Source organism: Luteimonas aquatica (assembly GCF_022662575.1).
GTDB classification, from domain to species: Bacteria; Pseudomonadota; Gammaproteobacteria; order Xanthomonadales; family Xanthomonadaceae; genus Luteimonas; species Luteimonas aquatica.
In genome coordinates, this window is sequence record NZ_JALBFU010000015.1 from 1 (window position 1) to 46,536 (window position 46,536).

Consider the following 46,536-nt stretch of genomic DNA (forward strand, 5'->3'; position numbering starts at 1 on the left):
CAGCGAGGGCACCACCGTGCGCGGCAGCGGGCCCTTGGGCACCGGATCGGCGGCGTGGGCGATGCCGGCGCAGGCCAGCAGGGCGCCCGCCAGGATGCCGATGCGAAACGTATTGCCTTGGAGCGTCTTGCCGGGAAACGTCTTGCTGCGAAGCGGGCGCATGGAAGGTCTTGGCGATGAGGAGCCGCGAGCATGCGGTGCGCCCCGGCCGCGGGCATGTGTCGTTAGTTAGGGCGCGCCCTGCGCGCCGGCCGCCTCGGGCATGGATGCCGTCCCCTTCGCGCGCCGTGCATCGCGCAGGGTCGCGCAGCTGCGCGCGACATCGAGCGCATGCTGCAGCACGGGCAGCCCTTCCTCGAGCTTGCGCATGCGCGGGCCGAACACGGTCTCGAATCGACGCACCTCCTCGCCGCTGCACATGCCGGTCGCGTACAGGGCCCCGACGTAGGCGCCTGCAAAGGCCACCCTGCCGCCGAGCGCGTCGAAGTCGCGGTCGATCCAGGTGCGGAACTGCTCTCGCTGCGCGCGCACGTCGGCCATCCTGCGCAACAGCGCGAAGAACTCCAGATCGTTGAGGACGCCCGGCTCCAGGGCCAGGGCCTGGCGGCGCGCCATCAGGCGCGGATCGCCGGCCCCGCCCAGCGCCTTGACCAGCTGGGTGCGCAGCGTCGCGTCCTGCGACGCGCGCAAGCGGCGCTCCGCGACGTCGAAGGCTTCCACGCCTCCGTCCTGCACCGCCACGAGCAAGGCCAGTTCGCGCAGATCCGCCGGCGCCGCGTCCGGCCGCGGCCCGGCATCGCCGTCGACGCCGAGCACCGCGCGTCCCTGCGCCGCGAGCGCGGCGCGCACCGCCTTGTCCTCGAGCGTCTTCGCGTAGAAGCCGAGCAGGCGGATGCGCAGGTCGGACACGGCCTGGTCCTCGCCGGGAACGGGCGCGTCCCCCAGCGCGTCCAGGCGCGGCCGGTACAGCGCGGCGATCTCCTGGCGCAAGCGCGTGCGCGCGTCCTCGTCCCCATCCTCGAACAGGTTGGCGTCGATCCACTCGAACCGGTCGAGCGGCGCCGTCACCGTCTCCGAGGCCGTGGCGTCCATGAGATGCGGCAACGTCGCCAGCAGCCCCGACGTGCTCAGCTGGCCGGCGTCGTAGGCGGCCAGCAGCGAGTCGGTATCGCTGCGCTGCTCCTGCGCGTCCAGCCTGCCGAACGCCGAGGACAGCGCCTGCCGCCAGCGCGGCGCGAGCGCATAGCGGTAATAGCCCGCGGCATAGGCATTGGGCATCACCCAGTCCGGACACGTGCGCGCCTGCGCCAGCGTCAGCCGCGCCTTGGCGCCTTCGAACAGCAGCGACTGCTCGCGCACCTCGCCGCCGTCGGCGTAGCGCACCACCATCGGGATGCTCCATTGCCGGACGGCCGGGTCGTCGACGCCGATCGGCAGGTAGCGGCTCTGGCGCAGCAGCAGCGCCGGCTTGTCGCCCTCGCAGTCCACGTCGACCTGCACCAGGGGCACGCCCGGCTGCTCGGTGAAGCCGCGCAGGATCCGCCGCACCGCATCGGCGCGCTCGCCGCTGTGCGCCACCATGGCCTCGATCCAGTCGTCGCCGGTGGCGTTGCCGCCGGCATGGGCGCGCAGGTAGGCGCGCATGCCCTCGCGCAGCGCCGCCTCGCCGAGATAGCGCTCCAGCATGCCGGTGATCGCCGCGCCCTTGTAGTAGGTGATCTTCGTGTAGGAACCGAAGGCCTCGTCGCCGCTGGGCACCGGCGCGCGGATGGCGGGCGCGCCGGCCAGGCTGTCGTTGGCCATCGTCTGCAGCGATCCGTCGAGCAGGAAGCGCTCCAGGTGCGACTGCGGATCGAGCATGGTGTTGAGCTTGACGCCCATCCAGGAGGCGAAGCCCTCGCTGAGCCACAGGTCGTCCCACCAGCGCATCGTCACCAGGTTGCCGACCCACTGGTGCGCGATCTCGTGGGCGATGGTCATGTGCGAACGCTTCTGCTGCGAGGCCGGCGAGTCCGCGTTGGCGAACATGTACAGGTCGCTGTAGACGATCAGCCCGGCGTTCTCCATGCCGCCCAGGTCCGGCCCGGTGAGGCTGTCGAGCTTGCCGTAGGCGTACGGCGTGCCGAAATAGTCCTCCAGCGCCGCGACGATGCGCGGCATCCGCGCCAGCGCCTCGCGCACGCGCCCGCCCTGCCCCTTCGGCGTGATCGCGCGCAGCGGCAGCGGCACGGCGCGGACCGCGCTGGCGGGAACGTCCGGCCCCTGCACCACGTCCCAGGGACCGACGCCGAACGCGATCAGATAGCTCGGCAGCGCCTCCGTGCGGCGGAAACTGACCTTCTTCCAGCCGTCGCCCAGCGGTTCGCTGTTCGTTTCGGCTCCGTTCGCCACCGCGACGTCGTCCTCCGGGACGATCAGCGCGACCTCCCACGGCTGCTTGAACCCCGGTTCGTCGAAGCCCGGGAAGGCGCGCCGGGCGCCGGTGGGTTCCATCTGCGTGACCACATAGTCGCGGCCTTCGCTCTTGACGCGGTACGCGCCCATGAACGGCCCGTACGGCGCGTCGTAGGCGATCTCGATCGTGGCCCTGCCGGCCGGCAGCGCGCGCGCCGCGCGCATCTTGAGCACGCCCGAGACATCGGCGAGCTGCGTCCGCAGCGCCACCCGCGTGCCGTCGGCCAGCACCGCCTCGGTCTTGCCGATGGTCAGGTCGCGGCCATGCATCCAGATCGTGTCGGTGGCCTGCTTCACCTCCGCCTCGATCCGCACCGTGCCGCTGAAGCGCTCCTGGCGCGGATCGATCTTCAGCTCGAGCCGCACCAGCGTCGGCACCACCGTGCGCGGCAACGGGCCGGTGGGGACCGGGTCGGCGGCCCCGGCCGGGCCGGCGGGCAGCGCCAGGACGAGGGCGAGGAGTAGGACGGGACGGAATGCGGGCATGGGCGGGCTCCTTGATCCCCTTAAGAAACCGCCAAGGCCCCGGCACCCGACCCGTCATCCGCCCGACAACGGCGGCTGCGATCATATCGATAGATTTTATCTATCGATAGTATTTTCATTATCAATTTTACATATCGATAGGCGGCGCCTAATCTAGGGGCATCCCCGGCTTGGCCGGCGCTCCCTCCCCTCCACCCACCTCAAAGGAACCTCATGTCCCTGATCAATACTGAAGTGCAGCCCTTCAAGGCCACCGCCTACCACAACGGCGAGTTCGTCGAAGTGACCGAAGCGTCCCTGAAAGGCAAGTGGTCGGTCTTCGTGTTCTACCCCGCCGATTTCACCTTCGTCTGCCCGACCGAGCTGGAGGACCTGGCCGATCACTACGCCGAGTTCAAGAAGCTCGACGTCGAGATCTACGGCGTCTCCACCGACACCCACTTCGCCCACAAGGCCTGGCACGACACCTCCGATGCGATCGGCAAGGTGAACTACCCGCTGGTCGGCGACCCCACCGCCAAGCTGGCCCGCGCCTTCGACGTGCTGATCGAAGAAGAAGGCCTGGCGCTGCGCGGCACCTTCGTGATCGACCCGCAGGGCAAGATCAAGCTGTGCGAGATCCACGACAACGGCATCGGCCGAGACGCCAGCGAGCTGCTGCGCAAGGTCAAGGCCGCCCAGTACGTCGCCTCGCACCCGGGCGAGGTCTGCCCGGCCAAGTGGAAGCAGGGCGAGAAGACCCTGAAGCCGTCGCTGGACCTGGTCGGCAAGATCTGAGTTCGGCAAGCAACACGCAACACGCATTGCGCAACACCGCGGCCGGCGCCTCGCCGGCCGCGGACTCGCCCCCAGGGGCGAGTGAAGAGGGGCGAACGCGGGCCGGTTCCCCTCCCCTCGCCGCGTCCGCCCTCGCTCCTCTTCACTCCTCCCTGTCGCCTCGCGGCGCCGCATCGCCGGCGCATGCCGCCCCATTGGATATTCCCCCATGCTCGATGCCGACCTGAAAGTCCAGCTCAAGGCCTACCTCGAAAAGATCACGCGTCCGGTGCAGCTGTCGGCCGCGCTCGACGACAGCGGGAAATCGCAGGAGATGCAGGCCCTGCTCGACGACCTCGTGCTGCTGTCGGACAAGATCACCCTGGTCGAGCACCGCGGCGGCGACGTGCGCACGCCCTCCTTCGCGGTCACCCGTCCCGGCGAAGATCTCGGCATCCGCTTCGCCGGCATTCCGCTCGGCCACGAGTTCACCTCGCTGGTGCTGGCGCTGCTGCACGTCGGCGGCCATCCGTCCAAGGCCGGCGCCGAGCTGATCGAGCAGATCGGCCGGCTCGAAGGCGAGCACGCGTTCGAGACCTACATCTCGCTGTCCTGCCAGAACTGCCCGGACGTGGTGCAGGCGCTGAACCTGATGGCGGTGCTCAACCCGAACATCCGCCACGTCACCATCGACGGCGCGCTGTTCCAGGACGAGGTCGAACGCCGCGAGGTGATGTCGGTGCCGACCGTGTACCGCAACGGCGAGGTGTTCGGCCAGGGCCGCATGGGCGTGGAGGAGATCCTCGCCAAGCTCGACACCGGCGCCGCCGCGCGCGAGGCCGCCAGGATCGACGCGCGCGCCCCGTTCGACGTGCTGATCGTGGGCGGCGGCCCGGCCGGCGCCGCGGCGGCGGTGTACGCCGCGCGCAAGGGCATCCGCACCGGCATCGCCGCCGAGCGTTTCGGCGGCCAGGTGCTCGACACGCTCGGCATCGAGAACTTCATTTCGGTGCCGGAGACCGAGGGCCCGAAGATGGCGGCGCAGCTGGAGCAGCACGTGCGCCAGTACGAGGTCGACATCATGAACCTGCAGCGCGCCGAGGCGCTGCTGCCGGGCCCGGACTACACCACGGTGAAGCTCGCCAACGGCGCCTCGCTCAAGGGCAGGACGGTGATCCTCTCCACCGGCGCGCGCTGGCGGCAGATGAACGTGCCGGGCGAGGAGCAGTACCGCAACAAGGGCGTGGCCTACTGCCCGCACTGCGACGGCCCGCTGTTCAAGGGCAAGCGCGTGGCGGTGATCGGCGGCGGCAATTCCGGCGTCGAGGCGGCGATCGACCTGGCCGGCATCGTCCGCCACGTCACGCTGATCGAGTTCGACGCCAAGCTGCGCGCCGACGAGGTGCTGCAGCGCAAGCTGCACAGCCTGGGCAACGTCACCGTGATCACCTCGGGTCAGACCACCGAAGTGCTCGGCGACGGCCAGCGCGTCACCGGCCTGGTCTACAAGGACCGCGCCGGCGGCGATGCGCACCGGCTGGAGCTGGAAGGCGTGTTCGTGCAGATCGGCCTGCTGCCCAACACCGAATGGCTGAAGGGCACGGTGGCGCTGTCGCCTCGCGGCGAGATCGAAGTCGACGCGCACGGCCGCACCTCGCTGCCCGGCGTGTTCGCGGCCGGCGACGCCACCACCACGCCGTACAAGCAGATCGTGATCGCGATGGGCGAGGGCTCGAAGGCGGCGCTGAGCGCCTTCGACCACCTGATCCGCACCACCGCGCCGGCGGAAACGGACAGCATCGCCGCGTAAGCGCGGTCCACACCAGAGGGCGGCCATGAACCTGCGCGATCTCAAGTACCTGGTCGCCCTCGCCGATCACAAGCATTTCGGCAAGGCGGCCTCGGCCAGCTTCGTCAGCCAGCCGACGCTGTCGACCCAGATCCGCAAGCTGGAGGAGGAACTCGGCGTGGCGCTGGTGGAGCGCGCACCGCGCAAGGTGATGCTGACGCCGGCCGGCCGCGACGTCGCCGAACGGGCGCGGCGCATCGTCGCCGACGTCGAGCAGATGCGCGAAGCGGCGCGGCGCAGCCAGGATCCGGAAGCCGGCACCGTGCGCCTGGGCATCTTCCCCACGCTCGGCCCCTACCTGCTGCCGCACGTGGTGCCGATGATCCGCGCGCGCTTCCCGCAGCTGGAACTGCTGCTGGTGGAGGAGAAGAGCGACGTGCTGCTGACGCGCCTGCGCGACGGGCGCCTGGACGCCGCGCTGCTCGCGCTGCCGCTGCACGAGGACCAGCTGCACGCCGAATTCCTGTTCGAGGAGCCCTTCCTGCTGGCGGTGCCCGAATCGCACCCGCTGGCGCGCCGCGACGCGCTGGACCTGAAGGAGCTGGCCGACCAGCGCCTGCTGCTGCTCGAAGACGGCCACTGCCTGCGCGACCAGGCGCTGGACGTGTGCCACCTGTCCGGCGCCAGCGAAAAGAGCGAGTTCCGCGCCACCAGCCTGGAGACGCTGCGGCAGATGGTCGCGGCCAACGTCGGCGTCACCCTGCTGCCGACGCTGGCGGTCAAGCCGCCGGTGGCGCGCTCGGAGAGCATCCACCTGCTCGGCTTCCGCGACTCCCATCCCAGCCGCGAGATCGCCATGGTCTGGCGCAAGAGCTCGGCGATGGACGCGTTCCTGCGGCAGCTGGCGGAGATCTTCCGGTCGCTGCCGAAGGACCTGCTGGAAGCGCCGGCGCGGGCGGCGCGATAGCCGGCGAAAGGTGCGGCGTTCTGCTCGCACGCGCCGTTCGGCCATGGCGCGGATGCGCGGCTTTTTTCCCTCACGAAACGGCGCCCCGTCATTCCTGCGAAGGCAGGAATGACGGAATACGGGGACGGCGGAATACCGCGCGCCGACGCTCGTCGGCGCGCGAGGTTCAAGCCTCCAGCCCGACCGGGCAGCTCACGCCGGTGCCGCCGAGCCCGCAATAGCCACGCGGGTTCTTCGACAGGTACTGCTGGTGCTCTTCCTCGGCGTAGTAGAACGGCGGCGCCGGGAACGCGATCTCGGTGGTGATCTCGCCGTGGCCGGCCGCGCGCAGCCCGCGCTGGTAGGCCTCGCGGCTGGCCAGCGCCGCCTCGTATTGCGCCTGCGTCTCGCAATAGATCGCCGAACGGTACTGCGTGCCGACGTCGTTGCCTTGGCGCATGCCCTGGGTCGGATCGTGGTTCTCCCAGAACACCTTCAGCAGCGCATCGAAGGACACTTTCGCCTCGTCGTAGACCACCAGCACCACCTCGGCGTGGCCGGTCTCGCCGCTGCACACCTCGCGGTAGCCGGCGTTGGGGGTGTAGCCGCCGGCGTAGCCGACCGCCGTGGTCTCCACGCCGGGGATCGACCAGAACTTGCGCTCGGCGCCCCAGAAGCAGCCCATGCCGAACTGCACGCGCCGCAGACCGGCGAACTCGCCGCGCAGCGGGCGGCCGTGCACATGGTGGACGTTGCGCAGCGGCATTTCGGTTTCGCGTCCGGGCAGCGCCTTCTCGGCAGCGGGCAGGCGTTGTTTGTTGGCTCCGATTCCGAACATGGGGCGGCTCCTCGGGGGGATGCCTACGATCTGCGGCTGGGCGCGGCGGATTCAAGCGCCGGCGCTAGGCCGGAGGCTCGGACAGGCGCGTGCGGCCCTTCAGGCTGGCCAGGAAGATGCCCGCCAGGGTGAACGCCAGCCCCAGCCATTCGCGCGGCGAGGTCGCCCGGCCGAACAGGCCGACATCGAGCAGGAAGGCCACGATCGGCTGCAGTAACAGCATCAATCCGACCACGGCCACGCGCAGGTGGGCCATCGCCTTGGAGATCAGCACCCAGCTCAGGCAGTGGCCGACGGCCGCCAGCGCCAGCAGCACCAGCAGCGACGACCAGGTGGGGATCGCGAACGAGGCCCCTTCCGCCGCCCCGGCCAGCCCCAGCGCCGCCGCCCCGATCAGCGAGACGACGCCCAGGACCTGCGCCACCGGCGCCGGCCGCCGCGGGTCGGTTTGCGCCACCTGCTGCGTGCGCTTGAGCCCGACGTTGAAGATCGCATAGGACAGGCCCGTCGCCAGCCCCATCCACACGCCCCAGCGGTATTCCGGCGGCAACGTCGCCCAGTTCCCGCCCAGCATCAGCCACAGGCCGAAGAACGACAGCGCGATCCCCAGCAGGAAACGCGGACCGAGCCGTTCACCGAACAGCAGCACGCCCGCCAGCGCCATGAAGAACACCTGCGCGTTGGCCAGCAACGTCGACAGCCCGGGGCCGATCAGCAGGATGCTGCGATGCCAGAGCCACAGGTCGCTGGCGAAGATCGCGCCGGGCAGCAGCGCCCACAGCCAGGCGCGGCGCGGCAACGGCTGCCACTGCCGCGCGATGCGCGCGTACAGCAGCACCAGCACGCCGCCGAACAGCAGCCGCCAGAACGCCGACACGGTCGGCGGGGTTTCGGCGATGCGCACCATCGGCGCATTGGTGCCGATCAGGATCGCGCCGACCGCCATCCACGTCAGCGCGCGGGACTCGGCCGATTTCCGGGGTGCTTGCATGGGGGACGGGGAACAGCGATGGGCGCGGGGGCCACGGACAGGCAAGCTAACACGGCGGCCGCGGCGATGGCGCAAGCCGGTTCGCGCCGCGTCGGCTAAACTGGCGGTTTCCCCCGCCACGTGCCCGCCGCAATGAGCCCCTCACCCCGCCCCGCCGCCGATCCCGCCGCCGCCACTGCCGCGCCGGCGGTGCAAGATGCCGCGCCGGTCAAGCACGACTTCATTCGCCAGATCGTGCGCGAGGATCTGGCCAGCGGCAAGCACGCGGCGATCCGCACCCGCTTCCCGCCCGAGCCCAACGGCTACCTGCATATCGGCCACGCCAAGGCCGTGTGCCTGGACTTCGGCATCGCCGAGGAATTCGGCGGCGTGTGCAACCTGCGCTTCGACGACACCAATCCGGCCAAGGAGGATCCCGAGTTCGTGCAGGCGATCCAGGACGACCTGCATTGGCTCGGCTTCGACTGGGCCAGCCTGCGCCACGCTTCGGACTATTTCGAGGTGTACTACCTCGCCGCCGAAAAGCTGGTCCGCCAGGGCGACGCTTTCGTCTGCGACCTCAGCGCCGAGCAGGTGCGCGAATACCGCGGCACGCTGACCGAACCTGGCCGCAATTCGCCCTATCGCGATCGCTCGGTAGAGGAGAACCTCGACCTGTTGGTGCGCATGCGCGCGGGCGAGTTCGCCGACGGCGCGCGCACGCTGCGCGCCAAGATCGACATGGCCAGCGGCAACATCAACCTGCGCGACCCGGCGCTGTACCGCATCAAGAAGGTGACGCACCAGAACACCGGCGACGCCTGGCCGATCTACCCGATGTACGACTTCGCGCACGCGCTGGGCGACGCCATCGAGGGCATCACGCATTCGCTGTGCACGCTGGAGTTCGAGGACCACCGCCCGCTGTACGACTGGTGCGTGGACAAGGTCGACCTGAAGGGATCGCCGGAGCTGCTGGCGCCGCTGCTCGAGCGCGGCCTGCCGCTGGAAGCGGCCAAGCCGCGCCAGATCGAATTCTCGCGCCTGAACATCAACTACACGGTGATGAGCAAGCGCAAGCTGGTCGCGCTGGTCGGCGAGGGCCTGGTCGACGGCTGGGACGATCCGCGCATGCCCACGCTGCAGGGCCTGCGCCGCCGCGGCTACACGCCGGCGTCGCTGCGCCTGCTGGTGGACCGCGTGGGCATCAGCAAGCAGAACTCGGTGATCGACTTCTCGGTGCTGGAAGGCTGCCTGCGCGAGGACCTGGACGCCAATGCGCAGCGCCGCATGGCGGTGATCGACCCGCTCAGGCTGGTGCTGACCAACCTGCCCGAGGGCCACGCCGAAACGCTGCGCTTCCCCAACCATCCCAAGAACGAGGCGACCGGCGTGCGCGAGCTGCCGTTCTCGCGCGAGCTGTGGATCGAGCGCGAGGACTTCGCCGAGGTGCCGCCGCCGGGCTTCAAGCGCCTGGTGCCCGGCGGCGACGTGCGCCTGCGCGGCGCCGGCATCGTGCGCTGCGACGAGGTGGTCAAGGACGCGTCCGGCCAGGTCGTGGAACTGCGCTGCACGCTCGATCCGGACTCGCGCCCTGGCATGGAAGGTGCCAACCGCAAGGTCAAGGGCACCATCCACTGGCTCAGCGCCGCGCATGCGGTACCCGCCGAGATCCGCCTCTACGACCGCCTGTTCTCGGTGCCCGATCCGGACGACGAGAGCGGCGGCAAGACCTACCGCGACTACCTCAATCCCGAATCCAAGCGCAGCGTGCACGGCTACGTCGAGCCGGCCGCGGCGCTGGCGGCGCCGGAGACGGCGTTCCAGTTCGAGCGCCTGGGTTACTTTGTCGCCGACCGCCGGGACCACCGCAGCGATGTGCCGGTTTTCAACCGCAGCGTGGGATTGCGGGATACCTGGAACGCCAAGGGCTAAAGCCAGGCCGGATCCGGCCGCGGAACGGACGTCCGTCGCGGCGTCCGAACGGCGCCGCGGGTNCGGGACCACCGCAGCGATGTGCCGGTTTTCAACCGCAGCGTGGGATTGCGGGATACCTGGAACGCCAAGGGCTAAAGCCAGGCCGGATCCGGCCGCGGAACGGACGTCCGTCGCGGCGTCCGAACGGCGCCGCGGGTAAGATTCCCTTCGCCGCCGGCGGTCGCCATGCGAAACGCGGCACGACCGGACCCGATGCGCGGCATTCGCGCAACCGCACGGACGCCGGCGGTTGCGCGCAAACCGCAGGGACGCTTGCGGTTGCGCGAAATCCAGGGCCGCCGGCGCGACGCCTGTTGCCAGAATCCAAGGAGCCTGTCCCATGATGCTGTACGCACAAGTCCACCTCACGCTGCCGGTCTGGGTCCAGGATGCGGTCGACGCCGGACGCGCCTACCCCACCGACCAGGACAAGGTCGCGCTCGCCATCGAGCTCTCGCGGCGCAACATCGACGCCGGCACCGGCGGCCCGTTCGGCGCCGCGGTGTTCGGCCCGGACGAGCGCATCGTCGCCGCCGGCGTCAACGTGGTGCTGCCGCAGCACACCTCGCTCGCCCACGCCGAGAACATGGCCTACATGCTGGCGCAGCAGCGCTTGCAGCGCGCGCGCCTGAATCGCAACGAGGCGGGCGAGCAGGACGGCCGCTACACCCTGGCCACGTCCTCGCAGCCCTGCTGCCAGTGCTACGGCGCCACCGTCTGGGCCGGCGTCGACCGCCTGCTGATCGGCGCGCGCGCCGAGGACGTGACCGCCCTCACCGAGTTCGACGAGGGCCCGCTGCCGGCCGACTGGGTCGGCGAGCTGAACAGGCGCGGCATCGAAGTGGTGCGCGACATCGCCCGCGACAACGCCTGCGCCGTGCTGCGCGACTACGGCACGCTCGGCGGCGCCAGGTACTGAGCCATCCCTTGAGCGGGCTCCTGTGCTATTGCCGCGCCGGCTTCGAACCGGAGCTGGCCGCCGAACTGACCGGGCGCGCCGCCGAGGCCGGCATCGCCGGCTACGCGCGCGCCGAACGCAACAGCGGATACGCCTGCTTCCTCTCGGACGACGCCGAGGCGCTGTCGCGGGCGCTGCCCTGGCGCGGGCTGATCTTCGCGCGGCAGAAACTGCGGCTGCTCGCCGAATTGCGCGCGCTCGATCCGCGCGACCGCATCACCCCGCTGCTGCACGCGCTGCCGCCCGCGCCCGCGCGCTTCGGCGCCCTGCAGGTGGAGCATCCGGACAGCGACGACGCCAAGCCGCTCTCCGGGCTGGCGCGCGCCTTCGGCAACGCGCTGCGCCCGGCGCTGCGCAAGGCCGGGCGCCTGAGCGCGACCGACGACCCGGCCCTGCCGCGCCTGCACGTGTGCTTCACCGCCGGCGACCATGCCTTCCTGGCGCTGGCCGATCCCGCCGACAGCAGCGACTGGCCGCTCGGCATCCCGCGCCTGCGCCTGCACGCGGACGCGCCCTCGCGCTCGGCGCTCAAGCTCGAGGAAGCCCTGCTCACCCTGCTCGACGCCGAACCGCGCGGCACGCGCGGCGAGGGCTCCGAAAGCGCGTCGGCATTGCGCCCCGGCATGCGCGCCGCCGACCTCGGCGCGGCGCCCGGCGGCTGGACCTGGGTACTGACCCGCCACGGCCTGCGCGTGAGCGCGATCGACAACGGGCCGCTGCGCCAGCACGTGCTCGACACCGGGCTGGTCGAGCACCTGCGCGCCGACGGCTTCCACTGGCAGCCGCCGGCGCCGCTGGACTGGATGGTCTGCGACATGGTGGAACAGCCGCGCCGCGTCGCCGAGCGCATGGCGACCTGGTTCCGCGAGGGCTGGTGCCGGCACGCGATCTTCAATCTCAAGCTGCCGATGAAAAAACGCTGGGACGAGACGCGGCTGTGCCTGGACCTGTTCGCCGCGCAGGCGGAAAAGCCGTTGCGCGTCCGTGCGCGCCAGCTCTATCACGACCGCGAAGAGATCACGGTCCACGCGACCGTGGCTTGAGCCGCGCGCGAAGACGATCGCGGCATCGCCGCCATCATGGCGGCGATGCTGCTGCCCGCCGAATCGGATCGGCCTACTGGCTGAGGCAGACCGCGTAAACCGTGATGTTCACGCTCGGCACCTGACCGCCCGTCCAGTTGTTGGTGGAGCGGATCGCCCAGCCCTGGATCGCGCCGTTCGTGGCCGGATAGGAGCCGTTGATGTACTGGTTGGGGTTGTAGTTGTTGTTGAATCCGCCGCCGCTCGCGATTTCGCCCGGCATGCACCATGCATAGTAGGTGCTCGTCGCCGATATCCCGCTATAGGACGCGTAGCGGATGTGCTGGGTGACCGCGGCCTCGGCCGCCGTCGAGGCTCCGATCATCGACAGTGCCAAGGCCAGTGCCGCCGTGCCCGTTCTGATGTTCAGCATGGTTCGTTCCTTGCGCCAGGTGGGTGGAAGGACGGCGCCGGATGCATCGCCCGCGCTCGCCTGATCGCGGTGCGATCTCCCGACATACTCGGAATCGACGGCGGGACCGGCTCATCCCGCGCGCCCGCCGGCCCTTCGACGGCCTCGAGGGCGGCGTCCGCCTTCGCCAGGCGCTCAGCGGCCGATCACCATCGTGAACATGCGATGAGCGTTATCACCAACGCATTCATGAATTTACCTCCGCTTGATGATGGCGCGCCCACGATGCGTGGTGTCCTCCTCAGCAAGGGCATGTCCATGAACATCTTCAAGCAACGCATCCTGGCATTGGCGCTGTTGGCGACTTGCGCGGGTTCGGCGATCGCCCAGGACGCGACGACCACGCAGGAGCCGATGCCGTCCACGCAGCCGCAGACGGCGCCGATGGCACCCACGCAGCCGCAGACGGCGCCGATGCCGCAGCAAGCGGCACCTCAGCCGCCGCCGCAAGCGCCGCCCGCCGCCACCGGACAGGTCACCGTGAATTCGATTCCGCCGGACTCGGTCGTGGGCGAATACAAGATCGATTTCGACGCGCTCGACAAGAATCACGACGGCTGCATCAGCCGCGCGGAGGCCAGGGCCAATGCGACGCTCACGGCGGAATTCCGCGCCGTGGACGAGAAGCACAAGGGCTGCCTCGACAAGCAGGCGCTGGCCGGCTGGATCATGTGATGCCCCGCCCGCCCGCTCCCGCGCGGAGCGGGCGCGTGCCGCGTCACCCGGCGGAGAACGGCGGCGTCAGGATCCCGCGGCGCGGCGCCACAGGGCCGCCGTCACCGGCGGCAGTTTCCCGGCCAGGCCCAGCAGGGCGCCGCGCAGCAGCGTGCGGCGCAGGCCGTCGCTGGAGAAGACGCGATTGATGCCGTCGAACGACCACGCGGCGACCGCGTTCTCGCTCTTGCGCGTGCGCGCCCAGCGCGCGAGGCGCGATGGCGAGGACCAGTCGGCGCCGCGCGCGAGGGCGGCCGCGATCGTCTCGCGCAACGCGGCGACGTCGCGCAGGCCGAGGTTGACGCCCTGCCCGGCCAGCGGGTGCACCACGTGCGCCGCATCGCCCATCACCAGCACGCGTCCGAGCTGGTAGCGGTCGGTCAGTTGCCGGCGCAGCGGGAAGGCGACGCGGCGCGACAGCGGCCGCGCCTGTCCCAGGCGCGCATCGAAGGCGCGGGTGAGCGCGTGCGAGAACGCCTCGTCGTCGAGCGCCAGCACTTCCGCCGCCCGCGCCTGCGGCAGCGTCCACACGATCGAGCTGCACGTGGAAGCGCGCCCGCCGGCGAACGGCAGGAAGGCCAGCGGCCCGTCCGGCAGGAACCGCTGCCATGCCGTCTCCTCGTGCGGCCGCTCGGTCTCCACGAACGCCACCACGCCGCGCTGCGCATAGTCGTGCGCGGCGACTTCGGCGCCGCTCAGCGCGCGCAGCGCCGAATCCGCGCCGTCCGCGGCGATCGCCAGCCGCGCCTCGAGCCGGCTGCCGTCGTCGAAGCGCAGCCGCGCGCCCTCGGCATCCTGCTCCAGGCCCTCGACCCGCAGCGGCGCGCGCACGTCCACGCCCGCCTGCGGCAGCGCGGCCCACAAGCGATCCACCAGGAGACCGTGCTCGACGATCCAGCCAAGCTCGCGCCGTCCGAGGGCGTCCGCGTCGAAATGCAGCTCCCCGCCGCCGGCCGCATCCCAGACCCGCATGTGCCGATAGGGTTGCAGGCGTTCCTCGCGCACCCGCGCCCACACGCCCAGCGTCTCGAGCAGGGCCGCGTTGTCCGGCGCGAAGGCGTACACGCGCAGGTCCGGCACGGCCGCCGACCACGGCGACGGCGCCGCCGCGTCCACCAGCGTCACGTCCAGGTCGAGCCTGGCGAGCGCCAAGGCGCAGGCCGCGCCGACCACGCCGCCGCCCACCACCGCCACGTCGGCGCGCGCGCCGCGCGATCGCCGTCCTGCCGTCCGTCCTGCCGCTGCGCGCGTCACGTCCGGCTCCTGCACAACGCCGGCACGTCGCCGCGATAACCCATCGCCCCGCCCACCAGCAGCGCCTGCGCCGAGGGCGCGCGGTCCAGCGCCAGCATGCCCAGGCTGCGCAGCGGTCGCAGCAGCGGCGCCTGGTTGGCGCTCAGCCTGGCCAGTCCGTCGGTCATCGCCAGGGTACGCTCGCGGTCCGCCTGCCGGCGCCGGGCATGGGCCGCCAGCAACGACGCATCGCCCGGGTCGCCGCGCGAGGTCTCGATCAGTTCCGCCAACGTCAGCGCATCGCGCAGGCCGAGATTGAAGCCCTGCGCGCCGATCGGGTGCAGGGTCTGCGCGGCGTTGCCCACCAGCACGGCGCGCTCGGCGGTCGTGCGCGGCGCCACCACGCGTACCGCCTCGTAGGCGCTGCGCGCGCCTACCGACAGCAAACGCCCCGCGCGCCAGCCGAAGGCCTGCTGCACCCTGCCAAGGAAGGCCTCGTCGGACAGCGCGCGCACCGCCTCGGCCTCCTCGCGGGCCACGCCGTGCACCAGGCCGTAGTGGCGGTCGGCGCGCGGCAGCAGCGCGGTCGGGCCGTCGCGGCCGAGCCGTTCGTAGGCGGTGCCGTCGGGCGCCCGCTCGGCGCGCAGCCGCGCGACCAGCAGGGTCTGCGCATAGTCGTGCGTGTCCTCGGCGATGCCGAGCGCGGCGCGCACGCCGCTGCGGGTGCCGTCGGCGGCGACCAGCAGCCGCGCGCGCAGGCTGCGCTCGCCCGCGGCGTCGGCGATGCGCACGGTCCGCGCCCCCTGCGCGTCGATCTCGGTGGCGAGGAAGCGCGCCGGACGCAGCCGCGTGAAGCGGGCGAGTTCCAGCAGCCTGGCTTCCAGCGCTTCGCCGAAATCGCGCGCCACCACCACCTGGCCGAAGGCCTCGCGGCCGTAGTCGGCGGCCTCGAGCCGGACGCGGCCGAAATCCCCCCGGCGGCTGGCGTGGATGCGACGGATCGGCGCGCCGGGCATGCGCAGCCTGGCCAGCACGCCCAGGGCCGAGAGCGCGTTGACGGTGGCCTCGGCGAAACTCAGGTTGCGCTCGTCGAACACGGCCGGCAGCGCGCCGGGCGGCGTCGCCTCGACCATGGCCACGTCCAGGTCGAGGCGGTCCAGGGCGATCGCCAGGCTGGCGCCGACCAGGCCGCCGCCGACGATGACCACGTCGTAATCTGCCTTCATCGCCACATGATAAGGCCCCGGACGGGTCCATCCGCTAGAATGGCGGCCTGACCAGCATGCCGTGCCCGGAGTTCGCCGCCCCATGAATACCAACCTGCAACGCGCCATCGTCCTGTCGCTGCTCGTGCTGCTGATGGGCGCGACCCGGACCCACTACCTGTCGCACTTCGCGCCGGTGCCGGATGCCTCCTGGGCGGTCTTCTTCATCGGCGGCTTCTACCTGCGCGCCTGGGCGCGCTGGGCCTTCCCGCTGCTGATGGCACTGGCGGTGGCCATCGACTGGATGGTGATCAGCAGCCAGGGCATCGGCTTCTGGGAGCACTACTGCATGTCGGCGGCCTACTGGTTCCTGATCCCGGCGCACCTGGCGATGTGGCTGGGCGGCACCTGGCTGCGCCGCGGCTACCACGGCGCCAGCCTCGGCGCGCTGGGCCGGCTGGCGCTGGGCGTGGTCGCGGCCACGGTGGTCTGCCACCTGCTGGCGCAGGGCAGCTTCTACTGGATCAGCCGCAACGTCGCCGACCCGACCTTCGCCGGCTGGTGGCGCAACTACACCGAATGGCTGCTGCCCTACCTGCAGGGCACCGCGACCTTCGTCGGCGCCGCCGCGGTGGCGCAGGTGGTCAGCGAGCGCATAGCCGCCGCCTCCCACGCCACGGCGCGTGATACCACGCGACGCTGATCGCGCGTGGGCAACCGGCTCTCGAAGATCTACACCAAGACCGGCGACGACGGCGGGCATGACTTGATGTCGCCGGGCGCACGTCCCGTGCGCCCGGCTCCGCATGCGACGAAAATCGTCGTTTTCGTCGCATGCCCGCAGGCGCCTGCCGGCGCCTGCGCGCCGGCATCCCTGCCTGCGTCGTCGTGCTTCGGACACCGGACCTGATTCCATGGGCAACCGGCTCTCGAAGATCTACACCAAGACCGGCGACGACGGCGGGCATGACTTGATGTCGCCGGGCGCACGTCCCGTGCGCCCGGCTCCGCATGCGACGAAAATCGTCGTTTTCGTCGCATGCCCGCAGGCGCCTGCCGGCGCCTGCGCGCCGGCATCCCTGCCTGCGTCGTCGTGCTTCGGACACCGGACCTGATTCCATGGGCAACCGGCTCTCGAAGATCTACACCAAGACCGGCGACGACGGCGGGCATGACTTGATGTCGCCGGGCGCCCGTCCCGGGCGCCCGGCTCCGCATGCGACGAAAATCGTCGTGTTCGTCGCATGCCCGCAGGCGCCTGCCGGCGCCGGCGCGCCGGCATCCCTGCCTGCGTCGTCGTGCTTCGGACACCGGACCTGATTCCATGGGCAACCGGCTCTCGAAGATCTACACCAAGACCGGCGACGACGGCACGACGGGCCTGGGCGACGGCACGCGCACGGCGAAGGATTCGGCCCGCGTGGCCGCCTACGGCACGGTCGACGAGGCGAACTCGAGCATCGGCCTGCTGCTGGCCGCCGACGGCCTGTCCGAGGACATCCGCGAGCTGCTCACCACGGTGCAGCACCAGCTGTTCGATCTCGGCGGCGAGCTGTGCATCCCCGGCCACGCCGCCATCGACGATGCCGACGTCGAGCGCCTGGAGCAGCGCCTGGACCACTACAACGAGACGTTGCCGCCGCTCAAGGATTTCATCCTGCCCGGCGGCGGCGAGGCGGCCGCACGTTGCCATGTCGCGCGCACCGTGGTGCGGCGGGCCGAACGCGAGACGGTCACCCTGTCGCGGCAGGAAGCGGTGCGTCCCCAGGCGATCCGCTACCTGAACCGGCTCTCCGACCTGCTGTTCGTGCTCGCCCGCGTGCTGGCCCGCGCCAGCGGCCACGGCGAAGTGCTCTGGGCGCACGAGCGGCGCAAACGCGCCCGCGACTGAGCCGGGAGTACCATCGGGCGGCCCCCTCTCCCGAGCCCTTCCTTGCGCATCTACACCCATTCCGCGTGCCTGCTGCACGACACCGGCCCCGGCCATGCGGAACGTCCGCAGCGGCTGGGCGCGGTGATCGAGGCGCTGCGCGGCGGGTTCGACGACCTCGACTGGCAGGAGGCGCCGCGCGCCACCCGCGGACAGCTGCTGCGCGCGCACGACGAAGGGCTGCTGGCCAGCGTGCTCGAAGCCAAGGTCGAGCAGCGCATCCAGCTCGATCCGGACACCGTGCTTTCGCAGGCCTCGGCGGAGGCGGCGCTGCGCGCGGCCGGCGCCGCCGTCGCCGCGGTGGACGCGGTGCTCTCGGACGCATGTTCGGCGGCCTTCTGCGCGGTACGCCCGCCCGGGCACCACGCCACCGCCGAGGCGGCGATGGGCTTCTGCCTGTTCAACAACGTCGCCGTCGCCGCGATGCACGCCCTCGAGCGGCATGGGCTGTCGCGGGTGGCGATCGTCGATTTCGACGTCCACCACGGCAACGGCACCCAGGCGATCTTCGCCGCCGAACCGCGCGTGCAGTATTTCAGCTCGCACCAGATGCCGCTGTATCCGGACACCGGACAGGTGCGCGAGCGCGGTGTGGGCAACATCTTCAACGCGCCGCTGCTGCCGGGCACGGGCAGCCGGCGCTTCCGCGAGGCCTGGAACGGGCGGCTGCTGCCGGCGCTGGATGCCTTCGCGCCGCAGCTGCTGCTGATCTCGGCCGGATTCGATGCGCATTGGCGCGACCCCCTGGCGCAGCTGCAGCTGGACGTGGAGGACTTCGCCTGGATCACCGGCGAATTGCGCGCCCTGGCCGCGCGCCATGCGCAGGGCCGGATCGTGTCGATGCTCGAGGGCGGCTACGACCTGCAGGCGCTGCGCGATTGCAGCGTGGCGCACGTCGCCGCCCTGCGCGGCTAGAGGCCGCGCCGCCGCGCCGGTCAGGCGCCGTTCCGGAAACGGCAGGCGGCCATTCAGCTAAGGTTTCGGCGCCCCGTCCCGGACGCCGGGCAGCCGCGCCCTTCACCGTTGCCGCTGCGCGGGCGATGCGTCAAGCTAGCGGTCGTTTTGGCTGAACGGATGCCTGCGTGCGCCGAGTTTTCCGACTGCTGCCGTTGCCGCTGTGCATCGCCTTCTCGCTCTCCGCGCAGGCTGCCGACGACCCGCCCGAGGACTACTCCCTGTGCCCGGTGGACGACGCGGTGCCGTTCTTCCCCGACGCCCAGCCTCCCAAGGGCGCGCCGGAGGACCGCGCCAACCTGCCGACCGACGTCAACGGCGACAGCGTCCAGGGCGTCAGCGGCGAGACCGTGACCTTCCAGGGCAACGTCGCCCTCAAGCGCGGCGACCAGTTCCTGGGCGCCGACAATCTCAGCTACAACCAGCAGACCGACCAGTACGTGGCCGAAGGCAACGTGCGCTACCAGGACGCCAGCATGCGCATGCTGGCCGATCGCGCCACCGGCAAGCAGGACGAGGACAAGCACAAGATCGACAACGTGCGCTACCAGCTCACCTCGCGCCGCGGCAACGGCGGCGCGAAGGAGATCCAGATGGACGGCACGCACGGCCGGCTGATCGGCTCCTCGTATTCCACCTGCCCGCCCAACGACCGCCGCTGGGAGCTGCGCGCGCCGCAGATCGATCTCGACACCGAGGAAGGCTTCGCCACCGCGCGCAATGCCACCGTGCGCATCGGCAAGGTCCCGGTGCTGTACATGCCGTGGTTCAAGTTCCCGATCGACGACCGCCGCCATACCGGCTTCCTGATGCCCAATCTCGGCCAGTCCAGCCGCAACGGCTTCGACTACCGCCAGCCGATCTACTTCAACCTGGCGCCGAACTACGACCTGACGCTCGAGCCGCGCATCATGACCAGGCGCGGCGTCGGCCTGGGCACGGAGTTCCGCTATCTGACGCGCACCGGCAAGGGCGTGCTCGACTTCGATTTCCTGCCGTCCGACGACCTGACCTCGCGCGAGCACGCCGAGGAGCTGGACGACTTCACCCGTGAGCGGTATTCGCTCGCCAACCGCCGCAAGAGCGACCGCGGCCGCTTCGCGTTCATCGGTTCGCAGAACATCACCCGCAACTGGCAGGCGCTGGCGAACCTGAGATGGGTCAGCGATCCGCGCTACCGCGACGACTTCTCCAGCAGCCTCACCAACCAGTCCTCCTACAGCAGTTCCAGCGACATCGGCCTGTACGGCCGCGGCCGCTACTGGGACGCCAGCCTGTCGGCGTCCTACTACCAGCTCACCGACTACACGCTGCCCGAGACCAGCCTGGCCTACAACCGCCTGCCCAGGCTCAATTTCAACTGGGAGCAGCCGTTCGGCCCGCGCGTGCTCGCCGGCATCAACACCGAGGCGACCCGCTTCGAGCACACCGCCGACGGTTCGACCGACATCTTCCGCACGATCACCGCCACCGCATCCGCATGCACGAACAATGGCATCACCTATCGACCTGGCGATTTTCTCGGTAATGGGGTCGAATGCCTGCAATCCGTGAAAAATAGCAAACCCGGCGGCAACCGGCTCGATTTCAAGCCTTACGTCAGCTTCCCGTTCGGCGGCGCCGGCTGGTTCATCACGCCGACGCTGGCCTGGCGCTACACCTCCTATCAGCTCGAGGGCAAGCTGGCCACGCAACTGGCGACCAGCCGCGCCTGCGCCGCCATCAACGGCTGCACCACCGCCAACCCGGCGCGCCCCACCGCGCAGCAGATCGCCGGCTTCTACGACGACAATCCCACGCGCAGCCTGCCGATCACCTCGCTCGACGCCGGCCTCTACTTCGACCGCTCGACCACCTGGGGCGGCGAAAGCTTCCTGCAGACCCTCGAGCCGCGCCTGTTCTATCTCAACGCGCCCTATCGCGAGCAGGACGGCCTGCCGCTGTTCGACACCGGCGACCTGACCTTCAGCTGGGGACAGCTGTTCCGCGACAACCGCTATTCCGGCGCCGACCGCCAGGCCGACGCCAACCAGCTCACGCTGGCCGTGACCAGCCGCTGGCTGCGCGAGTCCGACAGCCGCGAGAAGCTCTCGCTCAGCTTCGGCCAGATCCTCTACTTCGAGGATTCGCGCGTCAGGCTCAATTCCAGCAGGCCCTTCATCGAGGAAGGCAAGTCGGCGTGGGTGACCGACGCCAACTACGCGATCAACGACCGCTGGACCGTCGGCGCCTCGTACCAGTGGGACCCGAAGAACAGCACCAAGGATCTCGCCAGCCTGCGCACGCGCTACCTGGTCGGCGACAAGGGCATCGTCAATTTCGCCTACCGCTACCGCCGCAACCTCGGCTACGACCCGAACAGCGCCAACGAGGACATCCGCAATCCCGACCTGCTCGAGCAGGTCGACCTGTCGTTCCTGTATCCGATCAACCAGACCTGGAGCGTGGTCGGACGCTACTACTACTCGATCCGCGACAAGCAGCTGCTGGAAGGCATCGCCGGCATCCAGTGGGACAGCTGCTGCCTGTCCGCGCGCCTGGTGGGGCGCAGATACGTGCGCAGCGGCCGGGAAGAAAGGATGAACAGCTCCATTCAGTTCGAACTGGAACTGAAGGGCCTGGGCTCGGCCGGCCAGAAGACGGAGAGCCGCTTGCGCCGTGCTATTCTCGGCTATTACCGCGACGACCTCTATCTCGTCCCGCCCGATCAGATCAGCAACGACGGCGCGAACAACGACGACGACCCCACCGACACCCTCATCCGATGAACAGACTGCTCGCCTCCGCCCTCGCCGCCGCCCTGTCGTTCGGCACCCTCGGCGCGTACGCCCAGACGACCCAGCCGCTGGACCGCATCGCCGCCGTCGTCGACGAGGACGTGGTCCTGCAGAGCGAGCTCGACCGCGCGCTCAACAACGTGCTCGCGCAGTACGCCAACCGCCAGGACCAGTTGCCGCCGCGCGACATCCTGCAGCGCCAGGTGCTGGAGCGCCTGATCCTGGTCAAGCTGCAGTCCGCCGACGCCGCCCGCCAGGGCCTGCGCGTGAGCGACCAGGAAGTGGACGCCGCCATCAACAACATCGCCGGCCAGAACAAGCTCACGCCCGACCAGCTGCGCCAGCAGCTCGCCCGCGACGGCATGTCGTTCGACGACTTCCGCAGCTCGCTGCGCGACGAGATCCTCACCCAGCGTTCGCGCCAGCGCTTCGCGCAGAGCCGCATCAGCGTCAGCGAAACCGAGGTCGACGCCGGCCTCGCCGCGCTGGCCAAGGGCGGCACGCAGTACCACCTCGCGCACATCCTGATCGCGCTGCCCGACGGCGCCACGCCCGAGCAGATCGCGACCGGACAGAAGAAGGTCGACGGCATCAAGGCGCTGATTGACAAGGGCGAGATGACCTTCAACGCCGCGGCGGTGCGCTACTCCGACAGCCCGAACGCGCTGGAAGGCGGCGACCTGGGCTGGCGCAGCAGCGACGAGATCCCCAACGCCTTCGCCGGCACCATCACCAGCCTGCAGCCCGGCCAGATGCTCGGCCCGCTGCGCGGCCCCAGCGGCTTCCAGCTGGTGCAGCTGATCGAAACCCGGCAGGCCGACCAGGCCGCCGCCGCGCAGACCGTCACCCAGTACCAGGCGCGCCACATCCTGGTCCGCCCCGGCAGCGCCGAGGGCGACGACGCCAAGGCCAAGGCCAAGGCCGAGACCCTGCGCGCCCGCGTCGCCGGCGGCGCCGACTTCGCCAAGACCGCGCAGGAAAGCTCCGACGACACCGTGACCAAGGACAAAGGCGGCGAACTCGGCTGGTTCACCCAGGACCAGTTCGGTCCGGAATTCGGCGCCCAGGTCGCCGCGCTGCAGGACGGACAGGTCTCGCAGCCGTTCAAGACCCAGGCCGGCTGGCACATCCTGCAGCGTGAGGCCAGCCGCCAGACCAGCGTCACCGACGAGAACAAGCGCGCCCAGGTCCGCGAGAGCATCGGCCAGCGCAAGCTCGAGGACGAATGGAACCGCCACCTGCACGAGCTGCGCGGCGATGCCTTCGTCGACATCCGCACCGGCGCGCCGGCGGCGGATGCCGCTCCGGCCACGCCCGCTCCCGCCGCGCCGGCCGAAACCGCGCCGGCCCCGGCCTCGCAGAACGGCGGCTGATTGCCGCCGGGCCGGACCGCCCCCGTCCGGCCCCCTCCTGCGCCCATGCCAGGCCTTAAGATGCCGGCATGGCGCGTGAATCCCGATCCGTGACGGGCCGCTCCGGGCCCCGGAGCCGTCCATGCCCCTAGCCCCGCCGCCGGACACCGACCGCCGCATCCGGCTGGCGCTGGTGCCGGGCGAGCCGGCCGGCGTCGGCCCGGAACTGTGCGTGCGCGCGGCGCAGCTACCGCGCGAGGACCGCGAGATCACCGCATTCGCCGATCCGCGCACCCTGCAAGCCGCCGCCGCCGCCTTGGCGCTGCCGCTGCGGCTGCTCGATCCCGGGCAGCGCCCGCAGCGCCCGGGCGACCTGCCCCTGGTCGCCGTGGCCAACGCCGTCCCGGTCGCCTTCGGCACCCCGGACCCGCGCAACGCCGCCGCCGTGGTCGGCGCCCTGCGCCTGGCCGCGGACGCCTGCCTGTCGGGCGCCTGCGACGGCCTGGTCACCGGCCCCACCCACAAGGCCGCCATCAACGCCGGCGGCATCGCCTACAGCGGCACCACCGAGCTGCTGGCCGAGCACGCCGGCCGCGACGTGGTGATGATGCTCGCCAACGACATCGTCCGCGTCGCCCTGGTGACCACGCACCTGCCGTTGCGCGAGGTGGCCGATGCCGTCACGCCGGAGGCCGTGGAGCGCAGCCTGCGCATCGTGCACGCGGCCCTGCGCGAGCGCTTCGGCATCGCCGACCCCGTGATCTGCGTGCTCGGGCTCAATCCGCACGCGGGCGAATCGGGACACCTGGGGCGCGAGGAAATCGAGGTCATCGCGCCGGTGCTGGCGCGCCTGCGCGGCGAAGGCATGCGGTTGCAGGGACCGCTGCCGGCCGACACCGCGTTCCTGCCGGCGAAGCTGGCGGACGTCGATGCCGTGCTCGCCATGTACCACGACCAGGGACTGCCCGTGCTCAAGTACAGCGGGTTCGAGCGCGCGGTGAATCTCACCCTCGGCCTGCCCTACCCGCGCGTCGCCGTCGATCACGGCACCGCGCTCGATCTGGCCGGCAAGGGCACCGCCGACGCCTCGAGCCTGCTCGCCGCAATCGACACCTGCGCGCGGCTCGCGCATCATCCCCGCCGAGCAACGCAATGAGCGCGACGCCGATGCAAGAGATCGCCTGGGACGACTTCGTGAAAGTGGAGTTGCGCGTCGGCCGCGTGCTGTCGGCGGAGCCGTTCGCGCAGGCGCGCAAGCCCGCCTACGTGCTGCAGGTCGACTTCGGCCCGGAGATCGGCGTGCGCAAGTCCAGCGCGCAGATCACCGCGCTATACGCGCCCGAGCAACTGGTCGGACGCCTGGTCGTGGCCGTGGTCAATTTCCCGAAGAAGCAGATCGGACCGCTGATGTCCGAATGCCTGGTGACCGGCTTCCACGACAGCGAGGGCCGCGTCACCCTGTGCATGCCCGAGCACGACGTGCCGCTGGGCACGCGGCTGCTGTGACCGCATGAGCCTTCCGTTCCGCGAGCCGGCGAAGAAGTCCCTCGGCCAGCACTTCCTGCACGAGCGCGGCATCGTCGAGAAGATCCTGCTCGCCGTCGATCCCAGGCCCGGCGACCGCCTGGTCGAGATCGGCCCTGGCCAGGGCGCCATGACCTTCCCGCTGCTCGACCGGCACGGGGCGCTGACCGCGATCGAGTTCGACCGCGACCTGCTCGCCCCGCTGACCGAGCAGGCGCGCGCGCACGGCGACCTCACCCTGATCCACGCCGACGTGCTCGATGTCGACTTCACCGCCCTGGCCGGCGAGGGCGGCCCCATCCGCCTGGTCGGCAACCTGCCCTACAACCTGTCCTCGCCGATCCTGTTCCACGCGCTGGAGCACGCCGCGGGGGGCGCGGCGATCCGCGACATGCATTTCATGCTGCAGAAGGAAGTGGTCGAGCGCATGGCGGCCGGTCCCGGCAGCAAGGTCTACGGGCGCCTGAGCGTGATGCTGCAGGCCTATTGCCAGGTGACGGCGCTGTTCTCCGTGGCGCCCGGCGCGTTCCGGCCGCCGCCCAAGGTGGACTCGGCCGTCGTCCGCCTGGTGCCGCGGCCGACCGAGGCGGTCGGGATCCGCGACGCCCGCCGCTTCTCGGACCTGGTGCGCGCGGGCTTCGGCCAGCGCCGCAAGACCCTGCGCAACGCCCTGCAAGCGGTCTGCGGGGCCGAGGAGATCGCCGCGGCCGGCATCGACCCGCAGGCGCGCGCCGAACAACTGCCGGTCGCCGATTTCGTGCGCCTGGCGAACCAAACTGCGACGCCGTAGTCCAAGGATTCATCCATTCCGCTTACACTGCCGTCATGGACGAGACATCGGATTACACCCTGGAGATTCAGATCGCCACGCGCTACCTCGACGAGGAATCGGCGCCCGAGGACGACCGCTATGTCTTCGCCTACACCATCCGCATCCGCAACCTCGGCAAGCTGCCGGCACAGCTGCTCGCGCGCCACTGGCTGATCACCGACGCCAACGGCAAGATCGAGGAAGTGCGCGGCGACGGCGTGGTCGGGGAGCAGCCGCGCATCGAGCCCGGCGAGCAGTTCACCTATACCTCCGGGGCGGTGCTGTCCACCGCCGTGGGCACCATGCAGGGCAGCTACGACATGATCGGCGACGACGGCACGCACTTCGACGCGCCGATCCCGCCGTTCACCCTGTCCGTGCCGCGCACGCTGCATTGAGGCGGTCCTAGCGCATGGCCGTCTGGGCAATCGGCGACCTGCAGGGCTGTTACGGCCCCACGCAGCGCCTGCTGGAAAAGATCGCATTCGACCCCGCGCGCGACAGGCTGTGGTTCTGCGGCGACCTGGTCAACCGCGGCGGCGAATCGCTGGAGACCCTGCGCCTGGTGCACTCGCTGCGCGCCAACGCCGCCTGCGTGCTCGGCAACCACGACCTGTCCCTGCTCGCCATCGGCGAGCGCCAGGAGGCCGAACAGCGCAAGGTCAACCCGGACCTGCAGCGCGTGCTGTTCGCCGGCGACCGCGACGTTCTGCTCGACTGGCTGCGCGCGCAGCCGCTGCTGCACGCCGACCGTACGCTCGGCTGGATGATGGTGCATGCCGGCCTGGCGCCGAAGTGGACCACGCAACTGGCCGAGCAGTACGCGCGCGAGGTCGAGCAGAAGCTGCGCGGCGACGGCTTCCGCAAGCTGTTCAAGCGCATGTACGGCGACCGGCCGCACTGGGCGCCGAACCTCACCGGCCTGGACCGCGACCGCGCCATCATCAACGTCTTCACCCGCATGCGCTATTGCACTCCGCGCGGACGCATCGCCTTCGAGGAGAAGAACGCGCCGGGCTCGCAGCAGCCGGGACTGTATCCCTGGTACGAAGTCCCCGGCCACGCGCCGCGCGACCTGAAGATCGTCTGCGGCCACTGGTCCACCCTCGGCCTGTTCATCGGCCACGGCGTGCACGCCATCGACACCGGCGCGGTCTGGGGCGGCAAGCTCACCGCGCTGCAGCTCGACGGCGAGGAACTGCGCCTGGTGCAGGTGGCCGGGCGCGACGTGCCGCCGCCCATTGCGCGAGCGCCCTGAGCGATGCGCGCGCTGCAACGGATCTGCGGCGTCGCCCTCCCCGCCCTGCTCGCGCTGGCGGCCTGCGCTCCGGCGCCGCAGCCGCAACCCCGATCGCAGGAGCGGCAGCCGGCCCGCTCCGCATCCGCCGCCGATGCGTTGCCGCCGTCGCCGCCGCTGGTGCGCGCCGCGCGTTCGCAGATCGGCGCGACCCGGCTCTACGATCCGGCCTACGTGCGCCTGTCCTATCCGGGCGGCGACGTCCCCTACGCCCGCGGCGTGTGCACCGACGTGGTGATCCGCGCGCTGCGCACCCAGGGCATCGATCTGCAGCAGCGCATCCACGAGGACCGGATCGCGCATCCGCAAGCCTATCCCGCGCGCTGGCGCGGCCTGCAGGCGGACGCGAACATCGATCACCGCCGCGTGCCCAACCAGATGGCGTGGTTCGCCCGGCAAGGCTGGCAGCGCGAGGCGGGGCCGCGCGTCGCCGATGCGCATGCCGGCGATTTCCTTGCCGGCGACATCGTCGCCTGGGACCTGGGCGGCGGCGTGCTGCACATCGGCATCGTCTCCGACCGCAAGACCCGTGACGGGGTACCGCTGATCCTGCACAACATCGGCAGCGGCACGCAGGAGGAGAACCTGCTGTTCGGCTACCGGATCATCGGCCACTACCGGCCGGCGCTGTCCTCGGGCGCGGCGCTGGCCGCCAGATAGTCCACGAACTCGAACGCGAAGGCGTGCCTGGCGTCCGGCGCGTGCGCCTGGCGCGAGACCGCCCGCCAATGCGCAGCGTCCACGGCCGGAAAGAACGCGTCGGCGCCGGCCACCGCGGTATCGACATGGGTCAGGTGCAGCTGCGTCGCCTGCGGCAGGGCCAATGCATAGATTTCGCCGCCGCCGATCACGCACAGCGTCCGGGCCTGCTCGTCGCGCGCCTGGGCGACCGCCTCCTCCAGCGACGCCACCGCCCGCATGCCCTCGAACGGCACGCGCCCGGAGCGGGTCAGCACCAGGTTGCTGCGCCCCGGCAGCGCGCGTCCCAGCGATTCGGCCGTCTTGCGCCCCATCAGCACCGGCTTGCCGAGCGTGAGCGCCTTGAAGCGCTTGAGGTCGTCGGGCAGGTGCCAGGGCAGCGCGTTGCCCTTGCCGATGGCGCGATGGCGGTCGAGCGCGGCGACCAGGGCGATGCGCATCACACCGCCACGGGTGCCTTGATCGCCGGCAGCGGATCGTAGCCGTGGATTTCGATGTCGTCGTAGCCGAAGGCGAACAGGTCGTCGACGTCGGGGTTCAGGTGCAGCCTCGGCAGCGGTCGCGGCGCGCGCGCGAGCTGCTCGCGCGCCTGCTCGAAATGGTTCGAGTACAGATGGGCGTCGCCCAGGGTATGCACGAAGTCGCCCACGCCCAGCCCGGTCACCTGCGCCACCATGTGCGTGAGCAGCGCGTAGCTGGCGATGTTGAACGGCACGCCGAGGAAGATGTCGCCGCTGCGCTGGTAGAGCTGGCAACTGAGCCTGCCGTCGGCGACGTAGAACTGGAACAGCGCGTGGCAGGGCATCAGCGCCATGTCCGGCAGTTCGGCGACGTTCCAGGCCGAGACGATCAGGCGGCGCGAATCCGGATTGCGGCGGATCTCGTCCACCACCCAGCGGATCTGGTCGATCTCGCGGCCGTCGCCGGCGGCCCAGCGCCGCCATTGCTTGCCGTACACCGGGCCGAGCTCGCCCTGCGCGTCCGCCCATTCGTCCCAGATGCTGACCTTGTTCTCGCGCAGGTAGGCGATGTTGGTCTCGCCCTTGAGGAACCACAGCAGCTCATGCACGATCGAGCGCAGGTGCAGCTTCTTGGTGGTGACCAGCGGGAAGCCCTCGTCCAGGTCGAAGCGCATCTGCCAGCCGAACACGCTGCGCGTGCCGGTGCCGGTGCGGTCGGATTTCTCCGTGCCGCGCTCGAGCACGTGTCGCAGCAGGTCGAGGTAGGGCTTCATCGCGGTTCCGGGCGGTGTCTCGGTCGTGTCAGGCGTTCGCGGGCGGCGCGGCCGGCTGCGGCTGCAGGGTCGGCGCCTTGCGCGACTTCCACAACCAGAACAGGCCGATCAGGATCAGCGGCAGGCTCAGCGCCTGGCCCATGGTCAGCCAGCCGAAGGCAAGATAGCCCAGTTGCTGGTCGGGCAGGCGCACGAACTCGACCGCGAAGCGGAACACACCGTACAGCAGCGCGAACAGTCCGGACACGGCGTAGCGCGGGCGCGGCCGGCTGGAGAACCACCACAGGATCGCGAACATCGCCACGCCCTCCAGCGCGAACTGGTACAGCTGCGAGGGATGGCGCGCGTAGATGTTGAGTGTGCCGGCCTCGAACTGCGCGCGTAGCGCCTCGGCGCCCAGGCGCAGCCTGGTCACATCCGGATCCTGCGGGAACACCACGCCCCAGGTGCCGCCGGTGGGCTTGCCCCAGAGCTCGCCGTTGATGAAATTGCCCAGGCGGCCGAAGCCCAGGCCGGGCGGCACCAGCGGCGCGATGAAATCGGCGACGTCGAAGAACGCCAGCTTGTGCTTGCGCGCCCACCAGAACATCGCCGCCACCACGCCGAGCAGGCCGCCGTGGAAGCTCATGCCGCCTTCCCAGATCTTGACGATCTGCAGCGGATTGTCGATGTAGGTGCGCAGGTCGTAGAACAGGATGTAGCCCAGGCGCCCGCCCAGCACCACGCCGAGCATGGCGTAGAACATCAGGTCGCCGTAGGCGTTGGCGTCCACGCCCGGCAGGCGGCCGGCCTTGACGCGGGCGCGGCCCAGGAACCAGGCGGCCAGGAACCCCAGCAGATACATGATCCCGTACCAATGCACGCCCCTGCTGCCGATGTGGATCGCGATCGGGTCGATCTGATGGAGATAGAACATCGCTGGCACACGCTCCTCGACGGCCGGCGCCTGGTCGGCCGGAAGCCCCTATTGTGCCTGTCGCGGCGAGGGCTCGACAGCACTCGCGCCCCGAACCCGCGCGCCGAGGCGGCCTCAGCCGAGCAGGTGCGGCCGATCGGGCAGTTCGTTCTCGTCGGCCTCGTCGGCTGCGCGCGGGAAATGCGCGGCCAGCAGGTCGGAGACCGCCGCCACGCCGGCGATCGCCGCGTCCTCGGCCTCGCCGGCCTTCAGCCGCTCTTCCATCAGCAGGCAGACGCCGCGCCACTGCTCGTCGCTGACCAGGCCTTCGAGGCCGCGGTCGGCGACGATCTCGATGCGATGGTCGGCCAGCAGCAGGTGGATCAGCACGCCGTTGTTGGCCGCGGTGTCCCAGACCCGCAACCGCGAGAACGCCTCGTGCGCGCGCTCGCGGGCCTGCATCCCGCGCAGCACCGCCCTCGCCGGCAGCGCCGCCTCCACCGCGAAGCAGACCTCGCCGCGGTGACGGCGCTCGCCCGCGGCCACCGCTTCGGCGATGCGGCTCAGGCTCGCCTCCGGGAACAGCCGTCGCGACGACGGCGGGAACAGGTGGCGCAGAAGTCGCTTCATCACCAGCTCCCCGAGGCGCCGCCGCCTCCGCTCGAACCGCCGCCGCCGGACCAGCCGCCGCCGGAAGAACCGCCGCCCCCCCAGCCGCCGCCCCCGCCTCCGCCGCCGGACCAGCCGCCCCAGTCGCCGCCGCGCGCGAAGCTGCCGGCCGGCAGCTTGACCAGGCCGTAGAGCAGGCCGAACACGCCGGCCACGCCGCCCAGCACCAGGAACGAGGAGATCAGCCAGGCCACGCCGCCGGCGGCGACGCCGGTGACCAGCCCGCGCACGCCGGCCGGCGCCCGTCCGAACACGCCGCGCGCGATGTTGGCGGCGATGAACGCGGCGAACAGGGCGAACAGCCAGTCGCCGCCGCCTCCACCGCCGCCCCGGGTATCGGCCATCGGCTCGGGCAGGGCTTCGCCGTCGATCAGCCTGGTCAGGGCCGCGGTGGCGTCGATGACGCCGCCGCCGTAGTCGCCGACACGGAACTTGGGCACCAGGTATTCCTGGATGATGCGCCCGGCGGTGATGTCGGGGATCGCGCCTTCCAGGCCGTAGCCGACCTCGATGCGGACCTTGCGGTCGTCCTTGGCGACCACCAGCAGCACCGCGTCGTCGACGCCCTTGCGGCCGATCTTGTACTGCTCGAAGGCACGCACCGCGTACTGCTCGATGGTCTCCGGCTGCACGCTGCCCACCATCAGCACCTGCAGCTGGCTGCCCTTGCGCTGCTGCAGCGCGTAGGCCTGCTGTTCGAGCTGCTGCGTCTGCGCGGCGTCGAGCGTACCGGTAGTGTCGATCACCGGAGAGTTCAGCGCCGGGATCGGCGCGGCGCCGGTGCCTTGGGACGCCGGCGCGGCGATGGCCGGCAGCACGCAGGCCGCGCACGCCAGCCACAGCAGCGCCAGCAGACGGATCGCGCAAGGACGCATCGACATCACCAACTCCTCGACGCCCCGGCGCCGCCGCTGCTGCCGCCACCGCCGGACCGGCCACCGTCGGATCGCCCCCCGCCGGAGCCCGAATCGCCGCGCGAACCCGCGCCTGCGCCGCCCGCCGCACCGCTGCCGACCAGGAACACGATGAGCATGAGGATGCCTCCCAACGCCGCGAACGCGATGCCGCCATTGTGCAGGTTTCCCAGCAGGTTCCTGAACAGCAGGTGCCAGGCCAGGAAACCGAGCAGGACCAGCCAGAGCGCGATCCGCGTCCAGAAGACGATGCGGTGGCGCCGCCAGGCGTCGTGCATTTCGCGCAGCGCCAGCCACAGGAAGAACAGCGCCGTGCCGCCGCCGAACACCGCCGCGAAGGACGCCAGGAACATCAGGGCGAACGGCCGCGCCAGCAGCCCGGCCAGCACCCAGGCCAGCAGCAGCACGCCGACAAAGGCCGCCGCCGCGACGCGGACCGCGAACGACTTCACCAGCCCCAGGCCCAGCGGAACGCCGGCCAAGGTCGCCAGCGCGGCGATCGCCAGGGACGCCGCGACGCCGGAACCGGCCAGCAGCGGACACAGCACGGCGCCGAGCGCCGCCGCGATGATCGCCACGCGCCACGACACGGTCCGCGAGGCGCCGGCCAGGCCGGCGAGCAGCGCCGGCACGAGCGCGGCCAGCAGCCGGTACCAGCCGTGGAACTCCAGCACTTCGGGCTCCGGCAGGGGCTGGCCTTCGGCCAGGCCGATCAACGCCCGCACGCCGTCGGCGATGCCGCCGGCGTAATCGTCGCGCTTGAAGCCGGGCAGCATGTAGTCGTCGATCACCCGCCCGGCGGTGATGTCGGGGATGGCCGCTTCCAGGCCGTAGCCGACCTCGATGCGCGCGCGGCGGTCGTCCTTGGCCACCACCACCAGCAAGCCGTCATCGATGTCCTTGCGCCCGAGCTTCCAGGTGTTGAACGCGCGCAGGGCGTACTGCTCGATGCTCTCCGGCTGCGTGCTCGGCAGCATCAGCACCTGCAGCTGGCCGTGCGAGCGTGCCTCGTAGGCGTCGATGGTGGCCGCGATCCCGGCGCGCTGTTGCGTCGACAGCGTGCCGGTGAGGTCGATGACCGCCGACTCCAGCGCCGGAATCGGCACCCGCCGATCGGCGGCGGCCGGCGCGGCGGGCGCTGCCGGCGGCGTCGAAGCAGGCAAAGGCTCGGAGACCGCCTGCGCCTGCGCCACTGCCGTCGCGGACAGCAGGATCAGCAGCGCGAGCAGGCGTCGAAGCACGGCCATGCGCGGAGTATCGCAGCTCGCGGCGGCGCCGGCAGCCGCGCGGCTCACCAGCCCCGCGATGCGCCGCCACCGCCGCTGCGGCCGCCGCCGCCGGAACGGCCGCTGCTCGAACTGCCGCTGCTCGAACTGCCGCTCGATCGGCTGTCGGAACTCGAGCTCAGGCTCGTGCTGCTGCCCGGCAGCGCCGAAGCGAACAGGAAGATGAAGAACACCGCGCCGCCGATCGCCAGCGGCGCCCAGGTGCCGGGAGAGGAAAGATCGTCCTGGCCGGCCAGATACCAGGCCGCCGCGCACGCCGCCGCGGCCAGAATGGCGAGCCGGATCCAGAAGCCCGGACGATTATGGCGCCAGGCATGGATCGCGCCGCCGACCGGGACCGCCAGCAACGCCGCGCCCATCGCGCCGAGGAACACCACGAAGATTCCCGCGAGCAGACGCTGCGTGCCGAAGATCGCGCCGATCAGCACCAGCAGGCCGATGAAGGCGGCCGCGTACGCCGTCCAGCGGCGCACCGTGCGCGACTTGCCCAGGGCCCAGCCGTACGGGAAGAACAGGACGAGGGGAATGAAGGCCAGCATCAGCGAAGGCCCCGCGCCCATCCCGGCCAGCAGGCCGACGCCATAGCCGCTTGCCGCCGACCCTCCCAGGGCCCAGGGCCAGCGCAGCCAGCCCATGCCCCAGGCGAAGCCGCACAGCACGCTCAGCCCGAATGCCGAGAACGCATAGCGCGGGTCGATGCTGTCGCCGTCGTTGTCCGGTTCCGGCAGCGATTCGCCTTCCGCCAGCGCGATCAGCCGGGTCACGCCGTCGCCGATCGCGCCCGCGTAGTCGTTCTCGCGCAGCCGCGGCACGACGTATTCGTCCAGCACCCGCCCCGCGGTGATGTCCGGGATCGCGCTTTCCAGCCCGTAGCCGACCTCGATGCGCACCTTGCGGTCGTGCTTGGCGACCACCAGCAGCAGGCCGTCGTCGATGTTCTTGCGGCCGAGCTTCCAGGTCTCGAAGGCGCGCGCGGCATACTGCTCGACGGTCTCCGGCGCGGTGCTCGGCACCATGAGCACCTGCAGCTGGCTGCCGCGGCGTTTCTCGTAGTCGGCGATCTGCGCCTCGATCCTGCCGCGCGCCGCGGCGTCGAGCGTCTGCGTGGTATCGATGACCGCCGACTCCAGCGCCGGCACCGGCGCCAGCGCGTGGCTGGCGGGGATGGCCGGCGCCGCTTCGGCAGGCTCGGGTTCGAGCGGGGCGGGCGCGACCGGCGCGGGTTCGACCGGCATGGGCTCGAGCGAGGCGGGCCCGGCTGCCGGGCCCGGCGGTCCCAGGATGAGCGAGGGCTGCGCCTGCTCCTGCGCGGCGCTTGTCTCGGGCGCGTCGGGCGCGCAGGCGGCCAGGCCCACCAGCAGCAGGCCGACCAGCAACGCCGCATTCCCTGCGGACCGCATCGCGACGGCGCACTAGGCGGTCATTGCGCCGGCTGCGCCGGGGGCTGCTGGGCGTTGCCGAAATCCACGCTCGGCGCATTCTGGATCTGCGCCTCGTTCTCGACGGTGAAGTTGGGCTTCACGGCATAACCGAAGATCTTGGCGGTGATCAGCTGCGGGAACGAGCGGATGTAGGTGTTGTAGTCCTGCACCAGCTGGATGTAGCGCCCGCGCGCCACGGTGATGCGGTTCTCGGTGCCTTCCAGCTGGGTCTGCAGGCCGAGGAAGGACTGGTCGGCCTTCAGGTTCGGGTAGTTCTCGGTGACCACCATCAGCCGCGACAGCGCGCTGGACAGCTCGCCCTGCGCCTTCTGGAAGGCCGCCAGCGAGGCCGCGTCGTCGGCGTTGACGTTGATCTGGCTGACCTTGGCGCGCGCCTCGGTCACCGCGGTCAGCACGTTCTGCTCGTGCGCGGCATAGCCCTTGACCGTGTTGACCAGGTTCGGGATCAGGTCCGAGCGCCGCTTGTACTGGTTCAGCACCTCCGACCAGCCGGCCTTGACGCCTTCGTCCTTGCGCTGGATTTCGTTGTAGCCGCAGCCGGACAGCAGCACGGCGAACAGGGCGATCAGGACGATCCGCAGAGGCGATACGGTACGCATGGCGCGCTTCTCCCAATGAACGAACGGCATGATGAACGGCGTGTCGAGCCGCCGCCGGGGGCGGCCGTCGGCGGCATTGCAGCATCCCGCGGCCGGCGGCGCAATCGCGCGGCCGGCCGCGCCCGGACTCCCACACCCCGGCGCCGGGCACCCGGGGCGAGGCCGCGCGGCCGCGCACCGGGTGCCGGGCGCGGGGGTGTGGTAGGCGGGGCGCGGCCGGCCGCGCCCGGACTACCACTCCCCGGCGCCGGGCACCCGGTGCGAGGCCGCGCGGCGGCGCATCAGCAGGTTGAACCACTCCACCATCACCGAGAAGCCCATGGCGAAGTAGATGTAGGGCTTGGGCACGTGCACGCCGAAGCCGTCCAGGATCAGCACCGCGCCGATCAGCAGGATGAAGGCCAGCGCCAGCATCTTCACGGTCGGGTTCTCGTCGATGAAGCGGCCCAGCGGGTTGGCGGCCAGCAGCATGATCGCCACCGCCAGCAGGATCGCGAACACCATGATCGGGATGTGCTGGGCCATGCCGACCGCGGTGATCACCGAGTCCAGCGAGAAGACGATGTCGATGACCGCGATCTGCGCGATCACCATCCAGAACACCGAGGAGGTCTTGGTGGTGCGCGGATCCTCGTCGTGCCCGCCGCTGATCAGGTCGCGGATTTCCATCGCGCCCTTCACCAGCAGGAAGATGCCGCCCAGGATCAGCACCAGGTCGCGGATCGAGATGCCCATCCCGAAGATCGTGAACAGGTCGCGCTCCATGCGCGCCAGGAAGGCGAGCATGACCAGCAGCAGGATGCGGGTGATGCAGGCGACCGCGATGCCGATCTTGCGCGCCATCGGACGCTGGTGCTCGGGCAGGCGGCTGACCGCGATCGAGATGAAGACCAGGTTGTCGATGCCGAGCACGATCTCGAGCGCGCTCAGGGTCACCAGGGTCAGCCAGGCGTCGGGGGAAGCAAGGAAGCTCAGATCCATTCTCTTTCTCGTCTCATTGAATTATCTGGAAAGCGTGCGATGCCGCGCGATTCGGCGCTGACGCTGCGCGGGCATGCCGCGCAATGTCATGCGGCCCTCCCTGGCGCGAGTGTATCGGCTGCGGAGGGTCCGGCTCGGCCGTCCATGGCCGGGCGTTCGCTGACACTGCGCGGCATGCCGCGCAATGTCACGCTGCCTTCCCTGGCGCTAGTGTATCGGCTCCGGAAGGTCCGGCCCGGCCGTCCATGGCCGGGCGTTCGCTGCCCCTGCGCGGCATGCCGCGCCGCGACAGCGAACGCCCGGCCATGGACGGCCGGGCCGGACCTTCCGGAGCCGATACACTAGCGCCAGGGAAGGCCGCGTGACATTGCGCGGCATGCCGCGCAAGGTCACGCTGCCTTCCCTGGCGCAAGTGTATCGGCTACGGAAGGTCCGGCCCGGCCATCCATGGCCGGGCGTTCGCTGACGCTGCGCGGCATGCCGCGCAATGTCACGCTGCCTTCCCTGGCGCAAGAGGATCGGCTACGGAAGGTCCGGCCCGGCCGTCCATGGCCGGGCGTTCGCTGACGCTGCGCGGCATGCCGCGCAATGTCACGCTGCCGTCCCTGGCGCAAGTGTATCGGCTACGGAAGGTCCGGCCCGGCCGTCCATGGCCGGGCGTTCGCTGACGCTGCGCGGCATGCCGCGCAATGTCACGCTGCCTTCCCTGGCGCAAGTGTATCGGCTACGGAAGGTCCGGCCCGGCCGTCCATGGCCGGGCGTTCGCTGACGCTGCGCGGCATGCCGCGCAAAGCTTGCGTCAGCTCACCCAGCGCGGGAGGAGGATCGCGCCCCAGACCAGCAGCACGTTCATCATCAGCACGAAGACCGCCGCCGACCCCATGTCCTTGGCGCGACCGGCCAGTTCATGGTGTTCCGGGCCGTAGCGTTCGATCACCGCCTCGACCGCCGAGTTCAGCAGCTCGATGGCCAGCACCAGCAGCATCGCGCCGATCAGCAGCGCGCGCTCCACGCCGTTCCCGCCCAGCCACCAGCCCAGCGGGGCCAGGATCACGAACAGGTAGACCTCCAGGCGGAACGAGGACTCGTGCAGCCAGGCCGCGCGCAGTCCCTGCATCGACCACTTGGTCGCCAGCAGCAGCCGCGCGGGACTGCGCGGCAGATGTCCGAATTCGTCCGCCATCGCGCAGGCGCCGGATCAGTGTCCCGCCGTCGCGGCGCGACGGACGGCCGGTGCGGCGGGACGTCGGGATGCGGCCAGGGCCGGCGCGTCGATCGAGAGCATGCGGAAGGTCGATTCGGCCATGCGGCCGGATGCCCCATTCTGCCACAGGGCGCGCTCGCGCCGGTTTGCAATCGCCGGATCGTCCTGCTATCCCGTCCCTTTCCCGCCGCCTCCGAGACGCCATGGCCCTGCTTCGCCCGTTCGTCCTCGCCCTGGCCGCGCTGTGGCTGGCCGGCGGCTGCGCCACGCCGCCCGCGCCCGGCCGGACCGCCGCGCATGCCGAGGCCGCGCTGGACCCCGTCTCCTCGCCCGACTGGGCCGGCGACATGGCCCGTTTCGCCGCCGAGGACGGCGCCCGGCCGCCGCCGGCGCACCCGGTGGTGTTCACCGGCAGCTCCTCGGTGCGCCTGTGGACCGCCCTGGCCGAGGATTTTCCCGGCATACCGGTCCTCAACCGCGGTTTCGGCGGTTCGCAGCTGCGCGATGCGGTCTGGTACGCCGACCAGGTGGCGGTGCGCTACCGGCCAAGCCGGATCGTGCTGTACGCCGGCGACAACGACATCAACGCCGGACGCACGCCGGAGCAGGTATCCGCCGATTTCCGCGCTTTCGTCGCCCGCATCCGCCGCGACCTGCCGCGGGTGCCGATCGTGCTGCTCGCCATCAAGCCCAGCCTCGCCCGCCTGCCGCAACTGCCCGCGCAGCAGCGGGCAAACGCGCTGCTCGCCGCCGACGCCGCCGCGCTGCCCGGGGTGAGCTTCGTCGATGTCGCCACGCCGATGCTCGATGCCGCCGGCCGGCCGCGCGCGGAACTCTTCGTCGAGGACGGCCTGCACATGAACCGCCGCGGCTACGACCTGTGGCGCGGGATCCTGGCGCCGCACCTGCGCTAGGCGCCCGTCCTACTGCTGGCGCAGCGCCTCGATCGGATCCAGCTGCGAGGCCTTGCGCGCCGGGTAGTAGCCGAAGAACAGGCCGGTGGCGATCGAGAACGCCGCCGCCAGCCCGACCACCTGCGCGTTGAGCGCCACCGGCAGCTCGCTGAACTTGCCCACCAGCAGCGCGCCGATCACGCCGATGCCGATGCCGATCACGCCGCCGATCAGCGAGATCAGCATCGCCTCAGCCAGGAACTGCCGGCGCACGTCGCGCGGCCCGGCGCCCACCGCCATGCGCAGGCCGATCTCGCGGATGCGCTCGGTCACCGACACCAACATGATGTTCATGATGCCGATGCCGCCCACGATCAGGCAGATGGTCGCCACCGCGCCGAGCAGCTTCGACATCAGGTCGGTGGTGGCGGTGCGCGTCTTGACGATCTCGCTGATGTTGCGGACGGTGAAGTCGTCGTCCTCGCCGGGCTTGATCTTGTGGCGCTGGCGCAGCAGCGCCTCGATCTCGGTCTGCACGTAGGCCAGGTCCTTGGCGTCGGAGACGGTGAGCGAGACCTGCATCACCGCGCTCGGCGGCAGGCCCATCATGCCCATCAGCCGGCGGCGCCCGGTTTCCAGCGGCACCATCACCACGTCGTCCTGGTCCTGGCCGAAGCCGCCCTGCCCCTTCGGCGCCAGCGTGCCGACCACGATGAAGGGCACGCGACCCAGGCGGATGGTCTGGCCGATGCCGTCGTCGTCGCCGAACAGGGTCCGCCGCACGGTGTCGCCGATCACCACTTCCTTGGCGGCGCTGCTGTAGTCCTGCGCGTCGAACAGGCTGCCGCTGGCCACCGTCCAGCTGTTGATGTCGAAGTAATCCGGCTGCACCGCCTGCCAGTTGGTCGCGGAATTGTTCTCCGCGTACACGACCTGGGTGTTGCCGCGCAAGGCGCCGGCCACGTACTGCACTTCCGGAAGTTCGGTGCGGATGGCCTCGACGTCGCCCTCGGTAAGCGTGAAGAAGCTGCTCGCGCTCATGCGCGCGCCGCCCGTCCCGCGGCCGGCGCCGGGATTGATGTCCAGCCGCTGCGAACCCAGCCCGGAGACCAGCTTGTCGATCTCCTTCTGCGTGCCCTGACCCACCGAGACCATCACGATCACCGCGGCGATGCCGATGATCACGCCCAGCGAGGTCAGCGCGCTGCGCATCCAGTTGCCGCGCAGGGCGTAGATGGCGGTACGCAGGATGTCCGAGAAATTCATGTCGGCGCCCCCCCGGCGTGCGCGCCGTCGGGATGCGCGCTGTCAGGATGTAATTCCCCGTCGCGCATCACGTAGATGCGGTCGGCGTGCGCGGCGACGTCGGCGTCGTGGGTGATCAGCACCACGGTGTGTTCCTCGTCGCGCAGGCGCTTGAACAGCGCCAGGATCTCCTCGCCGGTGCGGCTGTCGAGCGCGCCGGTGGGCTCGTCGGCCAGCAGGATCGGCGGCCGGTTGATCAGCGCGCGGGCGATGGCCACGCGCTGCTGCTGGCCGCCGGACAATTCGCTGGGGCGGTGGTCGGCGCGCTCGGACAGGCCGACCGCGTCCAGCGCCTCGCGCGCCAGGCGCAGCCGCTCGTGCGGCGGCACGCGCGCGTAGCTCAGCGGCATGGCGACGTTCTCCAGCGCGCTCATGCGCGGCAGCAGGTTGAAGCCCTGGAACACGAAGCCGATCTTGTCCCGGCGCAGCGCCGCGAGCTCCTCCGGGGCCAGGCTGGCCACGTCGACGCCGTCGCAGGCGTAGCGGCCGGTGGTGGGCGTGTCGAGGCAGCCGATCAGGTTCATCAGCGTCGACTTGCCCGAACCCGACGGCCCCATGATCGCGACGAAATCGCCGCGCTCGATGCGCAGGTCGACGCCCTTGAGCGCCACCACCTCGGCCTCGCTGCCGGGCGAGTAGACCTTGCCGAGCTGCCGGGTTTCGATCACCGGCGCGACGGCGGCGCTCATTCCTGCGCCGCCCGCTCGCCGGTGACGATCTGGTCGCCCTCGCGGACGTCGCCGGAAATCTCGGTGTTGCTGCCGTCGCTCACGCCCACGCGCACCATGACCCGCTGCGGCTTGTCGCCGACCAGCTTGTACAGCGGCGCGCGCTTGGCGCCGATCAGCGCCGAGATCTGCGCGTCCCACTGCTTCTGCTGGGCGGCGTCGAGCGTGGCGCGGAAGGCGGCGAACTGCTGGTTCATGCGCTCGACCATGCGCTGGCGCATCTGGCCCTGGGCATCGCCGCTGCCGCCCATGACGATGCGCATGCCGCCGCCACCGCCACGGCCGCCGAACAGCCGGTTGCCGCCCTCGGCCGCCTGCGGGGCCATGCGCGCGGCGATGCGCTGGCGCATGGCGGCGATGGCCTTGTCGAACTCGGCCTGTTGCGCGGGCGTCAGGCGCAGCTCGGCCGCGAAGCGGACCAGGTCGTCCGCCATGCCGCCGGGCCCGCGGCCGGAGGCCGCCGGCGCGTCCGCGTCCTCCTCGCCGGCCGGCTTGTAGCGCAGCGCCGCGTTGGACACCTTGAGCACGCCGTTGCGCTTGCTCACCTCGATCTCGGCGTTGACGGTCAGCCCCGGCAGCAGCGTGCCGTCGCTGTTGTCCACCGTCACGATCACCGGATAGGTGACGACGTTGTTGGTGGTGGTCGCCGACAGCCGCACCTGCTCCACCGTGCCGCGGAACTGGCGGTCGGGGAAAGCGTCGGCGGTGAAGGACACGCCCTGCCCGACCTTGACCTGGCCGATGTCGGATTCGTCCACCGCCAGCTCGATCTGCATCTTGCCCAGGTCCTCGGCGATCTTGAACAGCTCCGGCGCCTGCAGGCTGGCGGCCACGGTCTGGCCGGGCTCGATCGAACGGGTCAGCACCACGCCGTTGACCGGCGAGCGGATCACGGTGCGCTCGAGGTCGATGCGGGTGGTCTGGGTGGTCGCCGACTGCTGGCGGATCGTCGCCTGCGCCGCGTTGACCTGCGCCTGCGCCTGGTCGCGCGCCGCGCGCGCCAGGTCGACGTCGCTCCTGGCCACCAGCTGCTGCGCGACCAGCTCGGACTTGCGCTGGTAGTCGAGCTCGGCGTTGCGCAAGGTCGCCTGCGCCTGGCGCAGCGCGGCCTCGGCGTTGGCGATCTGCGCTGCGCCCTGCACCATCCGCGCCTCGTAGCTGCTCGGGTCGATGCGGGCGATGACCTGGTTCTTCTCGACCTTGTCGTTGTAGTCGACCAGCACGTCGGTCACCTGGCCGGAGATCTGGCTGCCGACGGTGACCGTGGAGATCGCGCTCAGCGTGCCGGTGGCGGAGATCGCCACGCGGATGTCGCCGCGCTCCACCGCCGTGGTGCGCCAGGTTCCGCCCTCGCCGGCGGCGGCGCGCTGCTGCCAGTACCAATAGCCGGCCACCGCGACCGCGGCCAGGACCGCGAGGACGGCGATGCGGCGCACCAGGCGCGCGGCGGGGGTCTTGCGGGATGTGCTCATGCGATCGCCAGGAAATGGAGCCGATGCTGGGCAACGCACCAGGCCGGCCCGGGTTGACAGCGGCTATTGTGGAGGACGGGACGGACGGCGTTAACCGCCCGGCCCGGCGCGCGTGCTGTAACCAGGATCACCGCATCAGGCGAAAGTTCCCGAAAAGCCACGGCGGCGGCGCTTTCGGAACCGCGGCGAGCCTTCCCGGCGGCGCACCCTGCGCCATGCCCGTGTCCCTCGATCGTGCCCCTCAAGCATGCCCCTCGGGCCCGCGCCGCGCGAAACCGACCGTCGCCGTGGTGCCCACGCCCGGCGCGCTGTCCAGCGTCATCTGCCAGCCGAAGCGTTCGCCGAGCCGACGCACGATCGACAGCCCCATGCCCTTGCCGCCGCGTCCGAAGATGTCGGCGCGGTAGAACGGATCGTAGGCCTTGCTGAGGATCTCCGGCGACATGCCGATGCCGGTGTCCTGGACGATGATGCGGTCGCTCTCCACGATCACCTCCACGCGCCCCTGGTCGGTGAAAGTGCAGGCGTTGTCGAGCAGCTTGTCGAGGATCACCGCCAGCGCGCGCGGCGAGGCGTACAGGCGCGGCGCGGCGTAGGCGGTCACCACCAGCTCGACCGGCTTGTCGCGCAGGCGCATCCGCGCCTTCTCGGCTTCCTCGTCGACCACGGCGTTGACGTCGAAGTCCTCCAGCAGGGCGCCGTCGCCGCCCTCGCGCGCCAGGATCAGGAAGGCCTCGATCACCGCCTCCATGTCGCGCCCGGCGCGCTGCATGCGGGCCAGCGCGCGCTGCTGCCGCGGCGAGACCTCGGCATCGGCCAGCATCATGTCGGTGGCCACCCGGATCACCGTGAGCGGCGTGCGCAGCTCGTGGCTGGCGTCGCGGGTGAAATCGCGCTCGCGCCGCACGAAGTCCTGCACGCGCTCGGCCAGCCCGCGCAGCGCGCGGCCGAGCTTCTGTACCTCGCTGCCCTCCTCGCCCGGGATGCGCTCGGACGCCAGCAGGTTGGCCATCGCGCCGGTGTCCGGATCGCCCGGCTGCCAGCGCGAGACCTGCTCGGCCAGCCAGTTGACCGGCGTCACCAGCCGCTTGGAGGTGCGGTAGGTGAGCCAGGTGGCCCCGCACACGGCCAGCAGCGAGAGCAGGATCGAGGTCGCCCCGATCGAGAACACCGTGGTATCGGTCACCGGGAAGGACATCACCACGTACAGCCGCCCCTGCGGCCGCTGCTCGACCAGCACCTTGTAGGAGGTTCCCGGCAGGCGCGAGATGCCGGGCCGGAAGCCGCGCAGCGCCGCGGGCAGGCGCGCGGGCGAATCGCCCGGGGCGAGGAAATAGCCGCTGACGGTGGAGGTGGTCGGCAGCGGGAACGCCGGATCGCGCGCGCGCCCGGACCAGTAGTGCCCGGCCTCGGCATGCAGCCTGCGCTCGGTCGCCAGCTCGCGGATCACGGCGCCGGCGACGACGATGCCCACCGCGATGGCAAGGCTCATCAGCACCGCCTGCAGGATGAAGGCGTAGCGCAGCTTGCGTGGCAACCCCTGGGGCATGGCGGCACCGTGCGGAGGGTGCGACAGCTTACTGCATCGCCTCAGGAGGGAGGCTGCTCGATGTCGGCGATGCGATAGCCGGCGCTCTGCACGGTGTGCAGCAGCTGCTTGCCGTAGGGCTTGTCGATGGTCTTGCGCAGGTTGTACAGATGGCTGCGCAGGGTGTCGGAGTCGGGCAGGCTGTTGCCCCAGATCTCGCGCTCGATCTCCTGCCGGTTGACCACGCGCGGCGATTCGCGCATCAGGATGGTCAGCAGCTTCAGGCCGATGGGCGAGAGCTGCAGCTCGACGCCGCCGCGGGTGGCGCGCAGCGAGGCCGGGTCGAGCACCAGGTCGGCGACCTTCAGCACCTCCGAACCCACCTGGCGGCGCTCGCGGCGGATCAGCGCGCGCAGCCGCGCCTCCAGTTCCTGGATCGCGAAGGGCTTGGTCAGGTAGTCGTCGGCGCCGGCGCCCAGGCCGGTGAGCTTCTCGTCCAGCGTGTCGCGCGCGGTGAGCATCAGCACCGGCGTCGACTTGCGGGCCTCCTCGCGCAGGCGCTTGCACACCTCGATGCCGTCCAGGCGCGGCAGCATCAGGTCCAGCACCACCACGTCGTAGCTGTTCTCCGAGGCCAGGCGGTAGCCGTCGAGCCCGTCGGTGGCGTAGTCGACCTCGAAGCCCTTGCCCTCGAGGTACTCGCCGACCATCTCCGAGATGTTGCGGTTGTCCTCGACGATCAGGACGAGCCCGCCCGGTTCCTGTGATCCACGCATAACTGCTCCCGGGTTTGCGCCGGCTTGGACAGAACGATCCCGGCCCGGCGGAGGCGCTCCCGATTCGGACCGCCCGCCTTGCCAGACCCGCGCCGCCGCCCGAAGCGGGGGCGCCGCATCATCCTGAAGACCCGGAACCCAATCGTTAATGAAGGCCTCTTCAGCTTTGTGAAGATTGCGATCCCGTCGGTGGAGGGAGCGTGAAGGTGGTTACGCTTTGCACCCCGCCCCGCCGACTCTCCGCCATGCCCACACTGCTCGACCGCCTCCTGCCCGTCCTCCTGCTGGTCGGATCGAACGTCTTCATGACCTTCGCCTGGTACGGCCACCTGAAGTACAAGTCCTCGCCGCTGTGGATCGCGGTCATGGCCAGCTGGGGCATCGCCTTCTTCGAATACTGCCTGCAGGTGCCGGCCAACCGCATGGGCAGCGCCGTCTACACGGCGCCGCAGCTCAAGGGCATGCAGGAGGTGATCACGCTGCTGGTGTTCGCGGTGTTCTCCGCGACCTACCTCGGGCAGACGCTGAAATGGAACCACTGGGCCGGATTCGCGCTGATCGCGGTGGCGGCCTGGCTGATCTTCCTGGAATGAGGCCGCCGGCCGCGCTCAATGCGCGGCCAGCGCCTCGAGCTTGCGGAAGGTCTCGGCCGCCGGCGTGGCCACCGCCGCACCGGTGTCGATGTGCGCGCGGCGGTGCAGCCAGGAGTGGTAGTCGTTCTGCACCACGAACACGTTCTGGCCGCGCGACACGTAATCGGTCTTGATGCTCAGGATCACGTGGTCGATGCGTTCGAGCCCGACCTGCTTGGCCAGCAGCAGCATGCTGGCGGCCAGGCGTTCGCTGGCCTCGTCCGAGGTGCGGCCCAGGCTGGCGTCGAGCTTGTGCACCGCCGCCAGGCTCTGCTTGTACAGCGGGTGGTCGGGATGCGTGGGATTGGTCGGATCGAAGGCCGCCGGGCGCGAGGGCGCCGGCGCCGAGGGCGCCTCCGCTGGCGCGGGCGGGGCCTCCACGTCCTCGCGCGGCCCCTCGAAGCGGAAGCGGAAGGCCTCGATCTGGCGCGCGTCGAGCATGCGGTGCGCGGTGCCCGGCGCGTCGCCGTCCTCGAACACGTGCGGCTGCACGCCCATGATGTCGCCCAGGGTGGCGTAGAGGCTGTTGTCGTCGACCCCGTCCTCGCCGCGCGCGGGGTAGTCCAGGTCCTGGCGGTTGAGCAGCGGCAGGATCGCCGCCGCCGAATTCCAGCGCAGCAGCGCCTCGGCCGCGTCGCCGACGAACAGCGCCACCGCCTTCTGCCCCTCCCAGTAGAGCGCGCTGTCGTTGAACTCGGTGCGCTCGGGCGCCATCCACAGCCCTTCCACCGGCGCATGGATGTAGTGCCAGGCCTGCAGCGCGTGCCCGCCGCCGGCGTCCAGGCCGAACTGCAGCGCCGCGCCGGTGCCCCGGTCGGTGATCAGACCGTGCAGCTCGGCGATCGGGACCCCGGTGGACAGGTCCCGGAGCAACCAATAGGTGTGGCTGACCGACAGTTCCTGGACGCGGTACAGCCGCGCCTCGATCGAGTATTTCGCCATTACGAGAGGATCTTCTTCCGTGTTGTCGCCAATTGCCCGGGCACGTTCGGCAGAGCGGGGTCAGAACTTGATCTTGCCGGCGAGGATGTCCTTGAACATCACCCAGTCGCCGACGAAGGAATAGATCGGGTGCTTGAAGGTCGCCGGCCTGTTCTTCTCGAAGAAGAAATGCCCCACCCAGGCGAACCCGTACCCGCACAGCAGCGCGGCCAGCAGCCACCAGCCGTTGCCCTGCGCGATGGCCGCCGCCAGCAGCGCCAGCACGCCGCAACTGCCGACGAAATGCAGACGCCGCGAGGTGCGGTTGCTGTGTTCGCTCAGGTAGAAGGGATAGAACTCGCGGAAGCTGGCGAAGCGTGGCATGGCGGCATCCTCCTAGCGGATCGCCCTGGACCAGTTGCGATTGCGCACGAACAGAACGATCGCGGTCAGCGACAGCAGCAGGCCGAACGCGGCGGGGAACCAGTATTCGCGCGCGTTGCGGTACTCGATCCATCCCAGGTAGAGGAACATCGCGGCCAGCACGGCGGCCAGCGTCGGCCCCAGCCACAGGTAGCGCCGGCCCGCCGAGTACGCCGCGCCGGCCTTGTGGTTCAGGGCCTCGACATGGCCGAGGCGGATGCTGCAGTCGTTGCTGCAGGACAGGCCGAAGCCCAGATCCTCCGCGCAGCCTTCCGCGCAAACGCCTTTGCCGCAGCCGCGGCAGACGCCCACCGCGGCGCGATCATGGTGCTGGTAGCACTGCATGGAACCTCCCGTTCTCGTCGACTCAGGAATCTCAGGGCAATACGAGATTGCTCAGCTTCCCTGGACCTTCTCCATGGCCTTGGCCCGGTCCCAATAGCCATCCTGCACCGTCAGCGGCTGGTTCTGCAACTCGACGCCGTCGGCGGCGGCCAGCGCCTCCATCGCGCGGAAGCGGCGTTCGAACTTGAGGTTGGCGCGGCGCAGCGCGCCGCCGACGTCGACCTTGGCGTGCCGCGCCAGGTTGGCGCAGACGAACAGCAGGTCGCCGATTTCGTCCTCCAGGCGGTCGCGGGCGCCGGCATCGCGCGGGTCGGCGGCGACCGCGGCGAACTCGGCGCGCACCTCGTCGATCTCCTCGTGCAGCTTGTCGATCACCGGCTCGGGGCCGGGCCAATCGAAGCCGACCCGCGCGGCGCGGTTCTGCAGCTTGGTCGCCCGCTGCCACTCCGGCAGCCCGCGCGAGATGCCGGCCAAGGCGGACGCATCGCGCTCGCCAGCCTCGCGGCGCTCGGCCTGCTTGATCTGCTCCCAGCTGCGCTTCACCGCCTCGGCATCGTCGCGCGCCGCATCCCCGAACACGTGCGGATGGCGGCGCAGCATCTTCTCGCTGATCGCCGCGACCACCTCGCCGAAGCCGAACGCCCCCTGCTCCCGCGCCATCTGCGCGTGGAACACCACCTGCAGCAGCAGGTCGCCCAGCTCGTCCTTCAACGCGGGCAGATCGCCGCGGTCGATGGCGTCGGCGACCTCGTAGGCCTCCTCGATGGTGTACGGGGCGATGGTGGAGAAATCCTGCTCGATGTCCCAGGGGCAGCCGGTGTCGCGGTCGCGCAGGCGGGACATGATGTCCAGCAGGCGTTGGATGTCGTGGTCGGGGGTGGGCACGGGGATTCCGGTAGCGTGTCGTTTGCGCTGGCACCTTAAGCAAAAGCATGGCGGCTTGCCAGGGCACGTATCGATGGCGTGCCCTGCCTCTCGCCGTGGGCCGAGGCCTCCTGCCTCGCCAGCCTGGCTGGCTGGGACTCTGCTTCTGATCTCTGCTTTTGCTGTTTTTTTAGGAGCAGAGCGTTTCGTCCGCTATCGCGGCCGAGTTCATTTCTTTTGATAAGCGTCAAAAGAAACGAA

The 46,536-nt window shown here is 70.7% G+C and carries 47 protein-coding genes and 1 pseudogene; 22 read left to right on the forward strand and 26 right to left on the reverse strand.

The annotated features are described in order from the left end of the window. Window positions 1-228: 228 nt before the first annotated feature. On the reverse strand, window positions 229-2,940 hold the full coding sequence (locus MD221_RS16080) for a M1 family metallopeptidase (protein WP_242112977.1): 2,712 nt from the start codon (window positions 2,938-2,940) through the stop codon (window positions 229-231). A 213-nt stretch (window positions 2,941-3,153) separates the two neighbouring features. Here MD221_RS16080 and ahpC point away from each other — a divergent pair, with 213 nt between their 5' ends. The 3 genes from ahpC to oxyR all read left to right on the forward strand — a co-directional run bounded on the left by ahpC (window position 3,154) and on the right by oxyR (window position 6,452). Then, a complete protein-coding gene (gene ahpC / locus MD221_RS16085; protein WP_242112978.1) occupies window positions 3,154-3,717 on the forward strand; it encodes an alkyl hydroperoxide reductase subunit C in 564 nt (187 codons plus the stop codon). A gap of 208 nt (window positions 3,718-3,925) precedes the next feature. Next, on the forward strand, window positions 3,926-5,506 hold the full coding sequence (gene ahpF / locus MD221_RS16090) for an alkyl hydroperoxide reductase subunit F (RefSeq protein ID WP_242112979.1): 1,581 nt from the start codon (window positions 3,926-3,928) through the stop codon (window positions 5,504-5,506). A 25-nt stretch (window positions 5,507-5,531) separates the two neighbouring features. After that, window positions 5,532-6,452, forward strand: coding sequence for a DNA-binding transcriptional regulator OxyR (gene oxyR, locus MD221_RS16095; RefSeq protein ID WP_242112980.1), 921 nt, complete (start codon window positions 5,532-5,534; stop codon window positions 6,450-6,452). Window positions 6,453-6,618: 166 nt separating this feature from the next. Here the strand turns inward: oxyR and msrA are convergent, their stop codons facing one another. Further along, window positions 6,619-7,269 (reverse strand): peptide-methionine (S)-S-oxide reductase MsrA, encoded by a 651-nt coding sequence (gene msrA, locus MD221_RS16100; RefSeq protein ID WP_242112981.1) that lies wholly within the window; start codon window positions 7,267-7,269, stop codon window positions 6,619-6,621. Window positions 7,270-7,333: 64 nt separating this feature from the next. After that, window positions 7,334-8,260, reverse strand: coding sequence for a DMT family transporter (locus tag MD221_RS16105; RefSeq protein WP_242112982.1), 927 nt, complete (start codon window positions 8,258-8,260; stop codon window positions 7,334-7,336). A 132-nt stretch (window positions 8,261-8,392) separates the two neighbouring features. On the opposite strand from MD221_RS16105, the gene MD221_RS16110 reads away from it, so the two are divergent. The 3 genes from MD221_RS16110 (at window position 8,393) to rlmM (ending at window position 12,217) form a co-directional block, all read left to right on the forward strand. After that, window positions 8,393-10,174, forward strand: coding sequence for a glutamine--tRNA ligase/YqeY domain fusion protein (locus MD221_RS16110; RefSeq protein WP_242112984.1), 1,782 nt, complete (start codon window positions 8,393-8,395; stop codon window positions 10,172-10,174). Window positions 10,175-10,559: 385 nt separating this feature from the next. After that, complete coding sequence (locus MD221_RS16115) at window positions 10,560-11,135, forward strand: nucleoside deaminase (protein ID WP_242113033.1); 576 nt, start codon at window positions 10,560-10,562, stop codon at window positions 11,133-11,135. Window positions 11,136-11,143: 8 nt separating this feature from the next. Beyond that, a complete protein-coding gene (gene rlmM, locus MD221_RS16120; RefSeq protein ID WP_242112986.1) occupies window positions 11,144-12,217 on the forward strand; it encodes a 23S rRNA (cytidine(2498)-2'-O)-methyltransferase RlmM in 1,074 nt (357 codons plus the stop codon). A 73-nt stretch (window positions 12,218-12,290) separates the two neighbouring features. Here rlmM and MD221_RS16125 read toward each other — a convergent pair whose 3' ends face one another. Next, window positions 12,291-12,629 carry a hypothetical protein gene (locus MD221_RS16125; RefSeq protein ID WP_242112988.1) on the reverse strand — a complete coding sequence of 113 codons (339 nt, stop codon included), beginning with the start codon at window positions 12,627-12,629 and terminating at the stop codon, window positions 12,291-12,293. Between the two features lie 264 nt (window positions 12,630-12,893). On the opposite strand from MD221_RS16125, the gene MD221_RS16130 reads away from it, so the two are divergent. Then, window positions 12,894-13,343 (forward strand): EF-hand domain-containing protein, encoded by a 450-nt coding sequence (locus MD221_RS16130; protein WP_242112991.1) that lies wholly within the window; start codon window positions 12,894-12,896, stop codon window positions 13,341-13,343. A gap of 66 nt (window positions 13,344-13,409) precedes the next feature. On the opposite strand, the gene MD221_RS16135 is transcribed toward MD221_RS16130, so the two are convergent. Together MD221_RS16135 and ubiH are read right to left on the reverse strand one after the other, a co-directional pair. Further along, a complete protein-coding gene (locus tag MD221_RS16135) occupies window positions 13,410-14,636 on the reverse strand; it encodes a UbiH/UbiF family hydroxylase (protein WP_277928925.1) in 1,227 nt (408 codons plus the stop codon). Then, window positions 14,633-15,841, reverse strand: coding sequence for a 2-octaprenyl-6-methoxyphenyl hydroxylase (gene ubiH / locus MD221_RS16140; RefSeq protein WP_242112992.1), 1,209 nt, complete (start codon window positions 15,839-15,841; stop codon window positions 14,633-14,635). The genes MD221_RS16135 and ubiH overlap by 4 nt, the downstream gene beginning before the upstream one ends. Window positions 15,842-15,923: 82 nt before the next feature. Here ubiH and MD221_RS16145 point away from each other — a divergent pair, with 82 nt between their 5' ends. The 13 genes and pseudogenes from MD221_RS16145 to MD221_RS16205 all read left to right on the forward strand — a co-directional run bounded on the left by MD221_RS16145 (window position 15,924) and on the right by MD221_RS16205 (window position 27,125). Further along, complete coding sequence (locus MD221_RS16145) at window positions 15,924-16,523, forward strand: hypothetical protein (protein WP_242112993.1); 600 nt, start codon at window positions 15,924-15,926, stop codon at window positions 16,521-16,523. 211 nt (window positions 16,524-16,734) lie between these two features. Beyond that, complete coding sequence (locus MD221_RS16150; RefSeq protein WP_242112994.1) at window positions 16,735-16,935, forward strand: hypothetical protein; 201 nt, start codon at window positions 16,735-16,737, stop codon at window positions 16,933-16,935. A 4-nt stretch (window positions 16,936-16,939) separates the two neighbouring features. Next, on the forward strand, window positions 16,940-17,140 hold the full coding sequence (locus MD221_RS16155; protein WP_242112995.1) for a hypothetical protein: 201 nt from the start codon (window positions 16,940-16,942) through the stop codon (window positions 17,138-17,140). A gap of 4 nt (window positions 17,141-17,144) precedes the next feature. After that, entirely contained in the window at window positions 17,145-17,711 is a 567-nt protein-coding gene (locus tag MD221_RS16160; protein WP_242112996.1) for a cob(I)yrinic acid a,c-diamide adenosyltransferase, read from the forward strand. A gap of 42 nt (window positions 17,712-17,753) precedes the next feature. Beyond that, window positions 17,754-18,665 (forward strand): histone deacetylase family protein, encoded by a 912-nt coding sequence (locus MD221_RS16165; protein ID WP_242112997.1) that lies wholly within the window; start codon window positions 17,754-17,756, stop codon window positions 18,663-18,665. 167 nt (window positions 18,666-18,832) lie between these two features. Continuing rightward, window positions 18,833-21,472 (forward strand): LPS-assembly protein LptD, encoded by a 2,640-nt coding sequence (gene lptD / locus MD221_RS16170; RefSeq protein ID WP_242112998.1) that lies wholly within the window; start codon window positions 18,833-18,835, stop codon window positions 21,470-21,472. After that, window positions 21,469-22,854: a peptidylprolyl isomerase gene (locus MD221_RS16175; protein ID WP_242113000.1), complete on the forward strand. Its 1,386-nt coding sequence runs from the start codon at window positions 21,469-21,471 to the stop codon at window positions 22,852-22,854. The genes lptD and MD221_RS16175 overlap by 4 nt, the downstream gene beginning before the upstream one ends. Before the next feature lie 121 nt (window positions 22,855-22,975). Continuing rightward, window positions 22,976-23,989, forward strand: a complete 1,014-nt coding sequence (pdxA, locus tag MD221_RS16180) for a 4-hydroxythreonine-4-phosphate dehydrogenase PdxA (RefSeq protein WP_242113002.1) — start codon at window positions 22,976-22,978, stop codon at window positions 23,987-23,989. After that, window positions 23,986-24,339: a tRNA-binding protein gene (locus MD221_RS16185; protein ID WP_425602296.1), complete on the forward strand. Its 354-nt coding sequence runs from the start codon at window positions 23,986-23,988 to the stop codon at window positions 24,337-24,339. The genes pdxA and MD221_RS16185 overlap by 4 nt, the downstream gene beginning before the upstream one ends. Before the next feature lie 4 nt (window positions 24,340-24,343). Continuing rightward, on the forward strand, window positions 24,344-25,147 hold the full coding sequence (gene rsmA / locus MD221_RS16190; protein ID WP_242113004.1) for a 16S rRNA (adenine(1518)-N(6)/adenine(1519)-N(6))-dimethyltransferase RsmA: 804 nt from the start codon (window positions 24,344-24,346) through the stop codon (window positions 25,145-25,147). Window positions 25,148-25,182: 35 nt separating this feature from the next. After that, window positions 25,183-25,566: a Co2+/Mg2+ efflux protein ApaG gene (apaG, locus tag MD221_RS16195; protein ID WP_242113005.1), complete on the forward strand. Its 384-nt coding sequence runs from the start codon at window positions 25,183-25,185 to the stop codon at window positions 25,564-25,566. A gap of 14 nt (window positions 25,567-25,580) precedes the next feature. Beyond that, window positions 25,581-26,423: pseudogene (locus MD221_RS16200) on the forward strand (symmetrical bis(5'-nucleosyl)-tetraphosphatase); the annotation flags it as partial. 6 nt (window positions 26,424-26,429) lie between these two features. Continuing rightward, entirely contained in the window at window positions 26,430-27,125 is a 696-nt protein-coding gene (locus MD221_RS16205; protein ID WP_242113006.1) for a DUF1287 domain-containing protein, read from the forward strand. On the opposite strand, the gene MD221_RS16210 is transcribed toward MD221_RS16205, so the two are convergent. From MD221_RS16210 to MD221_RS16255, 10 genes are all read right to left on the reverse strand, one after another. Then, window positions 27,080-27,604: a dihydrofolate reductase gene (locus tag MD221_RS16210; RefSeq protein WP_242113007.1), complete on the reverse strand. Its 525-nt coding sequence runs from the start codon at window positions 27,602-27,604 to the stop codon at window positions 27,080-27,082. The two genes, MD221_RS16205 and MD221_RS16210, sit on opposite strands and share 46 nt — an antisense overlap. Then, window positions 27,604-28,398, reverse strand: coding sequence for a thymidylate synthase (locus MD221_RS16215; protein WP_242113008.1), 795 nt, complete (start codon window positions 28,396-28,398; stop codon window positions 27,604-27,606). Before MD221_RS16215 ends, MD221_RS16210 begins: the two co-directional genes overlap by 1 nt. 28 nt (window positions 28,399-28,426) lie before the next feature. After that, on the reverse strand, window positions 28,427-29,314 hold the full coding sequence (lgt, locus tag MD221_RS16220) for a prolipoprotein diacylglyceryl transferase (RefSeq protein WP_242113009.1): 888 nt from the start codon (window positions 29,312-29,314) through the stop codon (window positions 28,427-28,429). Window positions 29,315-29,428: 114 nt separating this feature from the next. Next, the gene (locus MD221_RS16225; RefSeq protein WP_242113010.1) at window positions 29,429-29,923 is read right to left on the reverse strand and encodes a TPM domain-containing protein; all 495 of its coding nucleotides are present in this window, start codon (window positions 29,921-29,923) and stop codon (window positions 29,429-29,431) included. Continuing rightward, a complete protein-coding gene (locus tag MD221_RS16230) occupies window positions 29,923-30,837 on the reverse strand; it encodes a TPM domain-containing protein (protein ID WP_242113036.1) in 915 nt (304 codons plus the stop codon). The genes MD221_RS16225 and MD221_RS16230 overlap by 1 nt, the downstream gene beginning before the upstream one ends. A gap of 5 nt (window positions 30,838-30,842) precedes the next feature. Next, a complete protein-coding gene (locus MD221_RS16235; protein ID WP_242113012.1) occupies window positions 30,843-32,123 on the reverse strand; it encodes a TPM domain-containing protein in 1,281 nt (426 codons plus the stop codon). Between the two features lie 44 nt (window positions 32,124-32,167). Further along, the gene (locus MD221_RS16240) at window positions 32,168-33,538 is read right to left on the reverse strand and encodes a TPM domain-containing protein (protein ID WP_242113014.1); all 1,371 of its coding nucleotides are present in this window, start codon (window positions 33,536-33,538) and stop codon (window positions 32,168-32,170) included. A 44-nt stretch (window positions 33,539-33,582) separates the two neighbouring features. Beyond that, window positions 33,583-34,203, reverse strand: coding sequence for a LemA family protein (locus tag MD221_RS16245; protein WP_242113016.1), 621 nt, complete (start codon window positions 34,201-34,203; stop codon window positions 33,583-33,585). Between the two features lie 231 nt (window positions 34,204-34,434). Further along, window positions 34,435-35,184, reverse strand: a complete 750-nt coding sequence (locus tag MD221_RS16250; protein WP_242113017.1) for a TerC family protein — start codon at window positions 35,182-35,184, stop codon at window positions 34,435-34,437. A gap of 799 nt (window positions 35,185-35,983) precedes the next feature. Then, entirely contained in the window at window positions 35,984-36,367 is a 384-nt protein-coding gene (locus MD221_RS16255) for a diacylglycerol kinase (RefSeq protein WP_242113018.1), read from the reverse strand. A 224-nt stretch (window positions 36,368-36,591) separates the two neighbouring features. Between MD221_RS16255 and MD221_RS16260 the strand changes: the two genes are divergently transcribed. After that, entirely contained in the window at window positions 36,592-37,302 is a 711-nt protein-coding gene (locus MD221_RS16260; protein ID WP_242113019.1) for an SGNH/GDSL hydrolase family protein, read from the forward strand. A 9-nt stretch (window positions 37,303-37,311) separates the two neighbouring features. On the opposite strand, the gene MD221_RS16265 is transcribed toward MD221_RS16260, so the two are convergent. The 5 genes from MD221_RS16265 to MD221_RS16285 all read right to left on the reverse strand — a co-directional run bounded on the left by MD221_RS16265 (window position 37,312) and on the right by MD221_RS16285 (window position 43,090). Next, window positions 37,312-38,547 carry an ABC transporter permease gene (locus MD221_RS16265; protein WP_242113020.1) on the reverse strand — a complete coding sequence of 412 codons (1,236 nt, stop codon included), beginning with the start codon at window positions 38,545-38,547 and terminating at the stop codon, window positions 37,312-37,314. Beyond that, window positions 38,544-39,275: an ABC transporter ATP-binding protein gene (locus MD221_RS16270; protein ID WP_242113021.1), complete on the reverse strand. Its 732-nt coding sequence runs from the start codon at window positions 39,273-39,275 to the stop codon at window positions 38,544-38,546. Before MD221_RS16270 ends, MD221_RS16265 begins: the two co-directional genes overlap by 4 nt. Then, the gene (locus tag MD221_RS16275; protein ID WP_242113023.1) at window positions 39,272-40,786 is read right to left on the reverse strand and encodes an efflux RND transporter periplasmic adaptor subunit; all 1,515 of its coding nucleotides are present in this window, start codon (window positions 40,784-40,786) and stop codon (window positions 39,272-39,274) included. The genes MD221_RS16270 and MD221_RS16275 overlap by 4 nt, the downstream gene beginning before the upstream one ends. A gap of 241 nt (window positions 40,787-41,027) precedes the next feature. After that, window positions 41,028-42,335, reverse strand: a complete 1,308-nt coding sequence (locus MD221_RS16280) for a sensor histidine kinase (RefSeq protein WP_242113024.1) — start codon at window positions 42,333-42,335, stop codon at window positions 41,028-41,030. A gap of 41 nt (window positions 42,336-42,376) precedes the next feature. Beyond that, a complete protein-coding gene (locus MD221_RS16285) occupies window positions 42,377-43,090 on the reverse strand; it encodes a response regulator transcription factor (protein WP_242113025.1) in 714 nt (237 codons plus the stop codon). Window positions 43,091-43,335: 245 nt separating this feature from the next. Here MD221_RS16285 and MD221_RS16290 point away from each other — a divergent pair, with 245 nt between their 5' ends. Next, window positions 43,336-43,683 carry a DMT family protein gene (locus tag MD221_RS16290; protein ID WP_242113026.1) on the forward strand — a complete coding sequence of 116 codons (348 nt, stop codon included), beginning with the start codon at window positions 43,336-43,338 and terminating at the stop codon, window positions 43,681-43,683. 15 nt (window positions 43,684-43,698) lie between these two features. Here MD221_RS16290 and MD221_RS16295 read toward each other — a convergent pair whose 3' ends face one another. The 5 genes from MD221_RS16295 to MD221_RS16315 all read right to left on the reverse strand — a co-directional run. Beyond that, entirely contained in the window at window positions 43,699-44,664 is a 966-nt protein-coding gene (locus MD221_RS16295; RefSeq protein ID WP_242113027.1) for an XVIPCD domain-containing protein, read from the reverse strand. 60 nt (window positions 44,665-44,724) lie between these two features. Next, window positions 44,725-45,027: an Mpo1-like protein gene (locus tag MD221_RS16300; RefSeq protein ID WP_242113028.1), complete on the reverse strand. Its 303-nt coding sequence runs from the start codon at window positions 45,025-45,027 to the stop codon at window positions 44,725-44,727. A gap of 12 nt (window positions 45,028-45,039) precedes the next feature. Next, a complete protein-coding gene (locus MD221_RS16305) occupies window positions 45,040-45,411 on the reverse strand; it encodes a DUF2180 family protein (RefSeq protein WP_242113029.1) in 372 nt (123 codons plus the stop codon). A 51-nt stretch (window positions 45,412-45,462) separates the two neighbouring features. Next, window positions 45,463-46,254, reverse strand: coding sequence for a nucleoside triphosphate pyrophosphohydrolase (mazG, locus tag MD221_RS16310; RefSeq protein WP_242113037.1), 792 nt, complete (start codon window positions 46,252-46,254; stop codon window positions 45,463-45,465). 77 nt (window positions 46,255-46,331) lie between these two features. Continuing rightward, window positions 46,332-46,536, reverse strand: a 205-nt coding sequence (locus tag MD221_RS16315; RefSeq protein ID WP_242113031.1) for a hypothetical protein, incomplete at its 5' end; no start/stop codon positions are given.

What these genes read in the sequence shown, in the direction of transcription:
- MD221_RS16280 (WP_242113024.1), bottom strand. Translation starts at nt 42,335, where the DNA reads ATGCCCCAGGGGTTGCCACGCAAGCTGCGCTACGCCTTCATCCTGCAG.
- MD221_RS16285 (WP_242113025.1), bottom strand. Translation starts at nt 43,090, where the DNA reads ATGCGTGGATCACAGGAACCGGGCGGGCTCGTCCTGATCGTCGAGGAC.
- ahpF (WP_242112979.1), top strand. Translation starts at nt 3,926, where the DNA reads ATGCTCGATGCCGACCTGAAAGTCCAGCTCAAGGCCTACCTCGAAAAG.
- rsmA (WP_242113004.1), top strand. Translation starts at nt 24,344, where the DNA reads ATGAGCCTTCCGTTCCGCGAGCCGGCGAAGAAGTCCCTCGGCCAGCAC.
- MD221_RS16275 (WP_242113023.1), bottom strand. Translation starts at nt 40,786, where the DNA reads ATGAGCACATCCCGCAAGACCCCCGCCGCGCGCCTGGTGCGCCGCATC.
- MD221_RS16215 (WP_242113008.1), bottom strand. Translation starts at nt 28,398, where the DNA reads ATGAAGCCCTACCTCGACCTGCTGCGACACGTGCTCGAGCGCGGCACG.
- MD221_RS16185 (WP_425602296.1), top strand. Translation starts at nt 23,986, where the DNA reads ATGAGCGCGACGCCGATGCAAGAGATCGCCTGGGACGACTTCGTGAAA.
- apaG (WP_242113005.1), top strand. Translation starts at nt 25,183, where the DNA reads ATGGACGAGACATCGGATTACACCCTGGAGATTCAGATCGCCACGCGC.
- MD221_RS16115 (WP_242113033.1), top strand. Translation starts at nt 10,560, where the DNA reads ATGCTGTACGCACAAGTCCACCTCACGCTGCCGGTCTGGGTCCAGGAT.
- MD221_RS16245 (WP_242113016.1), bottom strand. Translation starts at nt 34,203, where the DNA reads ATGCGTACCGTATCGCCTCTGCGGATCGTCCTGATCGCCCTGTTCGCC.
- MD221_RS16235 (WP_242113012.1), bottom strand. Translation starts at nt 32,123, where the DNA reads ATGGCCGTGCTTCGACGCCTGCTCGCGCTGCTGATCCTGCTGTCCGCG.
- MD221_RS16250 (WP_242113017.1), bottom strand. Translation starts at nt 35,184, where the DNA reads ATGGATCTGAGCTTCCTTGCTTCCCCCGACGCCTGGCTGACCCTGGTG.
- MD221_RS16130 (WP_242112991.1), top strand. Translation starts at nt 12,894, where the DNA reads ATGCGTGGTGTCCTCCTCAGCAAGGGCATGTCCATGAACATCTTCAAG.
- MD221_RS16270 (WP_242113021.1), bottom strand. Translation starts at nt 39,275, where the DNA reads ATGAGCGCCGCCGTCGCGCCGGTGATCGAAACCCGGCAGCTCGGCAAG.
- oxyR (WP_242112980.1), top strand. Translation starts at nt 5,532, where the DNA reads ATGAACCTGCGCGATCTCAAGTACCTGGTCGCCCTCGCCGATCACAAG.
- MD221_RS16160 (WP_242112996.1), top strand. Translation starts at nt 17,145, where the DNA reads ATGGGCAACCGGCTCTCGAAGATCTACACCAAGACCGGCGACGACGGC.
- MD221_RS16230 (WP_242113036.1), bottom strand. Translation starts at nt 30,837, where the DNA reads ATGCGTCCTTGCGCGATCCGTCTGCTGGCGCTGCTGTGGCTGGCGTGC.
- ubiH (WP_242112992.1), bottom strand. Translation starts at nt 15,841, where the DNA reads ATGAAGGCAGATTACGACGTGGTCATCGTCGGCGGCGGCCTGGTCGGC.
- MD221_RS16150 (WP_242112994.1), top strand. Translation starts at nt 16,735, where the DNA reads ATGGGCAACCGGCTCTCGAAGATCTACACCAAGACCGGCGACGACGGC.
- MD221_RS16255 (WP_242113018.1), bottom strand. Translation starts at nt 36,367, where the DNA reads ATGGCGGACGAATTCGGACATCTGCCGCGCAGTCCCGCGCGGCTGCTG.
- MD221_RS16225 (WP_242113010.1), bottom strand. Translation starts at nt 29,923, where the DNA reads ATGAAGCGACTTCTGCGCCACCTGTTCCCGCCGTCGTCGCGACGGCTG.
- MD221_RS16110 (WP_242112984.1), top strand. Translation starts at nt 8,393, where the DNA reads ATGAGCCCCTCACCCCGCCCCGCCGCCGATCCCGCCGCCGCCACTGCC.
- MD221_RS16125 (WP_242112988.1), bottom strand. Translation starts at nt 12,629, where the DNA reads ATGCTGAACATCAGAACGGGCACGGCGGCACTGGCCTTGGCACTGTCG.
- MD221_RS16105 (WP_242112982.1), bottom strand. Translation starts at nt 8,260, where the DNA reads ATGCAAGCACCCCGGAAATCGGCCGAGTCCCGCGCGCTGACGTGGATG.
- MD221_RS16155 (WP_242112995.1), top strand. Translation starts at nt 16,940, where the DNA reads ATGGGCAACCGGCTCTCGAAGATCTACACCAAGACCGGCGACGACGGC.
- lgt (WP_242113009.1), bottom strand. Translation starts at nt 29,314, where the DNA reads ATGTTCTATCTCCATCAGATCGACCCGATCGCGATCCACATCGGCAGC.
- MD221_RS16175 (WP_242113000.1), top strand. Translation starts at nt 21,469, where the DNA reads ATGAACAGACTGCTCGCCTCCGCCCTCGCCGCCGCCCTGTCGTTCGGC.
- MD221_RS16290 (WP_242113026.1), top strand. Translation starts at nt 43,336, where the DNA reads ATGCCCACACTGCTCGACCGCCTCCTGCCCGTCCTCCTGCTGGTCGGA.
- pdxA (WP_242113002.1), top strand. Translation starts at nt 22,976, where the DNA reads ATGCCCCTAGCCCCGCCGCCGGACACCGACCGCCGCATCCGGCTGGCG.
- MD221_RS16265 (WP_242113020.1), bottom strand. Translation starts at nt 38,547, where the DNA reads ATGAATTTCTCGGACATCCTGCGTACCGCCATCTACGCCCTGCGCGGC.
- ahpC (WP_242112978.1), top strand. Translation starts at nt 3,154, where the DNA reads ATGTCCCTGATCAATACTGAAGTGCAGCCCTTCAAGGCCACCGCCTAC.
- MD221_RS16305 (WP_242113029.1), bottom strand. Translation starts at nt 45,411, where the DNA reads ATGCAGTGCTACCAGCACCATGATCGCGCCGCGGTGGGCGTCTGCCGC.
- MD221_RS16295 (WP_242113027.1), bottom strand. Translation starts at nt 44,664, where the DNA reads ATGGCGAAATACTCGATCGAGGCGCGGCTGTACCGCGTCCAGGAACTG.
- msrA (WP_242112981.1), bottom strand. Translation starts at nt 7,269, where the DNA reads ATGTTCGGAATCGGAGCCAACAAACAACGCCTGCCCGCTGCCGAGAAG.
- MD221_RS16260 (WP_242113019.1), top strand. Translation starts at nt 36,592, where the DNA reads ATGGCCCTGCTTCGCCCGTTCGTCCTCGCCCTGGCCGCGCTGTGGCTG.
- MD221_RS16145 (WP_242112993.1), top strand. Translation starts at nt 15,924, where the DNA reads ATGAATACCAACCTGCAACGCGCCATCGTCCTGTCGCTGCTCGTGCTG.
- MD221_RS16210 (WP_242113007.1), bottom strand. Translation starts at nt 27,604, where the DNA reads ATGCGCATCGCCCTGGTCGCCGCGCTCGACCGCCATCGCGCCATCGGC.
- MD221_RS16205 (WP_242113006.1), top strand. Translation starts at nt 26,430, where the DNA reads ATGCGCGCGCTGCAACGGATCTGCGGCGTCGCCCTCCCCGCCCTGCTC.
- MD221_RS16080 (WP_242112977.1), bottom strand. Translation starts at nt 2,940, where the DNA reads ATGCCCGCATTCCGTCCCGTCCTACTCCTCGCCCTCGTCCTGGCGCTG.
- MD221_RS16300 (WP_242113028.1), bottom strand. Translation starts at nt 45,027, where the DNA reads ATGCCACGCTTCGCCAGCTTCCGCGAGTTCTATCCCTTCTACCTGAGC.
- mazG (WP_242113037.1), bottom strand. Translation starts at nt 46,254, where the DNA reads ATGTCCCGCCTGCGCGACCGCGACACCGGCTGCCCCTGGGACATCGAG.